The sequence below is a fragment of the Microbacterium sp. MYb54 genome (assembly GCF_002979515.1).
In the GTDB taxonomy this organism is placed as follows: Bacteria; Actinomycetota; Actinomycetes; order Actinomycetales; family Microbacteriaceae; genus Microbacterium.
Window position 1 is genome coordinate 57,672 of the sequence record NZ_PCPA01000012.1, and the last position, 57,671, is coordinate 115,342.

General features: G+C 68.2%; 49 protein-coding genes and 1 tRNA gene (2 of these 50 cut by a window edge). 21 read left to right on the plus strand and 29 right to left on the minus strand.

The genetic code is table 11. The annotated features are described in order from the left end of the window. On the minus strand, window positions 1–510 hold the start of the coding sequence (locus CQ040_RS13640) for a glycosyltransferase (protein ID WP_105526891.1). It extends 564 nt beyond the left edge of the window; only the first 510 of its 1,074 coding nucleotides appear in the window; the start codon lies at window positions 508–510; its stop codon lies off the left edge, out of view. 122 nt (window positions 511–632) lie between these two features. On the opposite strand from CQ040_RS13640, the gene CQ040_RS13645 reads away from it, so the two are divergent. Both CQ040_RS13645 and CQ040_RS13650 read left to right on the plus strand, forming a co-directional pair. Beyond that, window positions 633–2,396, plus strand: coding sequence for a DUF4012 domain-containing protein (locus CQ040_RS13645; protein WP_105526892.1), 1,764 nt, complete (start codon window positions 633–635; stop codon window positions 2,394–2,396). Window positions 2,397–2,539: 143 nt separating this feature from the next. Then, window positions 2,540–3,124, plus strand: coding sequence for a hypothetical protein (locus CQ040_RS13650; protein ID WP_105526893.1), 585 nt, complete (start codon window positions 2,540–2,542; stop codon window positions 3,122–3,124). Window positions 3,125–3,412: 288 nt separating this feature from the next. Here the strand turns inward: CQ040_RS13650 and CQ040_RS13655 are convergent, their stop codons facing one another. From CQ040_RS13655 to CQ040_RS13680, 6 genes are all read right to left on the minus strand, one after another. Next, on the minus strand, window positions 3,413–4,861 hold the full coding sequence (locus CQ040_RS13655) for an LCP family protein (RefSeq protein ID WP_105526894.1): 1,449 nt from the start codon (window positions 4,859–4,861) through the stop codon (window positions 3,413–3,415). Further along, a complete protein-coding gene (purE, locus tag CQ040_RS13660) occupies window positions 4,858–5,325 on the minus strand; it encodes a 5-(carboxyamino)imidazole ribonucleotide mutase (RefSeq protein ID WP_105526954.1) in 468 nt (155 codons plus the stop codon). Before purE ends, CQ040_RS13655 begins: the two co-directional genes overlap by 4 nt. Before the next feature lie 139 nt (window positions 5,326–5,464). After that, entirely contained in the window at window positions 5,465–6,589 is a 1,125-nt protein-coding gene (locus CQ040_RS13665; RefSeq protein WP_105526895.1) for a 5-(carboxyamino)imidazole ribonucleotide synthase, read from the minus strand. Window positions 6,590–6,707: 118 nt separating this feature from the next. After that, window positions 6,708–7,211, minus strand: coding sequence for a PH domain-containing protein (locus CQ040_RS13670; RefSeq protein ID WP_181156929.1), 504 nt, complete (start codon window positions 7,209–7,211; stop codon window positions 6,708–6,710). An 86-nt stretch (window positions 7,212–7,297) separates the two neighbouring features. Beyond that, entirely contained in the window at window positions 7,298–8,068 is a 771-nt protein-coding gene (locus CQ040_RS13675) for a biotin--[acetyl-CoA-carboxylase] ligase (protein WP_374954132.1), read from the minus strand. Between the two features lie 2 nt (window positions 8,069–8,070). Then, window positions 8,071–9,354 (minus strand): CDP-glycerol glycerophosphotransferase family protein, encoded by a 1,284-nt coding sequence (locus CQ040_RS13680; protein WP_105526898.1) that lies wholly within the window; start codon window positions 9,352–9,354, stop codon window positions 8,071–8,073. 171 nt (window positions 9,355–9,525) lie between these two features. Here CQ040_RS13680 and CQ040_RS13685 point away from each other — a divergent pair, with 171 nt between their 5' ends. Next, window positions 9,526–10,551, plus strand: a complete 1,026-nt coding sequence (locus CQ040_RS13685) for a glycosyltransferase family 2 protein (RefSeq protein ID WP_374954133.1) — start codon at window positions 9,526–9,528, stop codon at window positions 10,549–10,551. Between the two features lie 35 nt (window positions 10,552–10,586). Here CQ040_RS13685 and CQ040_RS13690 read toward each other — a convergent pair whose 3' ends face one another. Genes CQ040_RS13690 through CQ040_RS13700 form a run of 3 tightly spaced genes read right to left on the minus strand, consistent with a single transcriptional unit; the run spans window position 10,587 to window position 14,919 of the window. Beyond that, window positions 10,587–12,023, minus strand: coding sequence for a CDP-glycerol glycerophosphotransferase family protein (locus tag CQ040_RS13690; protein ID WP_105526899.1), 1,437 nt, complete (start codon window positions 12,021–12,023; stop codon window positions 10,587–10,589). After that, window positions 12,020–13,273 (minus strand): CDP-glycerol glycerophosphotransferase family protein, encoded by a 1,254-nt coding sequence (locus CQ040_RS13695; protein ID WP_105526900.1) that lies wholly within the window; start codon window positions 13,271–13,273, stop codon window positions 12,020–12,022. The genes CQ040_RS13690 and CQ040_RS13695 overlap by 4 nt, the downstream gene beginning before the upstream one ends. A gap of 47 nt (window positions 13,274–13,320) precedes the next feature. Further along, window positions 13,321–14,919, minus strand: coding sequence for a S1C family serine protease (locus tag CQ040_RS13700; RefSeq protein ID WP_258131367.1), 1,599 nt, complete (start codon window positions 14,917–14,919; stop codon window positions 13,321–13,323). A gap of 98 nt (window positions 14,920–15,017) precedes the next feature. Between CQ040_RS13700 and CQ040_RS13705 the strand changes: the two genes are divergently transcribed. After that, window positions 15,018–16,220: an aminotransferase class I/II-fold pyridoxal phosphate-dependent enzyme gene (locus tag CQ040_RS13705; protein WP_105526902.1), complete on the plus strand. Its 1,203-nt coding sequence runs from the start codon at window positions 15,018–15,020 to the stop codon at window positions 16,218–16,220. An 18-nt stretch (window positions 16,221–16,238) separates the two neighbouring features. Here CQ040_RS13705 and CQ040_RS13710 read toward each other — a convergent pair whose 3' ends face one another. Next, window positions 16,239–17,054, minus strand: coding sequence for a carbon-nitrogen hydrolase family protein (locus CQ040_RS13710; protein ID WP_105526903.1), 816 nt, complete (start codon window positions 17,052–17,054; stop codon window positions 16,239–16,241). 95 nt (window positions 17,055–17,149) lie between these two features. On the opposite strand from CQ040_RS13710, the gene CQ040_RS13715 reads away from it, so the two are divergent. Then, window positions 17,150–17,223, plus strand: a tRNA-Met gene (locus tag CQ040_RS13715). Between the two features lie 342 nt (window positions 17,224–17,565). On the opposite strand, the gene CQ040_RS13720 is transcribed toward CQ040_RS13715, so the two are convergent. Both CQ040_RS13720 and CQ040_RS13725 read right to left on the minus strand, forming a co-directional pair. Continuing rightward, entirely contained in the window at window positions 17,566–20,475 is a 2,910-nt protein-coding gene (locus CQ040_RS13720; protein ID WP_105526904.1) for a UPF0182 family protein, read from the minus strand. A 77-nt stretch (window positions 20,476–20,552) separates the two neighbouring features. Then, window positions 20,553–21,644 carry a PDZ domain-containing protein gene (locus CQ040_RS13725; RefSeq protein ID WP_105526905.1) on the minus strand — a complete coding sequence of 364 codons (1,092 nt, stop codon included), beginning with the start codon at window positions 21,642–21,644 and terminating at the stop codon, window positions 20,553–20,555. 118 nt (window positions 21,645–21,762) lie between these two features. Between CQ040_RS13725 and CQ040_RS13730 the strand changes: the two genes are divergently transcribed. Then, window positions 21,763–23,172, plus strand: a complete 1,410-nt coding sequence (locus CQ040_RS13730; RefSeq protein ID WP_105526906.1) for a zinc-dependent metalloprotease — start codon at window positions 21,763–21,765, stop codon at window positions 23,170–23,172. 835 nt (window positions 23,173–24,007) lie between these two features. Here CQ040_RS13730 and CQ040_RS13735 read toward each other — a convergent pair. Both CQ040_RS13735 and nudC read right to left on the minus strand, forming a co-directional pair. Then, window positions 24,008–25,729, minus strand: a complete 1,722-nt coding sequence (locus tag CQ040_RS13735) for an ATP-dependent helicase (RefSeq protein ID WP_105526907.1) — start codon at window positions 25,727–25,729, stop codon at window positions 24,008–24,010. Next, window positions 25,726–26,607, minus strand: coding sequence for an NAD(+) diphosphatase (gene nudC / locus CQ040_RS13740; protein WP_105526908.1), 882 nt, complete (start codon window positions 26,605–26,607; stop codon window positions 25,726–25,728). The genes CQ040_RS13735 and nudC overlap by 4 nt, the downstream gene beginning before the upstream one ends. A 64-nt stretch (window positions 26,608–26,671) precedes the next feature. Between nudC and CQ040_RS13745 the strand changes: the two genes are divergently transcribed. Next, on the plus strand, window positions 26,672–28,033 hold the full coding sequence (locus CQ040_RS13745) for a phosphotransferase (RefSeq protein ID WP_258131368.1): 1,362 nt from the start codon (window positions 26,672–26,674) through the stop codon (window positions 28,031–28,033). Here the strand turns inward: CQ040_RS13745 and CQ040_RS13750 are convergent. Further along, window positions 27,979–31,524: an ATP-dependent DNA helicase gene (locus CQ040_RS13750; RefSeq protein WP_258131369.1), complete on the minus strand. Its 3,546-nt coding sequence runs from the start codon at window positions 31,522–31,524 to the stop codon at window positions 27,979–27,981. The genes CQ040_RS13745 and CQ040_RS13750 overlap by 55 nt on opposite strands. Continuing rightward, window positions 31,488–34,709 carry an ATP-dependent DNA helicase gene (locus tag CQ040_RS13755; protein ID WP_105526910.1) on the minus strand — a complete coding sequence of 1,074 codons (3,222 nt, stop codon included), beginning with the start codon at window positions 34,707–34,709 and terminating at the stop codon, window positions 31,488–31,490. The genes CQ040_RS13750 and CQ040_RS13755 overlap by 37 nt, the downstream gene beginning before the upstream one ends. Before the next feature lie 161 nt (window positions 34,710–34,870). On the opposite strand from CQ040_RS13755, the gene CQ040_RS13760 reads away from it, so the two are divergent. Together CQ040_RS13760 and CQ040_RS13765 are read left to right on the plus strand one after the other, a co-directional pair. Continuing rightward, entirely contained in the window at window positions 34,871–35,095 is a 225-nt protein-coding gene (locus CQ040_RS13760; protein WP_105526911.1) for a DUF3107 domain-containing protein, read from the plus strand. Window positions 35,096–35,102: 7 nt separating this feature from the next. After that, complete coding sequence (locus tag CQ040_RS13765) at window positions 35,103–35,390, plus strand: hypothetical protein (protein WP_105526912.1); 288 nt, start codon at window positions 35,103–35,105, stop codon at window positions 35,388–35,390. A gap of 57 nt (window positions 35,391–35,447) precedes the next feature. Here the strand turns inward: CQ040_RS13765 and CQ040_RS13770 are convergent, their stop codons facing one another. After that, the gene (locus CQ040_RS13770) at window positions 35,448–36,161 is read right to left on the minus strand and encodes a ferritin-like fold-containing protein (protein WP_105526913.1); all 714 of its coding nucleotides are present in this window, start codon (window positions 36,159–36,161) and stop codon (window positions 35,448–35,450) included. A 196-nt stretch (window positions 36,162–36,357) separates the two neighbouring features. On the opposite strand from CQ040_RS13770, the gene CQ040_RS13775 reads away from it, so the two are divergent. Next, on the plus strand, window positions 36,358–37,878 hold the full coding sequence (locus CQ040_RS13775) for a DEAD/DEAH box helicase (protein ID WP_105526914.1): 1,521 nt from the start codon (window positions 36,358–36,360) through the stop codon (window positions 37,876–37,878). Window positions 37,879–37,968: 90 nt separating this feature from the next. Here CQ040_RS13775 and CQ040_RS13780 read toward each other — a convergent pair whose 3' ends face one another. Further along, the gene (locus CQ040_RS13780) at window positions 37,969–38,889 is read right to left on the minus strand and encodes a DUF817 domain-containing protein (protein WP_105526915.1); all 921 of its coding nucleotides are present in this window, start codon (window positions 38,887–38,889) and stop codon (window positions 37,969–37,971) included. A 63-nt stretch (window positions 38,890–38,952) separates the two neighbouring features. Continuing rightward, complete coding sequence (locus CQ040_RS13785) at window positions 38,953–39,825, minus strand: PHP domain-containing protein (RefSeq protein WP_105526916.1); 873 nt, start codon at window positions 39,823–39,825, stop codon at window positions 38,953–38,955. 100 nt (window positions 39,826–39,925) lie between these two features. Here CQ040_RS13785 and CQ040_RS13790 point away from each other — a divergent pair, with 100 nt between their 5' ends. From CQ040_RS13790 to CQ040_RS13800, 3 genes are read left to right on the plus strand one after another with little or no spacing between them, the layout of a single operon-like run. Further along, window positions 39,926–40,948, plus strand: coding sequence for an endonuclease/exonuclease/phosphatase family protein (locus CQ040_RS13790; RefSeq protein WP_105526917.1), 1,023 nt, complete (start codon window positions 39,926–39,928; stop codon window positions 40,946–40,948). A gap of 36 nt (window positions 40,949–40,984) precedes the next feature. Next, entirely contained in the window at window positions 40,985–42,406 is a 1,422-nt protein-coding gene (locus CQ040_RS13795) for an aminopeptidase P family protein (protein ID WP_105526918.1), read from the plus strand. A 9-nt stretch (window positions 42,407–42,415) separates the two neighbouring features. After that, entirely contained in the window at window positions 42,416–43,324 is a 909-nt protein-coding gene (locus CQ040_RS13800; protein ID WP_105526919.1) for a phosphotransferase, read from the plus strand. 6 nt (window positions 43,325–43,330) lie between these two features. Here CQ040_RS13800 and CQ040_RS13805 read toward each other — a convergent pair whose 3' ends face one another. Together CQ040_RS13805 and CQ040_RS13810 are read right to left on the minus strand one after the other, a co-directional pair. Continuing rightward, window positions 43,331–43,993, minus strand: coding sequence for an alpha/beta family hydrolase (locus tag CQ040_RS13805; RefSeq protein ID WP_146113887.1), 663 nt, complete (start codon window positions 43,991–43,993; stop codon window positions 43,331–43,333). 25 nt (window positions 43,994–44,018) lie between these two features. Further along, complete coding sequence (locus tag CQ040_RS13810; RefSeq protein ID WP_105526920.1) at window positions 44,019–44,753, minus strand: general stress protein; 735 nt, start codon at window positions 44,751–44,753, stop codon at window positions 44,019–44,021. Window positions 44,754–44,838: 85 nt separating this feature from the next. Between CQ040_RS13810 and CQ040_RS13815 the strand changes: the two genes are divergently transcribed. The 4 genes from CQ040_RS13815 to CQ040_RS13830 are packed head-to-tail and all read left to right on the plus strand — an operon-like array spanning window position 44,839 to window position 48,253. After that, entirely contained in the window at window positions 44,839–46,107 is a 1,269-nt protein-coding gene (locus CQ040_RS13815; protein ID WP_105526921.1) for a magnesium transporter MgtE N-terminal domain-containing protein, read from the plus strand. Then, window positions 46,107–46,619 (plus strand): DUF1003 domain-containing protein, encoded by a 513-nt coding sequence (locus CQ040_RS13820; RefSeq protein ID WP_105526922.1) that lies wholly within the window; start codon window positions 46,107–46,109, stop codon window positions 46,617–46,619. Before CQ040_RS13815 ends, CQ040_RS13820 begins: the two co-directional genes overlap by 1 nt. Then, window positions 46,616–47,737 (plus strand): Mrp/NBP35 family ATP-binding protein, encoded by a 1,122-nt coding sequence (locus tag CQ040_RS13825; RefSeq protein ID WP_105526923.1) that lies wholly within the window; start codon window positions 46,616–46,618, stop codon window positions 47,735–47,737. Before CQ040_RS13820 ends, CQ040_RS13825 begins: the two co-directional genes overlap by 4 nt. Window positions 47,738–47,758: 21 nt before the next feature. Continuing rightward, complete coding sequence (locus tag CQ040_RS13830) at window positions 47,759–48,253, plus strand: YcxB family protein (protein WP_105526924.1); 495 nt, start codon at window positions 47,759–47,761, stop codon at window positions 48,251–48,253. On the opposite strand, the gene CQ040_RS13835 is transcribed toward CQ040_RS13830, so the two are convergent. Continuing rightward, entirely contained in the window at window positions 48,250–48,891 is a 642-nt protein-coding gene (locus CQ040_RS13835) for a hypothetical protein (RefSeq protein ID WP_105526925.1), read from the minus strand. The two genes, CQ040_RS13830 and CQ040_RS13835, sit on opposite strands and share 4 nt — an antisense overlap. After that, a complete protein-coding gene (locus CQ040_RS13840; protein ID WP_105526926.1) occupies window positions 48,888–49,262 on the minus strand; it encodes a Sec-independent protein translocase TatB in 375 nt (124 codons plus the stop codon). Before CQ040_RS13840 ends, CQ040_RS13835 begins: the two co-directional genes overlap by 4 nt. Before the next feature lie 91 nt (window positions 49,263–49,353). On the opposite strand from CQ040_RS13840, the gene CQ040_RS13845 reads away from it, so the two are divergent. Then, window positions 49,354–49,992, plus strand: a complete 639-nt coding sequence (locus CQ040_RS13845; protein ID WP_028503632.1) for an O-methyltransferase — start codon at window positions 49,354–49,356, stop codon at window positions 49,990–49,992. Window positions 49,993–50,079: 87 nt separating this feature from the next. On the opposite strand, the gene CQ040_RS13850 is transcribed toward CQ040_RS13845, so the two are convergent. The 3 genes from CQ040_RS13850 to dapE form a co-directional block, all read right to left on the minus strand. Beyond that, window positions 50,080–50,253, minus strand: a complete 174-nt coding sequence (locus CQ040_RS13850) for a DUF3117 domain-containing protein (RefSeq protein ID WP_067122349.1) — start codon at window positions 50,251–50,253, stop codon at window positions 50,080–50,082. A gap of 94 nt (window positions 50,254–50,347) precedes the next feature. After that, complete coding sequence (locus CQ040_RS13855; protein WP_105526927.1) at window positions 50,348–51,565, minus strand: hypothetical protein; 1,218 nt, start codon at window positions 51,563–51,565, stop codon at window positions 50,348–50,350. Next, on the minus strand, window positions 51,547–52,620 hold the full coding sequence (gene dapE, locus CQ040_RS13860) for a succinyl-diaminopimelate desuccinylase (RefSeq protein ID WP_105526928.1): 1,074 nt from the start codon (window positions 52,618–52,620) through the stop codon (window positions 51,547–51,549). The genes CQ040_RS13855 and dapE overlap by 19 nt, the downstream gene beginning before the upstream one ends. A 65-nt stretch (window positions 52,621–52,685) precedes the next feature. Between dapE and dapD the strand changes: the two genes are divergently transcribed. Continuing rightward, the gene (gene dapD / locus CQ040_RS13865; RefSeq protein WP_105526929.1) at window positions 52,686–53,633 is read left to right on the plus strand and encodes a 2,3,4,5-tetrahydropyridine-2,6-dicarboxylate N-succinyltransferase; all 948 of its coding nucleotides are present in this window, start codon (window positions 52,686–52,688) and stop codon (window positions 53,631–53,633) included. Window positions 53,634–53,926: 293 nt separating this feature from the next. Then, the gene (locus tag CQ040_RS13870) at window positions 53,927–55,330 is read left to right on the plus strand and encodes a DEAD/DEAH box helicase (RefSeq protein ID WP_105526930.1); all 1,404 of its coding nucleotides are present in this window, start codon (window positions 53,927–53,929) and stop codon (window positions 55,328–55,330) included. A gap of 108 nt (window positions 55,331–55,438) precedes the next feature. Here the strand turns inward: CQ040_RS13870 and CQ040_RS13875 are convergent, their stop codons facing one another. Next, the gene (locus CQ040_RS13875) at window positions 55,439–56,890 is read right to left on the minus strand and encodes a DHA2 family efflux MFS transporter permease subunit (protein ID WP_105526931.1); all 1,452 of its coding nucleotides are present in this window, start codon (window positions 56,888–56,890) and stop codon (window positions 55,439–55,441) included. 71 nt (window positions 56,891–56,961) lie between these two features. On the opposite strand from CQ040_RS13875, the gene CQ040_RS13880 reads away from it, so the two are divergent. Continuing rightward, on the plus strand, window positions 56,962–57,594 hold the full coding sequence (locus CQ040_RS13880; protein ID WP_105526932.1) for a TetR/AcrR family transcriptional regulator: 633 nt from the start codon (window positions 56,962–56,964) through the stop codon (window positions 57,592–57,594). Window positions 57,595–57,616: 22 nt separating this feature from the next. Here the strand turns inward: CQ040_RS13880 and CQ040_RS13885 are convergent, their stop codons facing one another. Then, window positions 57,617–57,671, minus strand: partial view of a citrate synthase gene (locus tag CQ040_RS13885; RefSeq protein WP_051251273.1) — the 3' portion only. The gene runs 1,235 nt beyond the window's last position; the window shows 55 of its 1,290 coding nt (coding positions 1,236–1,290); its start codon lies beyond the right edge, outside the window; the stop codon is at window positions 57,617–57,619.

Sequence of the window (57,671 nt, forward strand, 5' to 3'; positions counted from 1 at the left end):
GGCGATGACACGGACCCTGTCTCCGAGCTTCGCAAGCTCCGACAGCCGCTCTGCGACAGCGTGCGAAGGCACCACCACCGCGTCGGCATGCCGCACCGCACGTCGAAGCATGCCGCGCTGCCACGCCACCACACCCTTCGGCAGCAGCTCCGGAGCATCCCAGGCCCGCAGATCCCACAACGTAACGGTGGTCTGATCGTTGTCGTGCACACGATCGTGGCGCACCAGAGGCGCCATCAACGTGGGCGAGTGGATGAGTCCACCGCCGACGCCAGGCGCGATACCGAGTTGCCAGGACGCGGCGAGTTCACGGCGTCCGAGACCGAGCCTGCGTACATCGCCGACGCCTGCCAACGGCACGGCGGCCCCCGCAGGGACTATGGCGTCCACCGAGCACCCTGACGGCGCCGTGGAGATCAGCCCGGCGGCGAGATCGATCGAGGCGTGCGCCTGATCCGCGTCGACGACATGCACGAGCTGATCCAGAACAACACGCAGCCGAGCACCCATGCCAACAGGCTATCCTCGCGGCACCACTCCTCAGCGGAGCGCACCGCCCGCGCCGCTCGAATGTCAGCGTTCGCACAGATTGCGCCCACCACCGCAACAGCGGTTCATGCTTGAATGCTCGAATGAGCGATGGTCGACTTCCCGTCCGGCGCCGATGGATCGGGTGGACCGTCGGCGTTCTGGTGTCCCTGCTGCTCATCGCGGTCGGATGGGTCACGATCCGGGGCATCGGCGCGGTGAACGACCTCCAGCAGGTCGCCAAGGGCGCCTCCCAGCTGAAGGGAGCGATCGCCGCCGGCGACCTCGACGGCGGGAAGCCCATCGCCAGGAGCATCGCGAACAACGCAGCCTCCGCTCACGACCTCACGTCCGACCCCGTGTGGCAGGCATTCGGCGCGCTACCGTGGATCGGACCGAACTTCCGTGCCGTGAGCGAGATAGCCGAGATCGCCGACGACGTGTCGTCCGATGCTCTCACTCCTCTCCTCGATGTGGCGGCGGACTTCGACCTCGCCAGCCTCGGATTCGCCGGCGGAACCATCGATCTCGCGCCGTTCGCAGAGATCGCCGAGCCGCTCGGCGCCGCCGACACCGCGCTCAGCGCCGCAGCGCTGCAGGCACGACGCATCGACGCAGGTGCCACGCTCCCGCCTCTCGCCGATGCCGTCAGCCAGCTTCGCTCATCGGTCACAGAAGCTGCGACCGTGGTCGGGTCCCTCCACGGCGCAGCCGTTCTGCTGCCGACGATGCTCGGCGGCGAGGGTCCGCGAAACTATGTGCTCGCGATGCAGAACAACGCGGAGCTGCGCTCGTCCGGCGGGATCATCGGCTCGATCGCGCTGCTGCACGCCGAGAACGGCAAGATCACTCTCCAGACCCAGGCGTCGACGCGGGACTTCCCGCCACTCGACGCTTCTCTTCCGCTCAGCGATTCCACGATTGCACTGTTCGAAGATCGCCCAGGACGGTATCTGCAGAACATCACGAGCATTCCGGATTTCGCAGAAGCGGGCCACACCATCGCCGCACGCTGGGAAGGTCGATTCGGCGGCACAGTCGACGGCGTCATCGCCGTGGACGCCGTCGTCGCGAAGCATCTGATGTCCGTCACCGGCGATCTCAACTTCGGCCCGTTCACCGCGACCTCCGACAACATCACCGACATCCTCCTCTCGGAGATCTACGCCGCCGTCCCAGACCCCGCAGTACAGGACCAGATCTTCGCGCAGGTCGCAAGCGCACTGTTCGGTGCAGCGCTTGCCGGCGGCGATCCCCAGGCGATGATCGGCGCGCTGGCGGATTCGGCCGCTGAGGGACGCATCCGGATCTGGAGCGCCCACGAGGACGAGGAGGCTGTGCTCGCCTCGTCGGCGCTGGGTGGCACGATCCCAGCCGACGACGCCGACGCCACCTATGTGGGTGTTCTGATGAACGACACCACCGGCGGCAAGATGGACTATTACACCCGCGCGTCCATCACCACGGCGGTCGGCACCTGTCAGGGAGATCAGACGACGCAGGTGCGAGTGACCTGGACCAACACGGCTCCGGCGGACGCCGCAACCTCTCTGCCGACGTACGTCACAGCCGACGGCTTCTACGGCGTACCTGCCGGCAGCGTGCGCACGCTGATCGCGATCTACGGGCCGGAAGGAGCGACTCCTTCCCACATCGATCGCGATGGGGCAGAGGACGGCGTGCAGACGGCGATGATCGGCGACCGGTCCGTGGTGCAACACGAAGTATCTCTTGCGCCGGGCGAATCGACGACGATCACCATCGAGTTCCAGGGGACGGGCTCAGGAGAACGTCTCACCGACGTGTTGCACACGCCGCTGATCAATGACCCGGACACGAAACGGGTGCCTCTCCAGTGCGCTTCGTGACTTTCCCAGGTCTTTAGGGTACTGTCGACTCACTGGGGAATATCTGGCGTCTGCCAACCTGCCGTGGGGGCAGGAAGACGCCACGCAGTCGGATGCAGGGGTGTGTCCGAAGGCGATTCCGCGTGAAATTCTGGGGAGAAATCATGCTGAAAAAACTGGCTGCCATCAGCCTTGCCGCTGGCGCACTCGTATTCGTGGCGCCCGCTGTCGCAAACGCCGCGCCGACTGTTCCGGCCGCGTCGTCCGATACGTATCCGACTCCTCCTGGAGCGAAGGTCGGTAACCCGATCATCGACATCTGCGAAGTCTCGACCATCGTGTTCGGTCCGGGCTACTTCGTTCCGTCCGAGAACGTGAACGTGTCCGTCTCCGGCTACAACGCCGGGAAGGCCGCTGTCTCGGGGAACACCGCCACTGCCGACGGCAGCCTGACGCTCACGTTCCGTCCGCCGTCCGATGGTGAGGGCTCCTATGCCGTCGCCTTCAACGGCTCGCGCTCATACACGGCGACCATCACGGTTTCGCACGGACATGACGCCGCTGCCAGCTGCGATCACGATCCTGGTGTCGCCGCTGCGGGTTCCGAGTTGCCGCTCACCGGCGGAGCCATCGAACTCGCGCTCACCGGTGGAAGCGTATCGCCGTGGGTCCTCGGTGGCGGAGCCGCGGCGCTGGTCGCCGGTGGCGCCCTCGTCGCAGTCGGAGTATCTCGCCGCAAGCGCGCCTAGATCCGGCTGCCGCCTCGTGCGGTGGTCGACTGGACGACGGTGATCCCTCCCCCTCCGATCACCGTCGTCTGGTGCATCCGGTGGACAACACCGGAAGCCCACGGCCGTCCCCTCCCTCGGGTGGGCGGCCGTGGGCTTTGTCGTACCCGCAGGGGAGCATGCACGCCCGGCACCTGCCCCTATGCTGCGAGCACGCGCCGGGCCCTAACCGAGAGTCCGTGCGGCGCCCGCAGCCGCCGCGCCGTGAGCTCGCTACGCGCACCGCCTCCATGCGGCGGCGCGCGGTGATCAGGGCGTGGGTGTCGGAGTCGGGGGATGCAGCGTCTGCTGCATCAGGTCACGGATGTACGCGTAGTCAGGCTGATGCTCGTCGACGCCGGCTTCGGGTGTGAGCTCGATCGTGGTGACCTGCTGCTCCTTCGCCTTGAGCATCAGGTCGAAGAACTCGGGAAGCTTGTCGGACGGCAGATCTGTGCTGATCAGCGCCGTCCCGGCCGCTGCCACCTCGTTGAATCGCGTGAGCACGGTCTGCGGCGTGAACTGGGCGAGGATAGCCGCCTGCAGCTCGCGCTGGCGCTTCATCCGATCCCAGTCACTGGTCGTGTAACGCGAGCGGGCATACCACTGAGCGGTATCGCCGTCCATGCGCTGCTTGCCCGGCTCGATCCAGCCGATGGCCCACTCGTTCACGTCGCTGCCGGTCCACCCCTCTGGCGGGCCGCCCTTGGGCAGCCGCTCTGTGACATCGATCTCGACGCCGCCCAGGGCATCGACGAGCTCGGCGAAACCATGCATGTCGACGAAGACGTAGTACGGGATCTCGATACCGAGAATTCCTTCTGCTGCGTCCTTCGTGGCCTCGATACCCGGTTCGGAGCCGTTCGCCACAGCATCGGGATACAGGCCCTCACCGCCGTCTTCCCGGCAGACCTCGGCGGCATTGCGCACGTGGTTCATCCAGGCGTTCCAACCGCAGGTGGAGGAGCCGTGGCCCTCGAATCCGTTGGGATACAGCTCCTGCATCGGGCTACCGTCGCTGAAGGGCACATTCGGAAGCTCACGCGGGATCCCGGTGATGGTCACGGCTCCGGTGTCGGCGTTGACCGACACGACGGAGATGCTGTCGAATCGCATCGAATCACGACCGTCGCCGCTGTCCGCACCGAGCAGGAGGATGTTGTAGTACCCGTCGCTGGGTGCCACGCTGGGGCCGCTCTGTCCGAAGATCGAGCCGATGGTGTTGCGTACCGATCCGACGGCGGTCGCGGCATAACCAGCACTACCTCCGACCAGTCCCAGCAGCACCAGCGCCACGACCGGGATGGCGAGTCGCGCGACGCCGGGCACCTTCACGAGCCGGACGATACGCAGCGTGTCGAACGTCAGCACGACCCAGAGCACGACGTACCCCACCAACAGCACCTGCACTATCGTCAAGACCGCGGCGGAGAAGAATCCGCCGCCGATCGTGAGCCACAGCAGGACGGGGCGAGCGAAGAGCGCGAGCCCCAACGCCACGATCGCCAGGAACCAGGAGAGCATCGTCGCGCCGATACCGAAGCGCCCGAGCCGACGATTGCCTGCGAGAACCTGTGCAGATCCGGGCACGAGAAGGTTCATCGCGACCAGCCACCAGCCGCGCTTGGCCATCATCCCCGAATCGGCGGAGTCGGGATGCCTCAGCGGCCGAGTCTCGATGAGCGGGCGCCGTGTTGCGCGCGGAGGCGCAAGGGTCACAGCGAACCCTTCAGCCGTTCGTTCTTCGTCTCGACCTGCGCCTCGAGGTCACGGGCGTACTCTTCGACACGGTCGGCGAGAGCGGTGTCCGAGGTTCCGAGAATCCTTGCGGCGAGGAGACCGGCGTTGCGGGCGCCCCCGATGGACACCGTCGCCACCGGGATTCCTGCAGGCATCTGCACGATCGAAAGAAGGGAATCCATACCGTCGAGGTACGCGAGCGGCACCGGAACTCCGACGACGGGGAGCGGCGTCATCGAGGCGAGCATTCCCGGAAGATGGGCTGCTCCCCCGGCTCCGGCGATGATGACGAGGATACCGCGCGACCGCGCCTCGCGCGCATACGACATGAGCTTGTCCGGAGTCCGATGCGCCGAGACGACCTCGACTTCGTGCGGGATGCCGAAGTCCGTGAGCGCTTGAGAGGCATCGCTCATCACGCGCCAGTCGGAGTCGGATCCCATCACGACGCCGACCAGAGGCGCGGCGGAAGAGTGCAGTGGCTCGGTCACCAGATCAGGGTACGGTCTGCCGCTGTGAGAATCCCCGAACGGCACACCCCTTGCACGCATGTGTCGGCGAAAAGCCGAAGGTGGCCGTGAGTCAGAGGAAGTGCGCGGCGACGGCTCGTGCGACGTACACCGCATCATCGAGATCGTCATCGGCGACATTCACGTGACCGACCTTGCGACCTGGCCTCGGAGCTTTCCCGTAGGTGTGGATCTTCGCCTGCGGATGCTCTGCCATGGCAGCACCGAAACGCTCGTCCAGCGTGCCTTCGACAGGTCCGCCGAGGATGTTCACCATCACCGACCACGTGGCGCGCGGTGCCGTGCTCCCGAGCGGAAGGTCGGCGACAGCGCGCAGGTGCTGTTCGAACTGGCCTGTGACCGCTCCGTCCTGGCTCCAATGCCCACTGTTGTGCGGTCGCATGGCGAGTTCGTTGACGAGGATTCGTTCGTCGTCGGTCTCGAACAGCTCGACGGCAAGCATTCCGGTCACACCGAGTCCCTCCGCGATGGTGCGTCCGATTGCCTCTGCCACCTCGGCCAGGCGCTCGGCGGCCGCGGGAGCCGGAGCGATGACCTCGGCGCACACACCGTCGCGCTGCACGGTCTCCACCACGGGGTACGCGACGATCTCGCCACCGGGGCGACGCGCCACCTGCTGGGCGAGCTCGCGCACGAACGGAACGAGCTCTTCGACGAGGAGCGCGTCACCTTGGGCGAGCGCATCCAGCCAATCCTGCGCCTCCCCTGCCGTTCGCACGACCCGCACTCCCTTGCCGTCGTATCCTCCGCGCGGGGTCTTCACGACGCCGGCGCCTGCGTGCTCGTCGAGGAATGCCTGCAGTTCAGCGACGGTGCGCACGGCCGCCCAATCCGGCTGGGGGATCCCGAGCTCGGCAAGGCGCGCACGCATGACGAGCTTGTCCTGCGCGTACTGGAGCGCGTCGGGCCCCGGGTGCACGACCACACCATCGGCGACGAGTTGCCGCAGCACGTCCTGCGGCACATGCTCGTGGTCGAAGGTGATCACGTCGACGTCTGCGGCGAAGGCACGCACCGCCTCGAGATCGCGATAGTCGCCGACCGCGGTGGCCGCGAGTCCGGCCGACATCCCTTCACCTTCGGCGAGCACTCGCAGCTCCAGTCCGAGTTCGACCGCCGGAGCGATCATCATCCGAGCCAGCTGTCCTCCGCCGATCACGCCAACACGCAGCGCCATGTGCCGCCTCCATTCGTCTGGACCCATTCTCCCGCACCCATCAGGGCGCGCACGACAGGTTGCGGATTCGACGGCGCAGCCGACGACCTGGACCTCAGCCGCCCTGCACCGGAGATGTTCAGTCGCCGGTGGCCTGCGCGTCACGATGAGCGAGGATCTGCCCGACCTCGATCTGATCGGCGAGAGTCTCATGCACGAGCGTCACGTTGGGGACGTTCGGCAGGCGGAGCGGAGCGTCGACCCCGTTCGAGAGCGTGATCGTTCCCGAACCCCACATCCGCTGAAGCGGACCACGACGAACTGCGATCGTGTATCCCCTCGCATGCGACATCTCGTGGCGACGACGAGCACCGATCCCCTGGCGTGCGATGACACGCCTGGTCGTCACAGTGGTGCTCCGGGAGTACCAGACGACGAACGGCAGCACCACGGCGAGCAACACCAGTGCGCCCGCGGCGGTCAGAAGCATCCAGTCTTCGAACCCCGCAGGCAGGTTGCCGAAGAAGTAGGCTGTGGCGCCGAAAGTCGCGATCAGCACGAGGGCCGACCAGAACAGGCGGCGTGCGTGGCTCCGAAAGCGCGCGATCAGCAGCTCCTCCGAAGGTGTACCGGGCGGTGGCATCAGGGGCCGGCCGCCGAGCGTCACAGGCTGGGTCACCCCACCATTGTGCCTGTGATCTGCGACAAAGCCGTCTGTGCGGCGGCGTGTCAGCTTCCGGTCGCGCGCACATGCACGACGTCGCCGGCGGAGATGGCGTGCTCCACCCCGTCGGATTCGACGAGAAGTCGGCCATTCGCGTCGATCGCCGTCGCCACTCCCTCGAGGATGCGGTCAGCGGGCATCGACACTCGAACAGGCTGCCCGAGCGTTGCGCACCGCGCGGACACCGCTGCATGCAGGCCGCTCGCGACAGCGTCCTCCGCGGCAGTCAGCGCCGACAGGTGACGACCGAGCCGCTCGAGGTACGCGGCCAGCAGCCGGTCTTCATCGACATCGACGTCGAGCGACGCGAACGAGGTCGCGGTCGGCACCGGAAGCTGCTCGATCGTCATCGCCGTGTTGACGCCAGCACCGACGATCACCGCGTCCGTCGTCGCCTCGGCGAGAATCCCGCAGATCTTGCGCCCATCGACGAGGACGTCATTCGGCCACTTCACGGCGACATCGTGCTGCGGGAGCTGGTCGGCTATCGCTTCGGACATCGCGAGTCCTGCAACGAGTGGAATCCAGCTCCGTGCGGCCGGGTGGTCAGGGATCGCCCGCAGCAGCACGGAGATGGCCAGCGCCGAACCGTCTGGCGCCACCCAGGTGCGATCGAGCCGGCCACGCCCCGCCGTCTGGTTGCGCGTCACAAGGGTCGAGAGATGCGGCCAGCCGACGGCATCGTCCGCCTTCGCACGCAGATCTGCGTTCGTGGAGCCGGTGTGCGTGACGAGTTCCAGGCGCGGTGCCGTGGCCGCAGCGAGTGGGAGATCCATACTCATACGTCCTCGTCGTCGACTTCTTCGTCGTCATCGTCCTCGTCTTCGCGGATGGTCCCCACCTCATGGGCCTGCCACCGCTCCCACTCCTTCATGAGGCCATCGATCGCGGCGTGGAACTTCGCGGTGGCGACCCCCTGGGTGGTGTCGCCGAAGTAGTGCTGCACCCACATCCGCAATCGTGCGGTCGCGGCCTCGTCGGCTCGTACCCGCTCGACTTCGGCGACGATGTCGGTGGCCGCCTCCGCGGTCAGCCACTCGCAGTCGGCGAGGTATCCCTGCGTGTCGATGGAGGCCTCGTCGTCCGCCGGGCGCGTGATCATCAGCGGCTTCCCCGCCGCGAGCCGGTCGTAGACCATCGCCGAGATGTCCACGACGGCGACGTCGGCCGCGGTGAGCTGCCAGCCGAGTTCCGGAGCGGCGTCATAGATGTGGTGAGCGGTCGCATCGGCCGCGTTCGCCGCGTTGATCGCCGCGACGATCCGTCGATGCGCGGCCCCGTAGGCCTCGTCGACCACCCCACTGCGGGGGTGCGGGCGATAGATCACGCGGTGTGCACCTGTTGCCAGCAGTCGGCTCACGAGCGCCTCGCCATGCGTCGCGATCGAGCCGTAGTGAGCGCTGGGACGGTCGCCCTCCCAGGTGGGCGCGTAGAGCACGACGGTTCGCTCGTCCGGCGTGTACGGCAGCGCCCCCGAGTAGTGGTCCGCCTGGGGGCGCCCGATCTCGATCGTGCGGTGATCCACGTCGTAGTCCCACAGGGTGCGCGACAGGCGGTCGCGCGCGGCCTGCCCGGCGACGAATGCGTAGTCGTAGGCCTTGTACTGATTGGTGGTCATGTACATCTTGTCGGACTCACCGTGGTTGATGAAGACGTGCCAGCGTCGCCCGTAGCGGAACATCTGGAAGTTCCGCGTGTTCTGATTCACGTACAGCACGACGCGGATGTCCTGCGTCGCGATGAACCGCTCCAGATCACGGATCTTCGGCACGAAGGCTACCGGCGGAGCATCCTCTTCGAGCAGCTTCTCGGTTCCGGTCGCCTGCCTGGAGAGCACGACGACGGGCCAGCGCTTCGAGAGCTCGGCGAGCGGGCGGTACCACTGGCGCATCTGGTACATGTTCACCGCACCATCGGCGAAGTACACCGCGACCTTGAAGTGACCGACCGGGTACGGCTCGCGTTCTGCGAGCCGCCGGCGCACGCGCTGCACGGCGGTGCGGGATGCGAGCGCCCGCTTCAGCAGACGGTACGCCTTCTTCGCGTCAGACAATGCACCCATCCCTCCAGAATAGTTCGTCCTCGGCGGATCCACCGGCCTGCAGCGGGATGGCACGGCCTGCGGTCGAGCGCCTCACCCATCCTCATCAGGGAACGCCCGAAGACACCATGCCATGATCATCATGTGTCCGCAGACGAATCAGCAGCTCCCCTGCCCGGGGTGTCCTTCGTGATGCCGGTGCTCAACGAGCGCGCCTACCTCGAGCACGCGATCGCGTCGGTGCTCGCCCAGGACGTCGATGTGCCGACGGAGCTCGTCCTCGCTCTCGGCCCGTCGAACGACGGCACCACGGAGCTTGCCCGCCGACTCGCCGCGACGGACGACCGCATCAGACTGGTCGACAATCCGGCGGCTCACATCCCCGTGGGCTTGAACGCCGCAATCCGCGCGAGTCGATACGCGACGATTCTGCGCGTCGACGCGCACTCCGAACTCTCCCCCGGCTACGCAGCCCGCGCGCTGCAGACCCTGGAGCGCACCGAATCGGCCAACGTCGGCGGCGTCATGCATGCCGAAGGACGCACGCCCTTCCAGAAAGCGGTCGCCCGTCTCTACAACTCCCCTGTCGGGCTCGGTGGAGGGGCGTATCACGGGAGCTCACAAGAGGGCGAGGCCGAATCCGCCTATCTCGGTGTGATGCGCCGCGACGTTCTCGACGAGATCGGCCTGTTCGATGAGTCGATCCGGCGTGGCGAGGACTGGGAGCTCAACCTCCGCATCCGCCAGGCCGGCCACCGGGTCTGGTTCGACCCTGAACTGTCTGTCACGTACTGGCCGCGGGAGAGCTGGCTGCGCCTGGCACGGCAGTTCCGCGCCACCGGTGCGTGGCGCGGCGAGCTGGTGCGCCGGTTCGGGCGCCGCAACGGCATCCGCTACTTCGCTCCACCCGCGCTCGTCGTCGTGGTGGCGCTCGCCCTCGTCGCCGGGGTCCTGCAGCTGACGGGTGTGCTCAGCGGCGTCTTCTCGCTGATCGTGTCGCTCCTCGTGTACGGGCCGCTCGCACTGTACCTGCTGCTCGTGCTGGGCGTAGCGCTCGCGCCCGGTGGAGGGGGTGTGCGCCAGCGCCTGTGGACCCTGCTCGTGCTCCCGACGATGCACATCTCGTGGGGGCTCGGCTTCCTCGGCGGCGTCCTCCGCGGCGCTCGGGACACCGTCGACGCATCACGTCTGGGCACACGCAACACCCCGCTCCCCTGAGCACCCCTCTGCCCTGAGGCCGACCTCCTCCGGACTCAGCGCGTGACGAAGCCCAGATCCAGGATGCGGTCGACCACACGCTCGGCGGCATGACCGTCATCGCGGGAGTTGAACTGCTTGCGCCACGCCGCATAGCGCTCCGCATAAGCCGCCACGTGACCCTGATCGTCCAGGGCGGCAGTGAGTTCCTCCTGCGTCCGCACTAGCGGTCCGGGGGCCCTCTCCGCGAGATCGAAGTAGAAGCCTCGCAGCTGGCCACGATAGTGGTCGATGTCGGGAACCAGGAAGTATATGGGTTTTCCCGTGACGCTGAAGTCGAACATCACCGAGGAGTAGTCGGTGATCAGTGCGTCTGCGACGAGGAGCAGTCGCGCGGTCTCCGGATAGCCGGTGACGTCGATGACTCTCGCACCGGCGCGGTCCCGCCCCTGTTCCAGCGTGCGGGAGTGGCCGCGCACCAACACGACGGCATTCGCCTGCTGGGCGAGCAGTTCGGCATCGATGAAGTCGACCATCTCCGCTCTGTCATCACGCCAGGTCGGTGCGTAGAGGAGCACCCGCTCCTCGGCACCGATACCCAGCGCGCTGCGGACAGCGGCGGGATCGCCGGTGGTCAGCGCGTCGTTGCGTGGGTATCCCTCCACCCAGATCGGACGGCCGAAGAATGCATATGCCTTGCGGAGAATGCGCTCGGAGTAGGTGTTCTGAGCGAGAAGCACGTCCCACCGACGCGATTCCTTGACGACGGCAGCCATCCGCCGCGGATCGAAGCCGGGACGATGCAGCGCGAGCCGCTTCAACGGCGTGCCGTGCCAGGTCTGCAAGACCTTCTGTCCTGTCTTGCGGGCGAACCGACGGCGCAGCCAGTCATTGACCACCAGCAGGCGGGCGGCACCGCGCGCGTGCCACCATTGAGGGCTGCCTTCCACGACGGCGACGGCACCCTCTGGAACCTCGACAGAGAGATCGGCGACGCTCCAGTACCGACGTACCTCGGGGGCCCGTGCCGCGAGCTCACGGTCGATGGCCCGAGGATTGCAGCCGACGCTTCGTCCGTAGAAGCTCTCGAAGAACACGGCGTTCTCGGTCCCGCCCGCCTGCGCCACGTAGCGTTCTTCCAACGTCGAGCGCCCTTCTGCGGTCTCGTACACCGGGTCGATCGGCGCGGCGATGCGGACGACGCCGCCGTCCACAGCGACGCGCACGCCCTTGAGTACCACCGAGGCCAGTCGCACTTCATCGAGATCGACACCCGCGATCCGCAGCTCGTACCGCCCGGTCGGCAGCGGAAGCGATGGGCCGCCCCAGCGCGACGCCTGCAACGGGAACGTGGCCTTCCAGGTCTTGCCGCCGCCGCTGATGCGAGCATCGACGCGCGCTCGCGGTCCGACCAGTGCAGCCGCCGCCGGTCGCTGACCGGTCCCTGCGATGATCAGGGACTCCGCCTCGTCATCGATGCGGGCCGTTGTCATGCTGCTCCCTTCGGCGCGGGAATCCCCCGCGCACGGATGACCTGGTAGACGCGTTCGGTGTTGCGTCCGTCGCGATACGCGTGCATCTCCGCGCTGAGCGTAGCGGAACGGGACGACGCCGCGTCGTACGCACCATCGTCCGTGAACAGGGCTTCGAGTTGCGCGAGCACCTGCGACCAGTCACCGGCCGCGTCGGGGCCTGCGACATCGTCGAAGCGGCCGTAGAAACCACGTGTGCGGGCGTACTCCTCGGAGTCCGGCGCCAAGAAGAGCACCGGCATCCGCAGCAGACCGACGTCGTAGGCCAGTGAGGAGTAGTCGGTGACGAGCACGTCGACCGCTGCGAGCGCGGGAGTCACATCCGCGAGGAGTGCAGCGCTCAGTGCGCGCACTCGTCTACTCGGAAGCGGCGGCGCGTATGCCCCCTCCCCCAGCGGGTGCGAGCGCACCAGCAGGATCGCGTCGTTCTCCTCCAGCACACGAAGGATACGGATCCACTCTCCCGCGGTCGGGACCGCAGGGTCGGCGGCACCGTCTCGCCAGGTCGGCGCGTACAGGATCGTGCGCGTCGCCTCGGGGATCTCCCCCACGACACTTCGGAGCACGGTGGATGCTGCGTTCCGAGCCTCGGCGGCGGAACCGCGGGAGAGCACATCGACTCGAGGTTCGCCGGTCACGACCACACGATCGTCGCCGAGTCCGAACGCGGACTCCAGGCGGCCCCTCGCCCGGTGGGATGCCGCAGGAAGCACCCGGATCCGCTGGGCGGCCGCGCGATAGAGGACTCCGACCGCGCGGCGTAGCACCGTGGCGCCGGGAACATTCGGCACCTGGGTCGTCGCGGGCGAGTCCAAGCCGATCCGCTTCAACGGGATCCCATGCCAGAGCTGGACGACGAACCCGCCTCCGTTCGCGTAGCGGTTCACGTCACCGAGCCCATGGGTCACGACGAGCACGCCGGCCCGCGCGGTCGCCCACCACCCCCGCAGACCGCTCTTTCGGACGAAGCGGATGCCGAGGGCTGCAGCCTCGCGATCCTCGCGGTCGGAAGCCGTGAGCCAGAGGGTGTCATGCCCGGCCGATGACGCGTATCGCTGGAGAGCGAGGGCTCCATCACCGATTCCGGCACCGCAGCCGAACACCCAGCGCCGGCCACGCGGAAGGAGGAAGGTACCGATGCGCCCGACGGCATACAACGGGATCAGGAGCAGCTTGGCCGCATTGCCGGTGCCGAAAGAGAAGGACGCCACCCCGCGAGCCTATCGCGGGGTGGCGTCCTTCTCTGTGAGCGCGAAGGTCAGCCGGCGAGTTCGCCGAGCGTCACCTCGATGTCGTAGGACTTGCCGTCCCGGACGTAGGTGACCTTGGCGGTGCTGCCGGCTGCCGCCGCACGCACCTGGGCCGTGAGGTCGCTGGCACTGGTGATCGGAACCCCGTTGAATTCGGTGACGATGTCACCCTCCTTCAGGCCTCCTGCTGCCGCGGCGCCGCCATCCGTCGCCTTGGCGATGTACGCCCCGGAGACGGTCGCTCCCTGGACGCTCGATGCGTCCTGGACGGATGCGCCGAGCAGACCGTGTGTCGCGGCCCCGTCGGCGATGATCTCGTCGGAGACCCGCTTGGCGATGTTCGACGGAATGGCGAACCCGATACCGATCGAGCCCGATTCCTCGGAGCTGCCCGAACTCGCGATCGCCACGTTGATGCCGATCAGCTCACCCTTGCTGTTCACGAGGGCCCCACCCGAGTTGCCATGGTTGATCGCCGCATCCGTCTGGATGACTGCGATCGAGATGGAATCGGACGTCTGCTGGTTGCTGTTGCCCGGGATGTCGAACTGGAACGGCCCCTGGCCCTGGCCCTGGTCCGGCGCCTGCTGCTGGTCGGGGGCGTCCTCGGAGGACGAATCCGGCAGCGCGGAGGACGCGATCTGGATGCTCCGGTTCAGTGCGCTCACGATTCCGGTCGTCACCGAGTTCGCGAGTCCCAGCGGGGCACCGAGCGCGACCGCCGTGTCACCGACGTTGAGCTTCGACGAATCGGCGAACTCCATGGGCGTGAGGCCCTTGGCGTCCTTCAGCTTGATCACGGCGAGGTCGTAGATCGGGTCTGTGCCGACGACGGTCGCCTCGTAGATGCGCCCGTCCGAGGTGGTCACTCGGATGGTCGGGTCAGCGACCGCACCGCCGAGCGTGACGACGTGCGTGTTGGTGAGCACGTAGCCGTCATCGCTGATGATCACGCCGGATCCGCTGCCACCCTGGTCGGCGCCTGCCACCTCGATCGTGACGACCGACGGCAGTGCTGCGGTCGCGACAGCGGTGGTCTCATTGACCGAACCGGGGTTGTTCACCGTGACCGTCTGCGGGCCTTCGGCTGTGCCGGAGGAAGGACGATCCTGGAGTCCGCTGAGCAGCGCACCGCCGCCGAAGCCGGCGACACCGCCGACGAGGGCTGCCGCGACGATGAACGCGGCGAACTTCGCGCCCCCACGAGACTTCTGCTCTTTGGTCTTAGTACCGTCTGCCGATGCACCCATAGGTGCTCCGCCATCGAGTGGCTGGGTGGGCTGGGTGTAGGACGCCGCCGTGGGGATGCCGAAAGCAGCTCCCGGTGCGGTGGCCTGCGCGGGAGTGGTCGGTGCCGCGTAGCCGTTCGGTACGGGCGCGATCATGGGTGCGGCCGGTGCCTGCGACGTGAAGGTCGATGGCACCTCGTGTCCCTGCGCGGGCGCGGCGACGGCCGGCGCGGCGGGAGCCGGAGCGGTGGTGGCCGGTCCGGTGATGTCAGCGGCGTCAGGCGTAGCCGACTGAGCGGCGACCTCTGCAGCCTCGGTGGACGGCACGGCGTCGTTCGACGCGGATGCCGACTGGTCCTGAGTGTTGTCTTCGTTCATGGTGTGTGCTCCTTCAACGACCATTTCAGAATGACGCCTGTATCTGTGCGTTCTCTATGTCGAAGATGAGTTTCAGCTATGGCCTTAGCCTGTTCTTCATGAGTGTCATCCCCGGCGCCTGGCGGCGCACGGCAGCAGGTGCAGGCCTGCTCGCCTCAGACGGAACCGTCGCGCCCACCATCTTCGCAGAGATGTCGGCCGCAGCGGCCCGTACAGGTGCGATAAATCTCGGCCAGGGCTTCCCCGATGAGGATGGGCCGGCCGAGGTGTTGGAGGCAGCGCGCAGCGCGATCGCCAACGGCGCCAACCAGTACCCGCCAGGACGCGGCATCCCCGACCTGCTCGAGGCCATCAGCGCCCATCAGCATCGGTTCTACGGGCTCGACGTGGACCCGGCCAGCGAAGTGATCGTGACGGCAGGAGCTACCGAAGCGCTGACGGCGACCCTGCTCGCTCTCATCGATGGGCCGGAAGACGAGGTGGTCGTCTTCGAGCCGTACTACGACTCGTATGCCGCCGCCGTCGCATTGGCGGGTGCCCGTCTTCGCACCGTTCCCCTGCGCGCACCGGACTTCCAGCCTGATCTCGAACAGCTCGCTGCGAGCGTGACCGATCGCACGCGGATCATCCTGATCAACGATCCGCACAATCCCACGGGCGCGGTGTTCGGTCGTGGAGTGCTCGAAGAGGTCGTCCGACTGGCCGAGAAGCACGACGCGATCATCGTCACCGACGAGGTGTACGAGCACCTGGCCTTCGACTCGCCGCATACGCCGATCGCCACGCTGCCCGGAGCCGCCGAGCGCACGCTGACCATCTCCTCTGCCGGCAAGACCTTCTCCACGACCGGCTGGAAGATCGGCTGGGTCCATGGGCCTGCCGCGCTCATCACGGCCGTGCTCACGGTAAAGCAGTACCTCACGTACGTGAACGGATCCGCGTTCCAGCCCGCCATCGCCGTCGGACTGCGGATGGATGACTCCTACTTCACCGGCGCTGCGGCTGTGCTCGCCCGCAAGCACGAGATCCTCGGTGACGGGCTGCGTGCGGCCGGCTTCACCGTGCACGCCCCGCAGGGCGGCTACTTCACGGTCGCGGACGCGACCGCCCTCGGCGGAGCGGATGCTGCAGCCTTCTGCCGAGCCTTGCCGGAACGCGCAGGAGTGGTGGCGATCCCGCTGACCGCGTTCGTGTCAGAGTCGAACAGGCACGAATACTCGGGACTGGTGCGTTTCGCCGCCTGCAAGCGCGTCGACGTGCTCGAGGAAGCCGCCGTGCGCCTCGCACGGTTCTCCGTCTGAACTCGCGGCGATCGCGGCCTAGAGCTCGCGGGCGACGACGGCATATCGTCGCACACGCAGCGACGGGTTCGTCTCCCGCACCCGCTCGATGACCGATCTCTCGACGACCGCGACCGCGATCCCCGAGGCCGTCCCCACGCCCGCGAGCACGACGCCCTGAGGGTCGACGATCTGCGAATGCCCCACGCCGATCGGTGTCGGGTGGTCTGCGGCGACCACGTACACGGTGTTCTCGATCGCGCGCGCGGCGAGCAGCGTCGTCCAGTGGTGCTCCTTGAGAGGCCCCCTGACCCACTCGGCCGGCACGACCAGGACGTCGGCAGCAGCATCCACCAGTGAACGTCCGACCTCGGGGAAGCGCAGGTCGTAACAGGTCATGAGCCCGAAACGCAGACCGCCCAGCTCGAACGTCGCTGCCTCCCCCAACGCCCCGGCTTCCACCCAATCGGACTCGGTCTGCCCGAACGCGTCGTAGAGGTGCTGTTTGCGGTAGACCGCGAGGATTCCGTCGCCCCGCACCGCCACGACTGTGTTCCGCACCCGATGGCCCTCTGTTGCCCGTTCAGCGAGTCCCGCGACGATGACGACCGCGTAGTCGGCGGCCAGCGCGGTGAGGGTCGTGACGAACTCCCCGTCGAGGTCTTCGGCGTTCGCGGCCAGAGTGTCATCCATCGGGTCGACGAAGTAGCTCGAGTACTCCGGGAAGACGATCAGCTTCGCACCGCGCGCCACGGCATCCGCCGTGAGCTCCGCGATCCGCTCGCGGTTGTCGGCGCGGGAGGCCGTGGGCGCGAACTGGCATACGGCGACAGGAACGGCTGCAGTCTCGGACATACCCTCATCCTCTCGCATCGACACGCCCGGGACGTCACGCGGAGGCCCCCTCGATTCGCCCGACCTCGGAATCCGTGATAAGTTTCTTCTTGTGCCGCGGGGTGGAGCAGTTCGGTAGCTCGCCGGGCTCATAACCCGGAGGTCGCAGGTTCAAATCCTGTCCCCGCAACAAATGAAAGGCCCTCTGACTCGGAGAAATCCAGGTCAGGGGGCCTTTCGCTTTGAGCATCCGGCTACGACGGGCACGCATCGCACAATCGTGATCACGTCGTCGGAAGCCTGTAGCACCTCGGTCGTGGGCACCTGAGGCGCTTCTGCCGTGATGTCGATGGCCGACCTCGGCCATGGCCTCCTCCACCACGATCGGGGTGATCTGATCGGCGGGTGGGGACCCCGCGGACGGGACCTCGATGCGGTCGCCGGCGATGTAGCGGAGGAAGCCCGCAGCCATAGCCCACAGACGCGAACGGGCGCCCCCGGAGGGGCGCCCGTTCGGCTTTCTAGAGGAGGGTCACTTGCCCTCTGCGGCGTCCAATTCGAGCAGCTTCTGCACGGCTGCGGTCAGACGCTCATCGGCCTCGGCGAACTTGGCGAGGTCACCCGACTTCAGTGCCGTCTCGCGGTCGATCAGAGCAGCCTGCGCTGCGGACAGTGCGTCTGCCTGAGCATCCGTCGTCGGCGGCGTCGGCTCGGCCGGCACCTCACCGGTGTCGGGAACGACCGCATCCGGATCGGGTTCGACGCTGTCGTCACCACCGGTCGCACCGGAATCACCGCCGAAGAGCGTGTCGAGCGCCTCGGTGAGGGTGTTCTCGAAGGCGACACGATCACCGAAGGCGACGAGCACCTTCTGCAGTCGCGGCAGCTGCGTTCCTTCAGAGGACTGCACATACACGGGCTGCACATAGAGCAGACCGCCACCGACGGGCAGCGTCAGCAGATTGCCGTAGATCACCTCGGACTCACCCTGCTGGAGCAGGTTGAGCTGCGGGACGACCGAGGTATCGGAGTTGTAGGTGTTCTGCACCTGACCGGGACCTGGAACCGTGGTGTCGGTGTCGATCTCGAGCATGCGCAACTGGCCGTAGCCGTCTGCCTTCTTGCCCTTCTCCGAGCCCGCATCCGAATCGACCGCGAGATAGCCCATCAGCACGTCGCGGCTCCCACCCGCTCCCTGCGAGTTGGGGATGAAGGTCGAGAACATCGAGAACCGCGGAGTGTCCTGCCCCGGCATCTGCATGGTCAGGTAGTACGGCGGCTGCAGCATCGACTCGCTGCGCGGGTCGTTCGGCGTCTGCCAGCGGTTGTCCTGCTGGGCGAACGAGCCGGCCTTGTCGACGTGGTAGACGCCGAGGATGTCGCGCTGCACCTTGAACAGGTCGGTCGGGTAGCGCACGTGGCTCATGAGCTCGCCGGACATCTCGCTGATCGGCTCCACCGTCGACGGGTAGACCTTCTGCCAGGTCTTGAGCACCGGGTCCTCGGCATCCCAGGCATACAGCTTCACGGAACCGTCGTAGGCATCGACCGTCGCCTTGACCGAGTTGCGGATGTAGTTGATGTCGTCGATGGCGAGCGTCGGCGACGGGATGTTGGAGTCGGCGATCGCGTCAGACAGGCTCACGCTCGTCGAGTACGGGTACGTCTGGCTGGTCGTGTAGCCATCGATGATCCACACGATGCGGCCGTCCACCACGCTCGGGTACGGGTCGCTGTCGAGCTCGAGGTACGGTGCGACCTTCTGCACCCGAGTCTTCGGATCGCGGTCGTACAGGATCTGCGAGTCCTCGTTCACGAGGTTCGAGAACAGGATCTGCTCCGACTGGAACTTCAGCGCGTAGAGGAGCTTCGTGAAGGTGTCGCCGATCTTCGGACCGCCGTCTCCTTCGAACGTCGTCTTCGTCTCGCTCGAGCCGTCCTTGCCGCGCGGGTAGTCGATCTCCGCGGGCTCAGAGTCCTTGGGAGCGCCGACGATCGAGTACTCGGGCGAGTTCTCGCCGAAGTAGACGCGCGGCTCGAAGTTCTCACGATTGGAAAGGAACCCGGATGTGGGGATGCCGCGCTCGAGGAACACCGGCTCGCCGTCTGTGGTGCGCTGGTTGCCCGCTGCTGCCACGAGGCCGTAGCCGTGCGTGTAGACCGCGACGCGGTTGTTCCAGTTGTCGCCGTCACCGAGACCCGACATGTCGAGGTCGCGCACGGACACCACGGTGTCCTGCATCTTCCCGTCGATCTCGTAGCGGTCGACGTCCATCGTCGTCTGGAACTGGTAGTACCCGCGGTACTGCTCGAGCTGGCGGACCGTCGGCGGGATGACCTTCGGGTCCATGATGCGTGTGGACGCGGTGGTCTCGGCGTCGGCGCGCAGCTGACCGGCCTCGGCGTCCGTCTTTGCAGCGAACGGCGTGGTCTCGAGGTCTGCGACCCCGTACGCCTCTTTCGTGCCGTCGATGTTCCGCTGGTAGTACTCGGCCTGATAGGCGTTCTGGTTCGGCTTCACCTGGAAGGTGGTGACCACCCACGGGTATCCGACACCGACGACGAGCGAGGCGACGATCAGCAGCGCGGTCGCGGCCAGCGGGAAGCGCCAGCGGCCGATGACGGCCGTGACGAAGAAGAGGATCGCCACGACAGCGGCGATGATCGCGAGGATCGCGAGGCCGGGGATCGTCGCGTTGACACCCGTGTACGCCGCACCGGTGATGCGGTCGTCGGGCTCGACGAGGGTCTTGTACTGGTCGAGCCACAGGCTCGCCGCCTGCACGAGCAGGTAGAGACCTGCGATGACCGCGAGCTGGATGCGCGCAGGCTTGGAGATGCGCAGTTCACCCTGCCCGATACGCACGGAGCCGTAGAGGTACGACACGAGAGCGGTGACCAGGAGCGAGAGCAGGAGCACCGCCGAGACGAACGCGAGCAGGATCGTGTAGAACGGCATCGCGAACATGTAGAAGCCGGTGTCGATGCCGAACTGCGGGTCGACCGAGGAGGTCGCCACGCCGTTGGCCCAGAGCCAGACCGTCTTCCACTGCCCTGCGGCCGCGAAGCCGGCGAACAGTCCGAAGAAGATCGGCATGCCCCACATCGCCAGGCGACGCAGCGGTTCGATGACCTCCTGGTACCGGTCCAGCTGCGAGCTGAGCCGCACGTACACGGGACGGAGCCGGTACGCGAGCTGGATGACGACGAACAGCGGGACGGCCATACCGAGGAAGCCCACCACGAACATCACCGCCGTGGCGATCCACTGCGTCGTGAGGACACCGGTGAAGCCCACCTGGTCGAACCAGAGGAATTCTGTGTACAGGGAGGCGAACACGAAGAACACCGCGATCAATGCGGCGATGATCACCAGAGAAATACCGAGAATACGTCGGGACGTTCGAGGCGTGGCCGGATTCGGGGCTGAGGGAGAGGTCACCCGTCCATCCTAGGCAACGCTCACTGTGCACGGGCTGTCATCCCGGTCACGGCGCGGTCACGGTGGCGCTCGGAGAATCAGCTCCCGGTGCTCTCGCAACTCGGCAGCGTGGCGACGTCGCCGCCGTCGGCGATGACCTCGAGCGCAGCCAGCGACTCGTCGAGCGTCGCGGTGCGGATCACCTGGAGACCGTCGGGCACATGCCCGACGACCTCATCGCAGTTGGCCGCAGGGGCGAGGAAGTACTCGGCCCCGGCATCTCGCGCTCCGTACAGCTTCTGCCGGATGCCGCCGATGGGACCGACAGTGCCGGCCGCATCGATCGTCCCGGTGCCCGCGATGTCCTTCCCGCCGTTGAGCTCGCCTTCGGTCAGGGTGTCGATGATTCCGAGCGCGAACATCATCCCGGCGCTGGGGCCGCCGACGTTGTCGAGCTGGATCGTCACATCGATCTCGAAGTCGTAGTCGGTGCGGAGCGTGATGCCGATGAGCCAGGCGGTGGCGTCGCCCTCGGTGCGCTTCTCCGGCGTGATCTCGACGGTCTGCTCCGCACCATCGCGCTGCACGGTGAGCACCACGGGGTCTCCCCCGGAATCCTGGATGGCCTGGCGCAGCTGCGTGGCGGAAGTCACCGACGTGCCGTCGATCGCGGTGATCACGTCGTCGGCTTCAAGGATGCCGGAGGCCGGTGAGTCGGCGAGCGCTTCGACGACGACGACCTGGGCGCCGGTGTCGTACCCGAGCTCGTTCAACGCGGCCGCGGTTGCCTCGTGCTGCGAATCGACCATCAGCGTGGCATTGCGCTCGTCACGCTGCTCGCTGGTCACCCCCGCCGGGAACACCGAGTCGAGCGGGACGACCGCCTTGGACGAATCCGTCCACGCCAGCGCGAGCTCGAACCAGCTGGGGGTGCGCTCACGATTGCCGACGACCTGGACAGTGGTGAGGTCGAGCGTACCGGCGGTCTCGAACGTCTCGGTGCCTTCCACGCTGATGAGCGGGACCTGCTCGCCGTCTGCGCCTTCCGCGGTGCCGAGGGTGTCGTACACCGGCCCCGGGCGCTGGATCACGTAGGGCGACGGCAGGAACGTCAGCACGACCAGGGCGATGAGCGCGACGACCAGCGCCCAGACTCCGAGTCCGAGCTTCCCAGACCGCGTTCGATCCACAGCATTCCTCCGTCGTTCGCGAGCGGCGTACACCGATCTGCCCGCATCGGGTTCGCGCGCAGAAACCTGTGACTAGCGTAGAGGCCACGGCAACAGATGTGCTGAGAGGGCGAGCGACATGGCAGACAACGACCCGACACCCGAGGACTTCCAGGAGTTCCTGCGGAAGATGCTCGCGAACCAGAGCGGCGGGGACATCGATCCCGAGGCGCTCCGGGGCGCGTTCGAAGGAATGGACGGCTTCACACTCGACCCGGCGATGATGCAGACGATCATGTCGCAGCTCCAGGGCGCCTTTGGAGGCGACCCCTGGGACAACGCGCTGCGCCAGGCTCTGTTCATCGCCAACCGCGACGGACAGGGCGTGACCGACGGGTCGCGCACATCACTCGCCGACTCCTTCGCCCTCGCGAACCTGTGGCTGGGCGAGGCGACGACCATCTCCGAGCTCTCCGAGGCCCCGACCGCGATGACCCGAGGCGAGTGGGTAGAGAAGACCCTGCCGGTGTGGAAGGAGATCGCCGACCCCGTGTCGACGAGCATCGCCGACGCCCTGACCTCGGCGCTGGACACCCAGGTGCCCGAAGAGATGCGCAGCGTCGTCCAGGGCGCGGGCAAGCTGATGCGGGGCCTGGGCGGCTCCGTGTTCGCCGCGCAGTTCGGACAGGTGCTCGGCAACCTCTCACTCGAGGTGGTGTCCGGCGGCGACGTCGGCATTCCCGTGCTCCCGGCGGGGACCGCGGCGATCATCCCCCAGAACCTGACGGCATTCGGCGAGGGTCTCGAGATCCCCGAAGACCAGATCGCGCTCTACCTCGCCACCCGCGAGCTCGCCTATGCGCGTCTCTACCGCCATGCGAAGTGGCTGCACCTGCACGTGATGGCGCAGATCACCGACTTCGCACGCGGAGTGACCGTCGACGTGGACGCCCTCGAAGACGTGGCAAGTCGCCTCGACCCCTCGGACCCCGAGGAACTGCGTGCGGCCATCGAGGGCGGGGCACTGCTCCCCGTGCAGAGCGAGGCACAGCGTGAGGCGCTCACCCGGCTCGAGAACCTCATCGCGACGATCGACGGCTGGGTGGACGTGGTCACCGCCCAGGCGACCTCACGCCTCCCCGACGGCGCCCGCATCGCAGAGGCAGCCCGACGTCGACGTGCCGTTGGCGGACCTGCCGAGGACGCGCTCGGCGCGCTGGTGGGCCTAAAGCTCCGACCGCGGCGTATGCGCGAGGCCTCGGCCATGTGGCAGGCCGTGACGGATGCCGTCGGCATCAGCGGACGCGATTCACTCTGGGACTACCCCGACCTCATGCCGACCGCCGAAGACATCGACGATCCGAGCTCACTGGTGGCGCGCCTGCAAGCCGCAGAACGCGGCGAACAGCCTGTTGCCGACGAATTCGATGAGGCGCTCGCCCGCCTGCTCGACGGCGATGACTTCGCGCAGGACAAGCCGGCAGACGGCACGACCGACGAGAACGAGGATGGTGGCGACGCCGCACCCGAGGGAGACCGACCGGTCTGAACCGGGCGGCCGACCGCGCCTGATCCGTGGACATCCGCACCTCTCCTCCCCCGTTGCGGGGACGGGGTCGAGTTGTCCACGGATGCCTCCTTCCGGCCCCGTACACCCGACATCCCCTCCAGAATCGGTGGGATGCCGCTGACTCCGTCGATCCTCACGCGCTTGAACCCGAGCGCACCGCTGCTGTGGCGGGATGAGCACACACTTCAGCTCGGCGACGACGGCGATCTGCGTGTCGACACCGAGGCGGTCTGGGTGGAACCACTGCTCAGCAGGTTGCGCTCGGGATTCCGACGTGGTTCCTTCGACGTGATCGCCCATGCGGCGGGTGCACCACGCGACGCCGCACGGGCGCTACTCGCCCGTCTCGATCCGGTGCTGCTCGACGACGTGGCACAGGCTCGTCCGGCATGGGTGGAGAGCATCGGCATCACCGATGGACGCAGCGAGTACCGGATGCGCGACGCGCTCACGGATGAAGGCATCACCCTCGTCGACCATGGCGACCGCCCGGGCGTCGGTGTCGTGCTCGTGCAGGGAGCCGCTGCCGCCCTGCAGTTCGCCCGCTATCTGCGCGAGGACATCGTCCACCTCCCGGTGTCGTTCGAGCCGGGCCGTGTGACCGTCGGACCGCTCGTCGACCCCGGCGCTTCGGCGTGTCTCACCTGTCGTGATGCCCACGCCAGAGACCTCGACCCGGCATGGCCGCTGCTGCACACGCAGATGATCGGCCGCGACCCCGGCCCGATCCGCGCTGCGCAGGTCGCTGAGGCCGCGCGGCTCACGGCCCTGCTCCTCACCGCGAACACGAGTTCGGATGGGCGTCTGGTGCGCGTCAGCGAGGACGGTTCGCGCGAGTGGCGTTCGGTGTCGTTTCACGAAGAATGCCGGTGCCGCGGGTCGTGGTGCCCATCTCAGCGAGGAACCGCGACGGGGACCGCTCCCCCCGCCCCGCAGATCTCGACCACGACAGCGCCAACGTTCGCGCGGCGCGCGTGACACCTACATAGGCCAGACGCCGTTCCTCGTCGATCGACTCGAAGGTCGTCGCGTACGAGATGGGCAATGAGCCCTCGGCCCAGCCCGCCAGGTGCACGTGGGCCCATTCGAGGCCCTTCGCCGCATGCAGGGTCGACAGGGTCACCGTGCGCATCGTCGGCTCGTGCTGGTCCTTCGCCCGCGCCATCAGGGCGTCGCTGAAGCTGCGCAGGTTCGCGTCGGGTCCGGCCTCTTCCGCGAGCCTCAGGATGGCGCGTCGCGCCTCCCAGCCGCCGCGTTGAGCGCCACCGGCCGCCGGCGGCTCCTCGGTGAGACCGAGCTCGCGCAGCACTCGCTGCACCCCCGGCAGGAACCCCTGTTCGCTCGGAGCGACGGCGGCAGCGCGCAGCGCGAGGATCGCCTGGCGCACCTCCGGCATCGAGAAGAAGCGGGTCCCTCCCAGAACCGACGTCGCGATGCCCTCGGCGCCGAGGGCCTGCTGCAGCACGGCGGACTGGGCGTGGGCGCGGTAGAGCACCGCGATCTCCGAAGGGGAGGCACCAGCCTCGATACGCGCGGAGATCGCTGCGGCGATACCCGCCGCTTCCTCACCCTCCGTGTCGTATGCGGTGACCGTCGGAGCATCCGCGGTGAACTGCTCCCGCGCGGGCACGAGCTCAAGAGCACCTGCGCGACCGTGCATCAGAGCGTTCGCCACCGTGAGGATCGGGGGCTGGGACCGGTAGTTCGTCTCCAGCCGCACCACGGTGGCGTCAGGGTGACGACGCTCGAACTCGAGCAGGAATCGCTGTTCGGCGCCGGCGAACGAGTAGATGGTCTGGCTGGCGTCGCCGACCACGCAGATGTCGTGCCGGTCACCGAGCCAGAGTTCGAGCAGGCGGTTCTGCAGCGGAGAGACGTCCTGGAACTCGTCGACGGTGAAGTGACGGTACTGCTCGTGGACGGAGGCGGCGACCCGCGGCTCGGCCTCCAGCATGCCGGCGCACGCGAGGAGCACGTCTTCGAAGTCGAGCTGGCGACGGTCGTCCTTCAGCGCCTCGTACCCGCGCATCAGCTCGACGAGCTGGCCGGCGTCGACCCCGCTGATGGGGCGTCCGAGCGCGGCGTACTGGTCGATGGAGAGCATCGAGACCTTGCGCCACTCGATCTCGGAGGCGATGTCACGGAGGGTCGCGGTGGTGGGCCGGAGGCGGATCGCATCGGCTGCCTGCCCCAGCATCCGCACCTTGTTGTCGATGATCGACGGGGCCGGCGAGCCGGCGAGCGTGGGCCAGAAGAAGTTCAACTGCGCGAGCGCGGTCGCGTGGAAGGTGCGGGCGGCGACCCCCTCCACACCGAGCGCGCGTAGACGGCCCCGGAGCTCGCCCGCGGCTTTGGCGGTGAAGGTGACCGCCATCACACGCGACGGCGAATACGCACCGGTATCGACACCGTGCGCGATGCGGTGCGTGATGACGCGCGTCTTTCCGGTCCCTGCTCCGGCGAGCACGGCGACGGGTCCTCGCAACACGGATGCTGCCGCCCGCTGCCGCTCGTCGAGGGCATCGAGTGCGCTCACGCGCGATCCTCGTACCAGTCGATGATCAGCGCCCGTGCGATCGATGCGGGACCTGGGAGTCCGACCGGTCCGTCTCCGGCGAGCGCGGATCCGATCTCGGCGCGCGTGAACCAGCGCACCTCGATGATCTCCTCACCGTCGGGGCGCGCCGCTGACTCGTCATCGACGATGGCACGGAACCCGACCATGAGCGATCGCGGGAACGGCCAGGCCTGAGAGGAGATGTATCGCAGGGCGGACAGACGCACCCCTGACTCCTCCTCGATCTCGCGGTACGCGGTCGATTCGAGCGACTCCCCTGCTTCGGTGAAGCCCGCGAAGCAGGAGAACATCCGTCCGCCCCAGTTCGCGTTGGCGCCGAGCAGAAGACGTTCGCCGTCTCGGCTCTCGACGGCGACGATCACGGCCGGATCCGTGCGAGGGAAGTGCTGGCGGCCGCATACGAGACAGCGCCGCGACCACCCGGCCTGTTGAAGTTCTGTCCCCCCACCGCACGTCGGGCAGAACGGTGCATCGCGAAGCCAGCCGGCGAGGGCGATGGCGCCGATGAGCAGCTCGGACTCCTGCCCGTCGATGCGGCCGCCGAGGTCGCGCAGCCCGAGCCAGATCTCGTCGGGTGCGGCGTCGAGCGCTTCGGTCTCCGGCGGGGCAGCCGCCAACAGCAGCACCGAGCCGTCGGCATCGCGTCCCAGAAGAGCCCACGTCGCTTCCACGACCGCTGCGGGCGGAACCCGCAGCAATGCGGAATCGACGACTCGGACCCGGCCTTCGCGCACCACGATCACGCGGGTCATCGGGTCGTCGCGCAGGCGATCGAGCACGTCCGGCTCCTCGCGGAGTTCGGCTGCACGGTCGAGGGACGGGCGCTGAATGGTCATCGACTCCCTCTTTCACGGGCGTGGCGGAGGCGGGACCGCCCCTGAGCCCACCTACCCTGGGGGCATGGGACGCTCTCCATTCACTCTAGCCGCGGCAGTGACCGCCGCACTGCCCGGGGCGGAGGTCACCGGCGCCCGTGGTCTGAGTGCAGACGGCGACGGACGCTTCGACTCGGCCATCGCCTCGCTGGCAGACGGCCGTGAGCTCGCGATCCGGGTCGCCGACGACGACGAGACGGCGCGTGAACTCGCTGCCGAGGCGATCGCGCTGCGTGCGCTGACCGACGGCGCGCGCGCCATGCTCCCGTTCCGCGCCCCCGCCTACATCGGGGAGACGCGCATCGGCGACGGACGCGCGCTCGTCACCGAACTCCTCCCCGGCTTCCAGATCGAGGCCGCGATGGTACCGGCCGGGCGCGGCGCAGCCGAGTCGATGGGTACGTCGATCGCCGCAGTGCACGGGCTGCCCACCTCGGTCGTCCGCGGTGCAGGACTCACCACTCGCAGCGCCGAGGAGAGTCGCGCAGAACTCGAGCGGCTGATCGACACCGCGGCGGCCACCGGCCGGGTTCCCGCCCGTCTGACCGTCCGCTGGCGCGATGCCGTCGCTGACGACGACCTGTGGCGGTTCGAGTCGACCGTGGTGCTCGGCGGCGTCCAGGCGACCTCGTTCCTGTTCCAGGATGACCCCGAACGCGGGCCGGAGGTCGTCGGCCTCCTCGGCTGGCACGGGCTCTCCGTCGGGGACCCCGCCGTCGATCTCTCCTGGCTTTCTGCCGCGGCCGAAGCCTCCGACGACGTGCACGCCGCCTACGCGCGCTCCATCGACCGGGCGCCGGACGGTGGCCTCGAGGTGCGCGCTCGCCTGCTCGCCGAACTGGAGTTCGCGCGGTGGCTCGTGCACGGCGACTCGATGCACCGGCCCGACATCGTCGACGATGCGGCAACCCTGCTCGTCGCCCTCGCCGAGGGTCTGCACTCCGAAGACCTCAGCATCATCGAAGAGCGCAGCGCCGGCGTCGACTCCGCCCTGGATGCGCTCGACCGCGTGCCCAAGGACGCCGTCGTCGAGGTCGACACCTCGATGCACACCGATGCCTACAACCCCGAAGAGCTGTGGATCGAGATGCCGGAGGAGTCCGACTCGCCCCAGACCGACACGGCATCCGCTGAGCCCTTGCCCGGTGCCGCAGCCGATCGGGATCAGGATGACAGCGGCCACCGCGCCGAGATGCTGAACGTCGAGACCGAGGACCTGTCGGCCGCGAGGAGCATCTTCGCAGGAACCCATGCTGCCGACGACCGCGATGGATCGCGTCCTAGGGCGTCGGACACCGGCGCCGAGTACGACGACGCTGACTCGGACGAGGCTCAGCGCGCGGCGCGAGCAGCACTCCAACGGTGGAAGAGCTCCTCCTCCGAGTAGACGCGATCGCCGCGGATGATCAGGTCGTCCGCCACGTAGTACAGCGCCACGTCGATGTCGTCCAGCGGCACGTCGAAACGACGGTGGTACGCGAGTCGATAGAGCGCGAGCTGCAGCATCCGCTCGTCGCGTTCCTTCGCCGTGCGCGGAGCCTTACCCGTCTTCCAGTCGACGATCTCGATGCGTCCGCCGCGATCAGCCCGTCGGTACACGGCGTCGAGCTTGCAGATGACGATGTGGGATCGTGGTTCGCCGTCGTTCTCGGGCAGACCGGCACCGAGTGCGAAGTCGATCTCGATCTCCACGGCGATCGGTTTCAGCCCGCCCCATTCGCTGCGCTCGAAGATCTCCTGCAGAACCGAGAGGTCGGCAGCGTCGGCCGCGGCACCCGGTCCGTCGGGTGCCTGCGTCGTGGCATGCGCGGAATCGGACGGCACCTCGTCGGCATCGATCTCCCAGAGCGCCTCGTCGACACGGCTGCCGACGCCGACGAGCTCGGAGCGCTGCTCGACCCAGGCGTGGAAGAGGGTGCCGAGGCGTGTCTGCCGGTACGGTCGCTCGGGCATCGGCCTGACGATCGACGACAGCGTGCCGGAGAAGTCGGTGACGTAGTCCTTGAATCGCGATGCCGGCACGCGGGTCGGGGCCTCAGCGTCGGTACCGCGCTGGCGGGCCGCACGCTCCGCGAGCAGACGCGTGAGTTCGATCGACGGCTCGGCCGTACCGGAACGGATCGCCTCGCCCACGACGGCAACGGCGTCGGCGACGACTTCTCGCCGCGCACCCAGCGGGTCGAGCGGCCAACGAAGGGTTGCTCCGGGGCCGTCATAGGGGTTCTCATCCGGGTCCACCGTCTCGATGGGATCGAGCCCTCGCACCTCGATAGCCTCGGCTAGATAGGGACTCGGCGTGCGCGGCGCCTTCTGCCCTGCCCAGTGCGCACCGCTGAGCATCAGATCGGTCCGCGCACGGGTGACCGCGACATACGCGAGACGCCGCTCCTCCTGCTGCTGGTAGGTGCGGTAGGCGTCTTTGAAGCGCTTGAGTGCGCCGCCCTGCGGATTCGCCTTCGTCGCCCCTCCCGACAACGAAGCCTGAGCGAGCTTCTGACGTTTTCCTGGATCGGCCTCGTCGCCCATCGCCTCCACCGGATCCCACTCGAAGCGGGGCAGCGCATCGCGATCACCTCGCAGAGCGAACGGCACGACGCCGAACCCGAACCAGCCGGAGGTGTCGGACACGCGGCTGGGAAGTTCGTCGACCACCAGGCGGACCACCGCGACGGCGTCCCACTCCAGCCCCTTCGACCCGTGGATCGTGAGCAGCTGCACGACCCCGGCCTCCGGAGGCTCAGGACGAGGCATCAGCTCATCCGTGCTCTCGGCCTTGTCGAGCCAGGCGAGCAGGCTGCCGATGCTCCCCCGCTCGTCTGCGGCGAGGAACGCCCGCACCTCATCGGCGAAGGCTCTCAGCTGCGTCGCCGCGATGCGTGCCGGCCCTCTGGTCTCATTCGCCGCCAGCTCGATGTCCAGCCGCAGCTCGAGCTCGATGAGACGGATCAGCTCCGGGATCGGCTGCGAAGACGCACGGCGAAGCCGTTCCAGCATCTCGCCTGCCGCACGCACCCGTGCGCGACCGTCGGGGGTGATCGTCTCGAGCAGCCGATAGTCGTCACGCACCGCCCGCACCACGTCGACCGCATCGATGATGGAGACTGCTTCGTCGGCGCCGCGCGAGGAGCGCAACCGTGCCCGTACCTCTTCGGGCAACGGCGCCATCGCGGTGTCGCGCTCCGAGAGCGTGCGACCGAGATCGTAGAGAGCAGCCATGTCGGCCACGCCGACTCCGAAGCGTGGACCCGTGAGCAGACGGATCAGCGCCGAGCCCGCGGTCGGGTCGTGCACGACCCGCAGAGTCGAGACGACGTCGACCACCTCCGGCGTCGCGAGCAATCCGCCCAACCCCAGGATGCGGTGCGGGATGCGGCGAGCGGCGAGCGCGGCCGCGAAGGTCTGCATGTGCCGCTTCGACCGGAAGAGGATCGCCCCGGTGTGCGGTCTCGCCCCTTGCGTCTCGCCGGAACCGCGGGCCTCGTGTGCAGCCCGACGCTGGGCGAACCACTCCGCCACCGCGGATGCCTCCTCATCGACCGTGAACGGATACTCCACGGTCACGGTGCCATCACCCGCTCCCGGGCGGGGCTCGAGAGGCGGTACATCGAGTCCTGGCCGCTGCAGCGGGCTCAGCACGCTGTTCGCGATGTCGAGGATGCCGCGGTCGTTCCGCCAGCTCGTCATGAGGCTGTAGGTCTCTGCCGTCGCGGTGCTCGAGAAGGTCCGGGAGAAGGCGTAGAGGTTGTCGGCGCTCGCACCCCGCCAGCCGTAGATCGACTGATGGGGATCTCCGACCGCCATCACCGCGGAGTCCCGGAAGAGTTCCGCGAGGAAACGCGTCTGGATGACGGACGTGTCCTGATACTCGTCCAGCAGCACGACGCGGTGCTGCTCACGGAGCTCGGCGCGCACATCCGGTGCAGACTCGACGATGTCGTAGGCGCCGCTCACCTGGTCCGCGAAGTCCAGCACTCCACGCCGTTCCTTCTCCGCGATGTAGTCGCGTACCAGGCGTGACAGCGTCGGCAGGCTGAGAAGGTTCATCGCCGCCTTCTCGACATCGCCGTTGCCGCGGTACGGCTCGAACGCGACGGCCTGCTCGTGCGCGATGCGTTGAGCCAGATCGAGGTCCACCCGATGATCGAGGGCGTCTCCCGCGAGTCGTTGCACAGCATCGATGACAGTGCCGAGCGCGAACTCGATGCTCTCCAGTTCCGGGATGTCACTGCGGAGCACGACCTCGCGCGCCAGCATCCAGGAGGCGGCCTGAGAGAGCATCACCACGTCGGGATCCCGACCGATGCGCGCCGCGTGCTCGCGGACGATGCCGTCGGCGAAGGCGTTGTAGGTCGAGACCCGAGGGCGGATCATCAGATCTTCCGCCGACCGAGGCGTCACAGGGTCCCACCCCGTGACGCGATGCGCGGCGAGCTCATCGAGCACATGCGCGCGCACCAGTTCACGTTGCCGACCCTGCGCGGCCTCGTCGACTCGGCGGAGCGAGCCCTCTGCCACGATCTCGGCAAGGTGGGGCAGCAGACCCCGGCGTCCGTACTCATCGATGACCGCGAGGCGATGACTGATCCGCTCCGCGAGCTCCCCCGCAGCCTTTCGAGTGAAGGTGAGGCCGAGGATCTCGTCCCGCCGCACATGCCCGTTGGCGACGAGCCAGACCACGCGCCCTGACATCGTCTCGGTCTTGCCGCTGCCCGCGCCGGCCACGACGAGAGCAGGCTCCGGCGGCGCCTCTATCACCCGCTGCTGAGCGGGCGTGGGCGAAGGCAGGCCGAGCGCCGCGGCGATGTCGGTCGCAGAGATGCCCTCGCCGCCGCTCCAGCCCGTCACGAGCTCACCGCCGGCACCGTGTGGATACGACATGGATGCACGCGACGCTGAGTGTCGGCGCAGTGCGACTCGACCTGCGCGGTGAAGCTCGATGCCGTCATCCCGTGGGCGGCATCCGACACCCGCCTCAGGAACGCCGAGCGCGACTCGTCGTCGAGTGTGTGCTGATGCGCGATGCGGTAGTCGCTCTTCGCAAGGGTCTTCGAGACGATGACGAGGCGCGCCCCTGCCAACGACTCCGGCGGAGCCCCCTCGACCAATCCCTGCTGGACAGCCACCTGATAGGCGGCCAGCTGCGCATGTTCGAGCACCCCGGAGTCTGACTCCGGGTCGTTCTTCCCGGTCTTCAGGTCGACGACCACCGTCGGACCGTCCTGACCACCGGACATCCGCTCCCATCCGCGACCTCGGGCCTGAGCGTGCTCGCCGGCGCCAGACGGGTATGCCTCGACGCGGTCGATGTACCCGTGGATGATCGCCTGATTCGCGCTGTCGTCTCCCACCGGGTGCACGGCGGGAACGGCTTCGGTGTCGGCCGTGGCTGCGACGTCGACGGCGAAGCGGAACTCCATCTCGCTGCCGATCACACGTCCGCCCTCCCGGCGCACATCGCCCAGATACGTGTGCAGTCGACCGACGAGCAGGTCGGCACGACGTCGCTCCTTGCGTCCGATCCACTCGGTCTCGAAGTCGAGCTCCGGCCAATGCTCAGCGACGATCGCCCGCATCTGCTCGAGGTCGCCGTCTGGAACCCGCTCCATCGCCTCATGGACGATCGTGCCGATGCCGGCGGTCGGGGGCATCACCGTGTCGCCACCGAGAGCCGAGACGACCCAGTTCAGGCCGCACTCCTCATACGACTCCATCTTCGACGGCGACACCCGCGCGCCGGCGACCGTCAGATCGCGCAACGGCGCATCGGTGGAAGCAGGTGTCACTCCGTACCACTCGCCGGGATCAGCGCCGGGGACGCCCTCCCGTGCGAGCACGGCGAGCTGTCCGGCGGCGTCTCGTCGAGTCGATTCCGCGCGGGCTGTGGTGAGGGTGCGTCGATGCCGTGCGACCAGACCCCGCAGCGTGAGCGGATGCTCGGCCGAGGCGTGTCGCTCCGGTGGCTCAGGGGCAGGCAGAAAGCCGAAGAACGCGCTGGGCGTCAGATCGTCATCGTCCACTGCCGTGATCAGGAGTCGGTCGCGCGCCCTCGACACGGCGCGGACGAACAGCCGGAGCTCGTCGTGCAAGGCTGCACGCCGCCGATCCAGAGCTCCGGGCGGCTCGATGAACTCCCCCGTGCGTGCGGCCTGGAGCGCGTCGGCCAGACGCCACGTCTGAAGCAGACCGCCGCGCAGCCGCACGTTCGGCCAGATGCCGTCCTGCACCCCGGCGACGACGACCGCGTCGAATTCCGTCCCCAGCGCCGTCGCCGGAGTCAGCAGTGTGACCTTTCCCGGCCGATCAGGAGTGGACAGGGAGTCTTCGGGAACCTCGCTGTCGAGGATGTCCCGCACGAAGGTCTCGGGCTTCTCGTTGGGCGTTCGCTCGACGAAGCGCTTCGCGGCATCGAACAGCGACACCAGCGCATCGAGCGAGCGCGCGGTCTCCGCACCGGTCGGCAGCAATGAGATCTCGCGCCAGGCGACCTGCAGCCGCCGGCCGTCGACGGCTCGCGCCTGATCCCACACCCGCCACAGCAGGTCGTGGATCGTCTCGCCGGAGGCCGCACCGCGCGCGACGGCCTCGATCGTCTCGGCGAAGCGCTCGGCCGTACGCGACTCCGGCGCATCGATCAGCGTGAGGTGTGACGGATTCGCCATCGCCTGACGCAGCAGTTCGCGGGCCGGCGTCGAGCCTCCCTGCTCGAGCTCGATGTGCCGGAGTCGAGCACGCAGTCTCCGCAGTCCGATCGCATCCGTCCCACCGAACGGGGTGCGCATCGCCTCTTCGAGTGCCTGTGATGTGCGCTCATCGACCGGAGTCAGGGCCAGCCGCACGATGCCGACGATGTCGCGCACGATCCCTTCGCTGCCGAGCGGGCGCTGCACCCCGGCGGCGCGTGTCGGTATCTCTCGTGCCGCCAGCTCGGTCTCGAGTGTGGTCACCTGACGGGTGTCGTGCGCGATGACCGCCATCCGATCCCAGCGGATCCCGTCGGAGAGATGCCAGCTTCGCATCACTCCAGCGATGCGATCGAGCTCTTCGTAGGGCGAAGGCGCCAGGAAGGTCGAGACTCCGGCATCGGCCTCGTCGGCGGTCACCGGCACAGGCGCCCGGCGGTGCTCGACGCGGCCGGACACACCGATCGCCTGCGTCACCGTGCGTGTGAGAGCCGTGAGTGCCGGTCGCTGGCGGTGCGTGCCGTCGAGCACGTGCACCTCGCCCAGCACGCCGGCGAGCTGGGCGAAGAGCTCGGGGCTGGCGCCGCGGAACGATCCGGAAGAGATGTCAGGGTCGCCGAATGCGAGCACGGCGATCCCGCGGCTGCGCAGAGCCCGCACGATGCCGACCCCTCCTCGGGTGAGCTCCTGGGCATCGTCGATGAGCACGACCCGCAGAGGTGCGAGGGCGCCGAGGGTCGTCACGTCCGCCGTCTGCAGGATCATGCTCGCCTCGCTCAGCAGGTCGGCGGCGTCACGGTGGGCGGCCCGGAGCGCATCGAGCACAGCGCGGTACTCCACGAGGAAATCCGCTGTCGCGGCCCAGACCTCGTTGCCGGATGCCCGGAGCTCATCCGCAGTCGCCCCGATCTCGGTGCACTCGGCGAGGAACGCCCGCAGCTCCGACCTGAAGCCCTTCGAAGCGCGCACGGAGGCGCTCAGCGCATCGGGCCAGCGGATCCGCTCGTCCTCCGCATCCCCTGCCAGCAGCTCTGCGATGATCCGGTCCTGATCGGCACCGGTGAGCAGCGCGGGCGGCTCTGCTCCCTCTCGCACCATCGCCCCGCGAACCAGCTGGAACGCGAAAGAGCCCAGCGATCGTGCCAGCGGCCCAGGGGTCGCCTGACCGATCCGCACCCCGATCCGGTCTCGCAGCGCCGTCGCCGCCTGACGGTTCGGGGTGAGGGCGAGCACCTGCTCCGGGCGCATCGACTCGGCATCGAGTAGGTGCACCACCCGGTCGATGAGGGTGCGTGTCTTCCCGGTTCCCGGTGCCCCGATGATGACCCCGGACGCGGTCGGCTCGGCGGCGATCACAGCTCGCTGAGCGGCATCCGGTGTCATGTCCTCCACGCTATCCGGACGCGCGGACATCGTCGTCCGCCCGCGCCCGACACATCCTCGTCCCCACCTGTGCGCTCACGGCGAAACCGGCCGTAAGCGCCGATCCGGCCCGGTGCGCGCGGGGTAGAGTTGGCGCAGTCCCCGAACTTCAAGGAGCACGCGTGGAAATCCGCATCGGCATCATCAACACCGGCCGTGAACTGAGCTTCGACACCGGCGCGAGCGCCGACGAGGTCCGCACCCAGGTCACCGCAGCGCTGGAGCAGAGCGCGACTCACGTGAGCTTCGCCGACGTGAAGGGCAACTCCTACATCGTCCCCACCGCGAACCTCGCCTACATCGAGCTGGGCACCGAGGAATCGCGCCGCGTGGGCTTCGTCGCCTGAACCGTCGATGTACATCCTCCTCGCACTCATCGGCGCGTGCGCTCTGGGTATCGCCGCGCACTTCCTGATCCCCGACCGGCAGCTGCGCGGCGTGGCACTCGCTCCGGCGATCGCGACCGCCGTGTCGGCGATCACGTACACCGGCTTGCAGTGGGCCGGCGTCGGCGAGGACAGCATCTGGCTGTGGCTTGCGAGCGTGCTCGGCGCTGCCGTCATCGCGGGGCTCGCGACGCTGGCCCTCACCGTGCTCCGCAAGCGTTCGGACGCTGAGGCCAGGGTCGCGCTCGGCATCTGACCGACGCGAGCCGACAAGGCTTCGCCCCTGACCGATGCTGAGCCGACGAGGCTTCGCCTAGGAGGCGAGGCCCATCGCGTCCATCCGTCGCGCGTGTGCGCCCATCAGCTCGGTGTACACCGGCTCGATGCGCTCTTCGTCGACGTCGAGACGCTCCGGCCGAAGGGCCGAACGGCAGACGAGGATCGTGTCGCCGACCAGGCGACGCGCCCACATCGACAGCAGTGAGCGCCACTCCTCGTCGCTCTCGATCGTCTCCTGCATGATCGCGACGATCTCGTGGCGAGCGTCATCCTCGCGGAGGATCTCAGCCACGCGACGCCCTGTATCGCCGTAGCTGGATGCCAGCGCGAGATAGAAGTCGTCGAGCATCCCGGCCGTCGTGTACACCGCGAGCAGCGTCTCCCGAGGACGCGCGCCGATCGTCTTGCGGCGGAACGCGTCGAGGTTCTCCCGGAACGGGAGCATCAGCTGGGTCGGGTCGTCGCCATGCTCGGCGATGAGATCGACGATCCCGCGGTGCTTTGTCAGGGCTGCGCCGGCCGCGCGCGACAGCGATTCCTTCTCCGACAGCTCAGGGGTGGCGCGGATGAGGCGCGTGAGCGTCTCGAAGTAACCCAGCTGCAGGTATGCGGCCTGGCCGAGGAAACGGTTGAGCTCGGGGGCGAGTTCGGCGAAGTCGATGCGCGTCGTGTCACCCTGTTCACCCCTGCCGCGCAGGGCGAGGGTGCGCCTCGGCGCGTCTTCGCGCTGCCAGAACCACTTAACCACGAGGTCGTCCTCCCGAGTCCACCACGTCGTTCACAATACTCGTGCGCGGGCGTCCTTCCTGGTCGGCGGCACCCCTCGGGTAGGCTGGGCGTGTCCCCGCCGTCGGAGCGGGGCCCCGCGCCTGTGGCACAAGAGACGGCGTGGATCCGTTAACGTGGCGATCCCGCAGGGTCGCCGGACAGGCAATCTGAATATAGTGACAACTTTCGCTGATCTCGGCGTCGATCAGGACATCGTCGACGCACTCGCCGCCAAGGGCATCATCGATGCGTTCCCCATCCAGGAGCAGACCATCCCCCTCGGCCTTCCCGGCCAGGACATCATCGGTCAGGCGAAGACCGGAACCGGTAAGACCTTCGGCTTCGGCATCCCCGTCGTCCAGCGCCTCGGAAAAGACCCGGAGCACGGCGTCAAGGCACTCATCGTGGTGCCGACGCGTGAGCTCGCGGTGCAGGTGTACGAAGACATCGACCTGCTCACCAGCAATCGCTCCACCAGCGTCGTCGCCATCTACGGCGGCAAGGCATACGAAGGCCAGATCGACCAGCTCAAGGCCGGCGCGCAGATCGTCGTCGGCACGCCCGGTCGTCTGATCGACCTCGCGGGCCAGCGACTGCTCGATCTGTCGAACGCGACAGAGGTCGTACTCGACGAGGCGGACAAGATGCTCGACCTCGGCTTCCTCGCCGACATCGAGAAGATCTTCCAGAAGGTCCCGGCGGTCCGGCACACGCAGCTGTTCTCCGCGACCATGCCAGGACCGATCGTCGCTCTGGCACGTCGCTTCATGACCAACCCGATCCACATCCGCGCGAACGACCCCGACGAGGGTCTCACGCAGGCGAACATCAAGCACCTCGTCTACCGCGCGCACTCGATGGACAAGGACGAGGTCATCGCCCGCATCCTGCAGGCAGAGGGTCGCGGCAAGACCGTGATCTTCACGCGCACCAAGCGTGCGGCGCAGCGCCTCGTCGACGAGCTCGGCGACCGCGGCTTCAACGTCGGCGGTGTGCACGGCGACATGGGCCAGGACCAGCGCGAGCGTTCGATGGCCGCGTTCAAGGCGGGCAAGCGTGACGTGCTCGTCGCGACCGACGTGGCCGCCCGAGGCATCGACGTCGACGACGTGACGCACGTCATCAACCACACCATCCCCGACGAGGACAAGACGTATCTGCACCGCGCAGGTCGTACGGGCCGCGCCGGCAAGACCGGCATCGCGGTGACTTTCGTCGACTGGGAAGACCTGCACAAGTGGGCCCTGATCAACCGTGCCCTGGAATTCGGCCAGCCCGAGCCGATCGAGACGTACTCGTCGAGCCCGCACCTGTACGAAGATCTCAACATCCCGCAGGGCACGAAGGGCCGCCTGAGGTCGGCCCCGAAGACCGAGTCCGTGAAGACCGAGCGCACGCGTCGCCCCGAGCGCGCGGCAGATGTCGCGGCCGAGGGCACCGATGAGACCGGCACTCGTCGCCGCCGTCGCCGTCGCAACAGCACCACCCCGGTCGGCTCGACGTTCGCAGAGGGCACCACCGAGGCCGTGTCCGACGAGGGACAGTCCGCTCCGTCGGCAGACCGCAGCGCCGAGGGCGCCGGTACGCATGACGGTGCCGGCAAGGAGCACCACGACGGAAAGCCGGCTCCGGCTCGTCGTCGTCGTCGCCGCCGTGGCGGCTCTGGCGCGGGCGCCGCTCCCGTCACCGGAGCCTGAACCCCGCACTGACCTCAAGGGCGCTTACGGCCGGGAGTCCTTCCCGGCCGTAAGCGCCCTTCGTGTGTGCGGAACGCGATGCCGACTGGGTCACTCGATGCCGGCCCGGTGTCCCCTGACCTCATCGACGCCGAGAGCGCCGTCCCCGGAGTCGCGCAGCAACCGGGCGGGGACCTGTGGCGGATACACCCAGGCGACGAGAACGACCGAGATGATCATCAACAGGAACCACGAACTCAGCTTGCTCAGTGACACCGGCTTCCATCCCTCCGCCTGATCGGGGTATGCCCACGCTCCCGCCCAGGTGCCGATGTTCTCCGCGAGATAGATGAACACGGCGACTCCCCCGAACACCGCGAGCAGTGGCAGCCTGATCGTCCGGCGCCAGATTCGCGCATGCATCACCGTCGGCAGCCAGAGCAGCACGACGCCGGCGAGCAGCACCCAGCGGGCATCCCACCACCAGTGGTGCGCGAAGAAGTTGAGGTAGATCGCGACCGCGAGGATCGCCGTCATCCAGCGTCGCGGGTACCGCGTGAAACTCAGGTCGAACAACCGGTACACACGGACCATGTACGAGCCGATGGCCGCATACATGAATCCGCTGTACAGCGGGACTCCGCCGATCCGTAGGAATCCGTCCGCAGCGTATGCCCACGAGCCCACGTCGGTCTTGAAGAGCTCCATGGCCGTGCCTGTGATGTGAAAGAGCACGATCACCCACAGTTCGCGACCGCTCTCCAGTCGGAAAACCAGCATCGCGACCTGGATGAGCACCGCGGCGATCGTGAGAGCGTCATTGCGGGCGAGCGCTGCATCGTCGGGATACCAGAGACGTGCCGCGACGATCACGACCAGCAGCGCCGCACCGAAGATGCACGCCCACGCCTGCTTGACCACGAACACCGTGAACTCGACCAGGCCCGCGCGGATTCCGCTGGACGGAGCGCCGAGGAGGAGGCGATGAGCCCACGCGTCGACGCGTCGCTCGAGGGAAGTCGCTCGCTGCATGCCTCGGACGGTATCGGTCCCGCTCGACAGGCCGCCGGGAGGTGACCGACAGAATGCCGAGGATCAGGGAAAACGCGGGGCGGTGCCGGTGCCGCGTGCTATGAGTCTGGCCACCATCTCCTCGGAGGTGGTGTTCTCTCCTGGACGGTTCGGCTTGCCGGTGCCGTGATAATCGCTCGAGCCGGTGACGATGAGGTCGTGCTTCGCGGCGATCTCGCGCAGCATCCTCTTGCCCGCCTCCGTGTTCTCGCGGTGCTCGATCTCGAACCCGCCCAGGCCCGCCGCGATGAGTCGCTCGATGAACGGCACGGGCATCATGCGGTCTCGCCCCGCCGTCACGGGATGCGCGATGATCGCCACTCCCCCCGCTTCGGTGATCAGACGCACCGCGGTCAGCGGATCGGGGGCATAGTGCGGCTCGTAATATCCCTCTCGCGGATGCAGGATGCCGTCGAAGGCCTCAGTCCGGTCGCGCACGATGCCACGGGCGACGAGGGCGTCCGCGATATGCGGGCGTCCGACGGTGGCATCGAGCGTGGTCTGGGCGACAACGTCGTCCCACTGCAGGTCGTAGTCGCGACCGATGTTGCGGACGATGCGCTCCGCGCGACCGATCCGATCGCCGCGGATGCGTTCGGTCTCGGCGCGCAACGCATCGTTCTCCGGGTCGAAGAGGTAGCCGAGCACATGGACACTGCGCCACTCGTGCTTCGCCGAGAGTTCCATCCCCGGGATGAACGTCATCCCGAGCGAGACGGCAGCGTCTCCGGCCTCAGTCCACCCGGTGGAGCGGTCATGATCGGTGAGGGCGAGCGTGCGCACCCCGTGCGCGTGAGCCTGGGCGACCACCTCTGCCGGAGACTCCGTGCCATCGGAATGGTTGGAGTGCAGGTGCAGGTCGGCAGGACCTGTGAACCCCTGGGACGAAGTGGCCATCCTCTGAGCGTACCCAGCACCACCCGGACCGGACGCACGGACGCACGGAAGCGGATGTCGGGGCAGGGACTTCACAGGCGGCGCTTCTAGGCTGGAGGGGATGTTTCGACTACTGGGGATCCTCTTCACCGTGCTGTTCGCGATCGCGACGGCGGTCGTGGTCTGGCCGCAGTTCTTCCGCCTCGAGCAGACGTATCCGTTCGCACAGCTCGTGTCGGTGCGCGGTCTCGTGCTCGGTGGATTCCTCATCGTCGCGGTGCTCGCGCTCCTGCTGCTGTTCGCTCGCCCGCTGCGGGGCTTCGCCGCCTCCGTGCTGATCGTGGCGCTGCTCGGAGCCGGCGCGACCGCGGCGATCGGCGCCACTCGCGGCTTCGGCGCCTCCGCCCTTCCGGACAAGACCGATGGCAGCGTCCGAGTGCTCACCTGGAACACCGCGGGCGAAGCCGTAGCTGCCGAGGTGATCGCCCAGCAGATCCTCGATCAGGGCGCCGACATCGTGGCGCTCCCCGAGACGACCGAGGCCGTCGGTGAGCGCATCGCCATCATGCTGCGAGAACAGGGACACCCGATGTGGGTGCATCACGTGCAGTTCCGCCCCGACGTGCAAGACGGCCCGCAGTCGTGGCAGACCACGGTGCTGGTGGCCCCCGACCTCGGCGAGTACTCGGTGATCGAGTCGTCGAAGGACGGCACGAGCAACACCGGCTCGGTGCCCAGCGTCGTGCTGATGCCGATCGACGGATCCGGCCCCACGATCGTCGCCGTGCACGCGGTCGCTCCCCGCATGGAGGAGATGCAGCAGTGGCGCAGCGACCTGCAGTGGATCGCCGATCAGTGCCCCCAGGGCGATTTCCTCCTCGCCGGTGACTTCAACGCGACGATCGACCATATGGCCCCGCTCGGAGTGGAAGGCGGTGACATCGGCTACTGCCGCGATGTCGCCGCCCGCACCGGCAACGGCCTCACCGGCACCTGGCCGAGCTCGCTGCCTGCCCTGGCCGGTGCCCCGATCGACCACGTGATGGCGTCGCAGAACTGGAAGCCGACGGGCTCGGTCGTACTCGACGATGCCGGGGGAAGCGACCACCGCGCCCTGGTCGTGCAGCTCGAGCCCGCCGGCTGACTCCCGCACCAGCCCGCCAGGTGACAGACTGGAGGGATGAGCACAGGAGAGCGCGACACGATCGCTGAACCCACCGTCGAAGCGTCTGTCGAGAACGGCACCACGAACCGCAAGCAGCCCTTCCCCCAGGGCTTCCTCGACACCATCTCCACCGGCTGGGCCGAGCGTCCCGAGACGCTGCCGGCTCCGCGGGCGCAGGCCTCGTACGCCGCCGTCCGCCGGGCAGCGGTGTCCGCCGCCTTCCCCGGCAAGCGACTCGTGATCCCGGCCGGATCCCTCAAGCAGCGCAGCAACGACACCGACTACGTCTTCCGCGCGCACTCCGCGTTCGCACACCTCACCGGATGGGCATCGGATGCCGAGCCCGATTCGGTCCTCGTCTTCGCACCGACCGACGCCGGCCACGACATCACGCTCTTCTTCCGCGAGCGTGCGGACCGCACGACGACGGAGTTCTACGCCGATGCCACGGTCGGCGAGTTCTGGATCGGACCGCGTCCGTCCCTCGCCGGCGTCGCAGCCGACCTCGACATCGCGACCGCGCACCTGGACGAGCTCGAGGCCGTCCAGAGCGAGCTGGTGCTCGACGACGATGAGGCTCTCACCCGTTTCGTCTCCGAGCTGCGCCTGATCAAGGATGAGTTTGAGATCGCCGAGATGCGCCATGCCGTCGAGATCACGGCGAACGGCTTCGACGACATCATCCGCGAGCTTCCCGCCGCGACGGCTCACGCACGCGGTGAGCGCGTCGTCGAGGGTGTCTTCCACCGCCGCGCGCGCGAAGACGGCAACGGTGAAGGCTATGACACGATCGCGGCCTCTGGCCCGCACGCCTGCTACCTCCACTGGACGCGCAACGACGGCACGCTCGTCCCTGGCGACCTGATCCTGGTGGATGCGGGTGTCGAGGCCGACAGCCTGTACACCGCCGACATCACCCGCACCCTCCCCGTCTCCGGCACTTTCACCGAGGTGCAGCGTCGGGTCTACGAGACGGTGCGCGAGGCCGCTGACGCCGCGTTCGCCGCCGCCCGGATCGGAGTGCGCTTCCGCGACGTGCACGGCGCCGCCATGAAGGTCATCGCCGAGCGCACGGCCGAGTGGGGGCTGCTGCCCGTCAGCGCCGAAGAGGCTCTGGACGCCGACAAGGGCGGCCAGCACCGTCGGTACATGGTTCACGGCACCTCGCACCACCTCGGCATCGACGTGCACGACTGCGCCCAGGCCCGCCGTGAGATGTACTACGACGGCATCCTCGCACCGGGAATGGTGTTCACGATCGAGCCGGGACTGTACTTCCAGATCGACGACCTCACGGTGCCGGCCGAGCTTCGCGGCATCGGCGTGCGCATCGAAGACGACATCGTGATGACCGAGGACGGCCCCGTGAACCTCTCGGCCGGCATCCCCCGCACGGCCGACGAGGTCGAGGCGTGGATCGCCCGGTTGCAGGGCTGACGTCGTCGAATGCATGAGGGCGAGCTCGCGCTCGATACCGGGGTCGCGGCGCGCCTGATCGCCCGCCGCTTCCCCGAACTGCGCGGAGAGACGCTGCGACCGGTCCCCCTCACGGGGACCGTGAACAGGATCATCCGGGTGGGCGATGGACTCGTCGCCCGCTTCCCGCTGCTCGGGGCATCAGAGGTCGAACTCGAGAACGAGGTCGCCGCGCTCGATGAGTTCCGCTCGGCGAGCCCGTTTCCCGCACCGCGACCGTACGGCACCGCCGCACCTTCGGCAGAGTTCGCCGCAGCCTGGGCGGTCCAGACGTGGGTCGATGGCGAACCGGCCGACCCCGTGCGTTCGGCCGCGTCCGAGTCACTCGCCCGTGACCTGGCAGCCCTGATCCGTGCCCTGCGTGCCACCGACGTGCGCGGCCGCATGTTCGACGGGCACGGCAGGGGCGGGCACCTCGGCGACCACGACGAATGGGTCGCGGAGTGCCTGGCCAGGAGCGGACACCTTTTCGATGTGCCACATGCCGAAAGGCTCTGGGCGGCGCTGCGCGAAGTCGCTCCCGCCGACACCGCGGTGATGAGCCACCGTGACCTCACGCCGTTCAACCTCCTGGTCGCCGAGCACGAGGGCGACACCCGTCTGGCCGGGGTGCTCGACGGCGGGGGCTTCGGTCCTGCAGACCCCGCACTCGACCTCGTCGCCGCCTGGCACCTCTTCGACGCCCCGGCACGGAGCCTCATGCGTGATGGCCTGGCTGCCGGCGACGCCGAGTGGCAGCGCGGCGCCGCCTGGGCGCTCCAGCAGGCACTCGGACTGGGTTGGTACTACGAGGAGTCGAACCCGGCGATGAGCGCTCTGGGACTCTCCACCGTGCGGCGCCTGCTGGACGACGCCGACCTGTCGAACCTCGTCGACTGACCGCCCTCAGCCGGACGCGCCACCGAGGACGAACTCCGCCACGATCGGGGCGAGCGAGGCTCCGATCTGCTCGGCGGGAAGTTTACGTCCCTTCACCTCGAAGGTGTGTCCGCCGCCCTCGACCCAGACCACGCGCGCATCCTCACAGGTCGCGACCGCCTCTTCGAACTGCGAGATCGGCTGGATGAAGGGATCGTTCGTCCCCTCCACGAAGAGCTGCGGCACTGTGATGCCCGGCAGATGTTCGACGCGCGGCTTCTCAGGGCGTCCTGGCGGATGCAGCGGGTAGCCGAGGTAGACGAGCCCGTCGACACGCATGCCCTCGGCGACCGCCATCGACGCCATGCGTCCGCCGTACGACTTCCCGGTCGCCCACAGGGTCGCTGAGGGGGCGGACTCTCGTGCGAAGGCTGCGACGGCGTTCCAGGTCGCGATCGCGTGCGCAGCAGGTCCCGGCATCCGTCGCCCCTGCTCCACGTACGGAAAGTTGAAGCGCAGGGTCGAGAAGCCGCGGTCGGTCAGGGCATCGACGTAGCCCATGAGGAATGGGTGATCCTTCCCGGTGCCTGCACCATGAGCGACGATCACCGTCGCCCCGTTGTCACCGAGCCTCCAGTCGGCGGACACCGCGGTGGGCCCGTTCGGCAGCGCGACCTGGATCTCGACCATCAGGCGGAGGGAGCGGAGGTCCCCGTCATGCCCGTTCACCCTGGATGCCGTCGGCACCGGGGGCGGCATCCGGATCGACCGGTGTCACCGTCGACGGAACGGCGGTCCCCTCTGCGGCCGGACCCGGCTCGGGCGTCGCACCGGATTCCGGCTCAGCGACCGGGTCGGCCGGTCGCGGCGGGATCACGGGCTCTTCAGGAGCCGGAGCGGGCTCCGGAGCCGTAGCGCCTGGCGTGATCCGCTCGCCGTATCGCGGCGGCTCATCGAGGTTGACCGGCGGTCGCACCGGTGCGACCTTGTTCGCTCCGAGAACCTGACGCGCCTTGCCCAGCGATGTGGACAGGACCGTGACTTCGTAGTGGTCGGCGGCGAACTGCGTCACGCTGGCGAAGTCGCGGCGGCGGCGGACGATCGCGTAGGTGACGAGGCTCAAGAGCATCCCGACCGCGACGCCGATGAGGACGAAGCCGAGGAAGAGCTGGATCGGCACCTCGGGGTTGCCAAGCACGAGGATCGCGGCGAGGAACAGGCCGATAAGCACGCCGTTGATGGCCCCGGAGCGCGCGGCTGCCGCGTACCCCAACTTGCCGGTCACGCGTTCGACCGTGCGCACGCTCTGGCCGACGATGGCGATGTCGCGCGCCGGCACCTCCCCGGCGATCAGCTTCGAGACCGTCTTCTGCGCGCTCTCGTAGTCGCGCATCGACGCGACGATCTCGCCGGTGTCTGTGCCACTCGCGGGCCGGTTCAGCATGCTCATCCGGCTATTCTTCCACGCGCACCGTCGGACGGCCCGAGGCGCGACCATCCCGCCGGAGACCTGAGCCGCCGACTACTCTGGAGAAGTGAGCACACAACGGGTTTTCGCCGCGCGCCTGGCCGGGTGCGCCGTCTTCGATCCCGTCGGCGACCGGCTCGGTAAAGTCCGGGATGTCGTCGTCGTGTACCGAAGTACCGCGGCACCGCGTGTGATCGGCCTCGTCGTCGAGATTCCGGGACGACGACATGTGTTCCTCTCGATCGGTCGGGTCACCTCGATCCGCTCGGGCCAGGTCATCACCACCGGACTCATCAACGTGCGGCGCTTCTCGCCCCGGGCGGGTGAGGTACGAGTGCTGGCCGAGATGCTCGGCCGGCGCGTGAGCTTCGTCGACGACAGCGGCACCGCCGTGATCGAAGACGTCGCGATCGAGCCGAACCGCCTCGGCGAATGGGCCATCAGCCAGCTTTTCCTCCGCCGCCCGAAGACCAGCGCCTCCCCCTTCGCGAAGGGTCCGACGACGTTCGCCGCCTGGAGCGAGGTCACCGAGCAACGTGCACCCGGTGAATCGCAGTCGGCTGAGCAGCTCGTCGCCTCGTACTCCGAGCTGCACGCCGCCGACCTCGCCAACACGCTCCTCGACCTTCCGCAGCAGCGCATGATCGAGGTTGCCGAAGAACTGTCGGACGACCGCCTCGCCGACGCCCTCGAGGAGATGCCCGAAGACGAGCAGGTGCACATCCTCGACCGTCTCGGTGACGAGCGCGCGGCCGACATCCTCGACCAGATGGAACCGGACGATGCGGCCGACCTCCTCGCCCAGCTCGCCCCCGACCGCCTGGAGCAGCTCCTCGAGCTGATGGAACCGGAGGAGGCCGAAGACGTCAGGATGCTGCTGCGCTACGGCCCGGACACCGCCGGCGGTCTGATGACACCGGAGCCGATCATCCTGTCTGCCGACGCCACCGTGGCCGAGGCTCTGGCACTGATCCGCCGTCACGAGCTGCACCCGGCGCTGGCCGCCGCGGTGTTCGTCACGCTGCCGCCGTTCGAGACGCCGACCGGGCGCCTGCTCGGCCTCGTGCACTTCCAGCGCATGCTGCGCTACCCGCCGCACGAGCGCCTCGGAGCGATCCTCGACGACAGCCTCGAGCCGGTCCCCGTCACCGCGTCCGCGGCCGAGGTGGCACGACTCCTGGCGAGCTACGACCTCGTCTCGCTCCCGGTGATCGACGCGGCGCACCGGCTCGTCGGCGCGATCAGCATCGACGACGTGCTCGACTACCTCCTCCCCGACGACTGGCGTTCGCACGACAGTGACGACACCGCGCCCGCGGCGAAGGAGACGCGCTGATGCCCCGCTCTCCCCGCCTCGACGCACCAGGCCGCACCACGACAAGGCCAAGGGCGTCTTCCCGCGACCGCTTCGGGCGCTTCACGGAGTGGGTGGCCCGCGCGATGGGCACACCGACCTTCCTGCTCATGCTCAGTCTGTTCTGCGTGGCCTGGATCGTCTGGAACACCCTGGGCCCCGACGAGCTGCGCTTCGACGACGCCGCCCTCGGATTCACCGCCCTGACCCTCATGCTCTCCCTGCAGGCCTCTTATGCCGCGCCGCTGATCCTGCTCGCCCAGAACCGACAGGACGACCGCGACCGCGTGCAGATCGAGCAGGATCGCCAGCGCGCGGAACGCAACCTTGCTGACACCGAGTACCTCGCCCGGGAGATCGTGGCGCTGCGGATGGCGCTCGAGGAGCGCAATTCGCAGGCCGTCACGCGAGACGTTCTCCGACAGGAACTCAAGTCCCTTCTCGCCGAGCTCGAAGACGCGCCGGAGAAGCCTCGACCCGGCTCCGCCTCGTGACCGACGCGGAGCGCGTCCGTTCGGCCGTCGCCGCGGTGACGGATCCGGAACTGCGCCGCCCCATCGGCGACCTCGACATGGTCCGCGAGATCTCCGTCGAGGGCGAGCGCGCCCACGTCGGTATCGTCCTGACGATCGTCGGCTGCCCCGCGGCGGCGAAGATCGAGTCAGACGTGCGCAACGCCGCGGCCTCTGTTTCCGGCATCACGGAGGTCGTAGTCGAGGTCGGCGTGATGACGCCGACCGAGCGCAAGGCCCTCACCGAGAAGCTCCGCGAGGGCAGACCGGCACGGCACATGCCGTTCGGCCCTGATTCCCTCACCAGAGTGATCCTCGTCTCCAGCGGCAAGGGAGGCGTCGGCAAGTCGACGGTGACGGCCAACCTCGCCGTCGCCCTCGCCGACCGGGGGCTATCGGTCGGTCTCGTCGACGCAGACGTGCACGGATTCTCCATCCCCGGTCTCCTCGGCATCCCCGCCGGCACCCAGCCCACCCGTATCGACGATCTGATGCTGCCGCCGGTGGCGCACGGCGTGAAGACGATCTCGATCGGCATGTTCCTTCGCGACGGCGAGTCTGTGGTGGCGTGGCGCGGACCGATGCTGCACCGCACGGTCTCGCAGTTCCTCACCGACGTCTTCTTCGGAGACCTCGATGTGCTCCTGATCGACATGCCCCCGGGAACAGGCGACATCGCGATCTCGATCGGCCAGCTCCTCCCCCACGCGGAGGTGCTCGTCGTCACCACGCCGCAGACGGCCGCAGCTGAGGTCGCGATCCGAAGCGGCCTGGTCGCACGGCAGACGGGGCAGCGCGTGATCGGTGTCATCGAGAACATGGCGGCCTACACACTCCCCGACGGCACCGTCATCGACCTGTTCGGTTCCGGCGGCGGCGCTGCCGTCGCCGAGGCACTGTCCGAATCGGGGACCGCCGTGCCGCTGCTCGCCTCGATCCCGCTGAGCCCGGCGCTCCGCGAGGGCGGCGATGCCGGCATCCCGATCGTCTCCGGCGAGACGACGGATCTCGCCGCTGCGACGATCCGCGACATCGCCCGCACCCTCGCGCAGCAGGGCCGCGGCCTGTCCGGTCGTTCGCTGCCGATGTCGATCGGCTGAGCGCGCATGGGAGAATGAACCGTGCCGCCACGCTCCCTGACCGTCGATGAGAGTCTGCTGCGACGGATGGCGCGAGATGCCGCGATCTACTCGCTGACCCGCCCTGTCGCCCTCCTCATGTGGGTGGCCCTCGCCGCAGCTCTCGTGCTGAGCATCCTGAACCTCAGCGCACCCGTCGCGCCAGGGGAAGAGGGCCCGTTCGGTGCGGGTTGGATGCCGGTGCTCATCCTCGCGCTCGCGGCCTTCGCCATCGTGATGTCGGTGTCGGGCGCGCGAACGGCCGTCCGAATCGCGATGCCCGTCGAGACCGTGGTGTGGGTGTCGCTCGAAGATGACCGTCTGCAGATGGGGAGCGGCCGCCGGCGGTCGGAGATCCCGTACCGCACCTTCCAGAATCTGCGCGTGGGCAAGGATGCCGTGCTGCTGAAGCTGCGCGGCGCATCGGTCGCGACCGCGATCCCGCGCGCGCTGCTCACCGACGAGGACATCGCAGTGCTTCGATCGCGGATCATCTAAGCCTCGATGGATGTGGTCCAGGCCGCGTCCGCATCGCCGGCGCCGCGCGCTCGTCTCCGACGCGCAGCCAGCCTGCGGATCATGATCACCACGGGCAGCAGCACCGCCATCGGCGGGCAGAACACCGCGCCGAGTGCCAGCAGCGTACCCACGGCGTAGTCGCTGCCCCCGTTCCGGCCGAGACCGACGGAGCCGTTCCCGAACGCATCGCCCGCGAGCAGGAACTCACCCTCATACCTGTCGAGCGAGTCGACGCAGGTCACGGCGTGAAGACCCGCATCGATCGCGGCAAACTGCGAGCGCTGCTCGAACCCGCGCTTCGGAGTCATCCACCACAGCGTGTCGTCCCAGGAGAGGGAGGGGCCGGCTCGCTGTGGCAGCTCGCTGCCGTCCGGCGCCGTCACCGTGCACTCCATCGTCCCGAACGCTGCGGAGATCCCGCTCCCCCAGACACCGACCCGCTCGCCCGCGGAGAGTTCGAGCCTCACCGAGCGTCCGATCGGCATCGCGTCGGCATCGCCGACTGACGAAGCGATCGGGGTGACCCACAGAGTCCAGATCAGCACCCCCGCCAACGCGCACAGCGCGGAGAAGCCGAACGCCACGGCATCGCGATCGGCGAGCCGCCCTCGGCTCACGTGGCTTCGGGATCGAACGGCGGCCGGTTGGTGGCGCTGAACTCCTGCGGAACGGTACGGGGAGCGATCGGCTCGGCGATCGTCTCGCGTGCCTGCACCGGGGTGGCCGGCTGCGGCTCCTCCATCAGCGCATCACGGATGATCCGGCGCGGGTCATACTGACGCGGGTCGAGCTTGCGCCAGTCGACGTCGTCGATCTCCGGCCCCATCTCGTCGCGCACCCTCGACTTGGTGGCGCGGAGGTACTCGCCGGCCTTGCGAACCATGCGGGAGAAGCCCTCTGCTGCCCGCGGAAGACGCTCCGGACCGATGATCATGACCGCGATGAGGCCGATCAGCAGCATCTTCTCGAAGGTGAGCCCGAACGTCATCTGTACAGGCTACCGCCGCGCCTGCGGTCCCCGCACTCACGGAGCGAATACTCTGGAGAGGATCACAGGGGCAGGCAGGGAGAAACAGGCCATGAGCGAGCATGACGCGAACGCGCGTTTCCTGCGCGAGTCCATCGTGGAACCGGACGCCATCACCCGAGCCCGTGCGCATGCCGTCGAGCTGGGCGCGATGCCGATCAGCGCCGTCGTCGGCTCTCAGATCGCAGTGCTCGCCGCCGCGACCGGTGCCCGCTCCATCGTCGAGATCGGGACAGGCGCCGGAGTCTCCGGCCTCTGGTTGCTGCGTGGCGCGCCTCAGGCCGTGCTCACCTCGATCGACAACGAGCCTGAGCATCTCGCCGCCGCGCGGCAGGCCTTCTCCGACGCGAAGGTGCCGTCGACCAAGGCCCGATTCATCACGGGACGCGCCATCGACGTGCTTCCACGCATGAACGAGGCCTCTTACGACATCGTGCTGGTCGACGCCGACCCCGAGCACGTCATCGAGTATGTCGAGCACGGGCTGCGTCTGGCTCGCACCGGCGGACTGGTGCTGGTGCCTCGCGTCCTCGCCGGCGGCCGCGTCGCCGATCCCGTGCAGCGCGACGAGGTCACCTCCGCCTACCGCTCTCTCGTGCAGGAGACCCAGGAGTCCTCGGCCGTGCTGGCCACTCTCTCCCCCGCCGGTGAAGGCCTGCTGCAGCTGATCAGCCTCGCCGAGCGCGACTGACCGCAGAGGTACCGAACGCACAGAAAAAGGCGGTGGATCCGGGGATCCACCGCCTTTTCGGATCCGCAGATGCGGATCCCAGGTCGATCAGGCCGGCGTCACGACGGCGGCAAGCACGTCGTGAAGCTCCTTGGCCTCGGCGTCGTTCACGGAGACGACCAGGCGGCCGCCGCCTTCGAGTGGAACGCGCACGATGATGAGTCGTCCTTCTTTCACGGCTTCCATAGGTCCGTCTCCGGTCCTCGGCTTCATCGCTGCCATCGTGGCTCCCTTTCCTCCGGTGGTATGGGATGAGTTTATCGGGTGTCACCGGGACCTGGAGGTCACAGAGCAACAATTGGGTCGAGCTTCGCGTTCAGGGCACCTGCCAGAACGTGCTTCCGAGCGCATACACGTGGTAGATCCAGAGCCACTGCCCCACGAGACACGAGGCCAGGATCCCGACCCGCCAGAGGCGGGATCGGGGAACCGCGACCGCACCCCACAACGGGCTGAGCGGCAGGAGCAGGCGGAAGGTGCTCGACTGCGGGAAGAAGACGGCGAGCAGATACAGCAGGTAGCTCGCGCTCCACAGGCGGAGATCCGAGCCGAGCGCCCGCACCTGTGGGGCGTACAGCAGAGCCGCCGCAGCTCCGATGACCAGGAGCACCAGCGCGATGGGCCCCCACCATTGCGGCATTCCCCAGAGCGTGAACCAGAACTGCGAGGCCTGGATCCAGCCCTCGAACGGCAGGAATCCGCCGACACCACCCGTGATCCAGTGCTGACGCCAGGCGAGTTCGGTCGCGAGATAGGCCCCGGGGTCGCCCGTCACGATCCCGGCGATCACCTGCCACGCGAATCCTGCTGCGCTCGCCAGCGCCCCGAGTGCGAGGATGTGCGCGATCTCACGCCCGGTGAGCGGGTCTTCCTTGCGGTGCAGCCAGCGCAGCACGCCGTGCAGGCCGAGATACAGGGCGAACGCGAGGACACCAGGACGCGTGAACGCCATCACCGGGATGAGGACGTAGAGCCACGCGTAGTTCCGCCTCGTCGTCGCATCGAGGGCGAGGAACAGCAGCAACAGGAACAGGGTCTCCGCGTAGCCCACCTGGAACATCGCCGCGATCGGCCCCGCCGCGAAGAACACCACCGCCCACATCGCCGCGGAGCTCCCGATGCGATCACGAAGCAGCCGGTGAAGCGCGAGGCAGGCCAGGTACCCTGCCACCAGCGACAGCAGGAACGCGCCGGCGCCCCATGACCCCAGCAGGAACCCGAGCACCTTCGCCGCATATGCGAACACCGGCATGAACGCCCAGGCGTTCTCGGCCACATCGCCGGAGTCCGTCAGCGGAAGCTCGGTCGGGTATCCGTTCTCGGCGACCAGCCAGTACCACTGCGCGTCCCAGCCGAGAACGAAGTCGGCGAGCCCCGCACCTGCCCCGAAGCGAGAGGCGGCGGTCGACAGCGATGCCGCCACGAGCAGGAACACGGTGGTGATCAGTCGAGCGACGAGGTAGATGACTCCGATGCGGACGGCGACCGGCATCCGCGCCCAGCGACGGGCTGTGCTCAGAGCGAAGTGAGCCATGCGCGCAGGCCCCGCTCGACGGCGTCGATCTGCGCGAGCGGCACGCGCTCCTCGTCGTGATGAGCGAGATGCGGGTCGCCAGGACCGTAGTTCACAGCCGGGATGCCGAGGGCCGAGAAGCGGGCGACATCGGTCCAGCCGTACTTCGGCCGCGGCTCTGCGCCCACCGCCGCCACGAACTGCTTCGCGATCTCGGCATCGAGCCCTGGGCGTGCCCCCTCGGCCGCATCCGTGATCTCGATGTCGAAGCCGGCCAGGACACCGCGAAGGTGGGCCTCGGCGTCGGCGGCCGACTTGTTGGGGGCGAACCGGTAGTTGACCTCGACCTCGCAGGCGTCCGGGATGACGTTCCCCGCGACTCCCCCGGTGATGCGCACGGCGCTCAGGCTCTCGCGGTACAACAGCCCTTCGACCAGCACCTCCTTGGCGCGGTACTCGGCCAGCCGGGTGAGGATCGGCGCCGCACGGTGGATCGCGTTCTCGCCGATCCAGGCGCGCGCGCTGTGCGCGCGCACGCCGGTCGTGCGCACGATCGCCCGAAGCGTGCCGTTGCATCCCCCCTCGACCTCGCCGTTCGAGGGCTCGCCGAGGATCGCGAAGTCGGCCTGGAACAGGTCGGGACGCACGGCCGCGAGCAGACCGAGGCCGTTCTTCGACGCCTCGATCTCCTCGTTGTCGTACCACATCCAGGTGATGTCGATCGCGGGGTCGGTGAGCTCTGCTGCGAGCTTCAGCTGCACCGCGGTGCCTGCTTTCATGTCGACCGTTCCGCGCCCCCAGAGGCAGGGGACGCCGTCGATCTCGATGTCGCGGGTGGGTAGATTCGCGTTGATCGGCACGGTGTCGATGTGCCCGGCGATCGCGACCCGCTGCGTGCGACCCAGATCGGTGCGGGCGACGATGGTATTCCCGTGCCGGAAGACCTCGAGGTGGGTCAGCGGGGATATCGCCGCCTCGATCGCATCGGCCAGCGTCTTCTCGTCGCCGGAGACGCTCGGGATGTCGCAGATCGCACGGGTGAGGTCGACGGAGGACGCGGTCAGATCGAGCACCATGGGTCAAGCCTACTTACCCCGTCATGCGTGAGGTGGCCGCGCCCCGGGAGCGCTAGCGTGGAGGGATGAGCGACGCACGCACGGTATGGGCCATCGGACTGACCACGATCGCCGGAGACGGCACGGTTCTCGATGCGTGGTACCCCGAGGTCCGCACCGGCGAGCTGGCCACGGACGAGGCGGCGCTGGCCGAGCTCGCACCCCTCGCCGGTCGTGACGAACAGCGCAACGTCAGCATCGAGGTTGTCCAGCTGCAGATCGACCTCGACGCGGCCCCCACCTCGACCGCGGACGCCTACCTTCGCCTGCACGCACTCTCCCACCTCGTGGTGCGCCCCAACGAGCTGAACCTCGACGGCATCTTCGGGCACCTGCCGAACGTCGCCTGGACCAACGCCGGTCCTGTGCTGCCCGCCGACGCAGCCCGTCTGCGGCCGCTCCTGCAGCGCGCCGGCATCCAGGTGCAGGGGCTCGACAAGTTCCCCCGTCTGACCGACTACGTGCAGCCGTCCGGCGTGCGGATCGCAGACGCCTCCCGCGTCAGACTGGGCGCCTACCTCTCCCCCGGAACGACGGTCATGCACGAGGGGTTCGTGAACTTCAACGCCGGAACGCTGGGTGCGTCGATGGTCGAGGGCCGCATCTCGCAGGGTGTCGTCGTCGGCGACGGCAGCGACATCGGCGGCGGATCCTCGATCATGGGCACGCTCTCGGGTGGCGGCACGCATCGAGTGTCGATCGGCGCGCGCACCCTGCTCGGGGCGAACGCCGGAATCGGCATCTCGCTCGGCGACGACTGTGTCGTCGAAGCGGGCCTCTACGTGACCGCCGGCACCAAGATCGTCCTGATCGACGGCCCTGTGACCGCTGACGGCGGGCGCAAGACCGTGAAGGGTGCAGAACTCTCCGGCCAAGATGGACTGCTCTTCCGCCGCAACTCCCTCAGCGGTGCCGTCGAGGCCGTTCGCCGCGCCGGTGTGGGCGTGACCTTGAATGAGGCCCTGCACGCCTGAGGGCGAGGCCTGAACGACATCTGAGCACCTGCGCCGGAAGCCGACGACCCGCGCAGGAGGCGGCATGCAGCCGACGGCATGCGTGCCCTGGTAGACTGACCCTGTTGCCTGGACCGCCGGTCCGACAACATCGTCGTCGTCACGGGGTCTCCGAGGACCGAAGCGAGCGGAACTGCTCCCACCACCAGCTATAGCTGGCCTTTCGAACGGCGAACCGATGCGCAATTCCTGCGCCGTCGCCCACCTCACCCCTTATCTTGCGCCGTTCACTCGTGCGCTGACGGAGTTTCTGCATGTCTACTTTCCTTGAACTCGGCGTTCCCGCCGAGCTCGCCGCTGTTCTCGCCGATTCCGGCAAGACCGAGGCGTTCGCCATCCAGCGCGACACTCTTCCCGACTCCCTCGCGGGTCGCGACCTCCTGGGCCGCGGACGCACGGGCAGCGGCAAGACCATCGCCTTCGCCCTGCCGCTCGTCGCGCGTCTCGCCGCTTCCGGCGGCCAGCGCCGCGCCGGCCTCCCGCGCGGACTCGTCCTCGCCCCCACCCGTGAACTCGCGACGCAGATCGCCGCGACCATCGCGCCTCTCGCCGAGGCCGCGGGCCTGCGGGTCACGACCGTCTTCGGCGGCGTCAGCCAGCGCCCGCAGGAGCAGGCGCTGCGCGGCGGCGTCGACATCGTCGTCGCCTGCCCCGGCCGGCTCGAAGACCTCATGAAGCAGCAGGTCGTGCGCCTCAGCGCGATCGAGGTCACCGTGCTCGACGAGGCCGACCACATGGCCGACCTCGGCTTCCTGCCCGGCGTCACCCGCATCCTCACGGCGACTCCCGCCGGCGGCCAGCGCCTGCTGTTCAGCGCGACCCTCGACCGCGGCATCGACACCCTCGCCCGCCGCTTCCTCTCGAACGCCGTCAGCCACGAGGTCGACGAAGAGAGCGTGCCGGTCGGCGAGATGACGCACCGCGTGCTGGTCGTGGACTCCCCCGACAACAAGACCGCCCTCGTGCGCGAGCTCGCGTCGGGCACCGGACGTCGAATCCTCTTCACCCGCACCAAGCACCAGGCGAAGAAGCTTGCGAAGCAGCTCACAGCCGCCGGCATCCCTGCCGTCGACCTGCACGGCAACCTCTCGCAGAACGCCCGTGAGCGCAACCTCGGCGCCTTCTCCGCCGCCCCCGAAGACGGCGGAGTGCGCGTTCTCGTGGCGACGGATGTCGCGGCCCGCGGAGTGCACGTCGACAACGTCGACCTCGTCGTCCACGTCGACCCGCCCGTCGAGCACAAGGCATACCTGCACCGTTCAGGCCGTACGGCTCGCGCCGGCGCTGCCGGCACCGTCGTGACGGTCGTGCTCCCCGAGCAGCGCCGTGACGTCAAGGACCTTCTGCGCAAGGCCGCGATCAGTGCTCCCCTGGAAGACGTGACGACCGCTGCTATCACCGCTCTGGTTCCCGAGCGCGCACCGCACGTGCGCCCGGCCCCGGTGCAGGCACAGCAGCAGCAGCGCCCTTCCTCGAAGCAGCGTCCTTCCGGCGGCGAGAAGAGCGGTGCGGCCAACCCGCCCTCGCGTCGCAGCCGTCGCCCCCGCTCCGGCGGTGCAGGCAGCGGAGCGGGCGGGAGCTACTCCACCCAGAGCGGTGGCCAGTCCCGCCAGGGCGGCCAGTCCCGTCAGGGCGGCCGCAGCTCGCAGGGCCGCTGAATCCATCTGAGCCCGATGCCTGTCTGAACTCAGAAGATATCGACGCAGCGCCCCCGCCATGCATCTCGCATGACGGGGGCGCTGTGCGTTCCGGCAGTTGGTGAGGGTCTAGGCGGGCACCCCGGCCACGGACCGCTCCGGCTCACCCTCAGCGCTCGCTGCTTCTCCCGCCGTGGGACGCAGCCGGCGGATTCCCGAGGGAAGCGCGATGGAGATCACGGCCGCCAGCGCGAGCACTCCTGCACCTACCCAGATCGCGGGGATCGCTGCGTCCACGTAACCGGTCGGGGTGAGCGTGCCGCCCGCGCCGACGAACACCGCTGTCAGCACCGCGACGCCGAGAGCGACGCCGATCTCGCGCAGCGTGGAGTTGGTGCCGGAGGCCTTGGCCTGATCGTCCGGCTGCATGTTGACCAGCACCGCCGTCGAGCTCGGCGCGAAGACGAGCCCCATGCCGATCCCCGCCAGCAGGAAGGGCGGCCACATCGCGGCATACTCGAGGGTGGCGGAGAGCGTGAGCGCGATCCAGCTGAGCGCGACGGCGAGCATGGTCAGGCCGAGGAGGATCGGGAGACGCGTTCCGGTACGCGGCGACAGCATCCCGGTGAGCGGCGCCACGATCATGGGCGCCAGCGTCCACGGCATCGTCATGATGCCCGCCTCGAGCGGCGTGTGCCCCTGAACCACCTGAAGGAACTGGATCAGGATGAACACCGCGCCGAAGATCCCGAAGCTGAAGGTCACACCCACGAGGTTCGCCACCGTGAAGCTGCGGTCGCGGAACAGCCGCAGCGGCAGCAGCGGGTGAGCGGTGCGCCCCTCCCAGACGACGAATGCCACGAGCAGCAGCGCACCGGCGACCAAGGAGCCGACCACCTCGAGGCTGTCCCAGCCCGCGTCGTTGCCGCGCACGATTCCGTACACGACACCCAGCACACCGGGGCCGGCCAGCAGCAGGCCCACCAGGTCGGCTCGCACTCGAGCGCCGAAGCTGTTGGGGAGAGCGACCAGGATGAGCGGCACGGCGAGGATGCCGACCGGGACGTTGAGCCAGAAGATCGTCTGCCAGTTCCATCCCTCGATCACCGCTCCTCCGATGAGCGGTCCGGTGGCGACCCCGAGCCCTGCGACACCTCCCCAGATGCCGATCGCGGCAGGGCGCAGGCGCTCGGAGACACTGCCGACGAGCAGGGTGAGCGAGAGGGGCATGAGGGCCGCCGCACCGACACCCTGGATCGCGCGCGCGAGGATCAGGATCGACGGTTCGGTCGCGAGCGCCGCGCCGGCGGAGGCGAGCGTGAACACGGCGATGCCCGCCAGGAACACCGTACGGCGACCGAAACGGTCCCCGAGGCCCACGGCGAGCAGCATGAAGGTGGCGAAGCTCAGCGTGTAGGCGTTGATGACCCACTGCAGCTCTTCGATGGATGCGCCGAGCTCGCGTGAGATGACAGGGAGCGCGCCGGTGACGACGAGATTGTCGAGCGTCGCCATGAACATCGGCAGCGAGGCTGCGACGATCGTCAACCAGACGGGCAGACGTCGGGCGGATGAGGTCATGAGAATCCCTTGTTGTTATTGAATGATTACTTACCTCCGAAGAGTAGTAATCAACTGATAACCTGTCAAGCGTGTACGAGAAGCAGAGCGAACGCATCCCCGCCGCCGAGCGTCGCGAGCAGATCCTCGCCGCGGCGAGCCTGGTGTTCGGCGAACGCGGCTACTTCGGCGCCACCACCGACCAGATCGCCAAAGCGGCGGGCATCAGTCAGCCCTATGTCGTCCGGATGTTCGGCACGAAGGAGACACTGTTCGTCGAGGTTCTGGCGCGGGCGAGCGGAAAGCTTCTCGACACCTTCGCCGCCGTGATCGCAGAGTGGAAGAGCGTCTCGGGGTCCCCCGACCGGGAGCTGGGTCGTCGACTCGGCTCCGCCTACGTGAACCTCGTCGAGGACCGAGGCATCCTGCTCTCACTCATGCAGGCGTTCAGCATGGGCCACGATGCCGTCATCGGCGAACGCGCCCGCACGGACTTCCTCAAGATCTATCGGATGCTGCGCGATGACGCCGGCTTCACTCCGGAGGAGGTGCGCACGTTCCTCGCCGAGGGGATGCTGCTCAACACCCTGCTCGGCCTACGCCTCCCGGAGCAGTACGGCACGGATGAAGCGACGACAGAACTGCTGGAGTGCACGTTCCAGACCAAGCTGCAGCTCGTGCTCGACGTGGTCGGCGAAGACGCCAAAGAGCCGGCGACGGCGTGAGGAACGCGTCGACGCCCCTCCCCTAGCGGGTCGGGAAAGACCGCTCCGGCGATCCCGTGTACAGCTGCTGCGGGCGG

What these genes read in the sequence shown, in the direction of transcription:
- CQ040_RS13700 (WP_258131367.1), bottom strand. Translation starts at nt 14,919, where the DNA reads ATGAACGAAGACAACACTCAGGACCAGTCGGCATCCGCGTCGAACGAC.
- CQ040_RS13875 (WP_105526931.1), bottom strand. Translation starts at nt 56,890, where the DNA reads ATGACCTCATCCGCCCGACGTCTGCCCGTCTGGTTGACGATCGTCGCA.
- CQ040_RS13670 (WP_181156929.1), bottom strand. Translation starts at nt 7,211, where the DNA reads ATGCCACCGCCCGGTACACCTTCGGAGGAGCTGCTGATCGCGCGCTTT.
- CQ040_RS13870 (WP_105526930.1), top strand. Translation starts at nt 53,927, where the DNA reads ATGTCTACTTTCCTTGAACTCGGCGTTCCCGCCGAGCTCGCCGCTGTT.
- CQ040_RS13705 (WP_105526902.1), top strand. Translation starts at nt 15,018, where the DNA reads ATGAGTGTCATCCCCGGCGCCTGGCGGCGCACGGCAGCAGGTGCAGGC.
- CQ040_RS13685 (WP_374954133.1), top strand. Translation starts at nt 9,526, where the DNA reads ATGCCGGTGCTCAACGAGCGCGCCTACCTCGAGCACGCGATCGCGTCG.
- CQ040_RS13680 (WP_105526898.1), bottom strand. Translation starts at nt 9,354, where the DNA reads ATGGGTGCATTGTCTGACGCGAAGAAGGCGTACCGTCTGCTGAAGCGG.
- CQ040_RS13790 (WP_105526917.1), top strand. Translation starts at nt 39,926, where the DNA reads ATGTTTCGACTACTGGGGATCCTCTTCACCGTGCTGTTCGCGATCGCG.
- CQ040_RS13750 (WP_258131369.1), bottom strand. Translation starts at nt 31,524, where the DNA reads ATGTCGTATCCACACGGTGCCGGCGGTGAGCTCGTGACGGGCTGGAGC.
- CQ040_RS13805 (WP_146113887.1), bottom strand. Translation starts at nt 43,993, where the DNA reads ATGGTCGAGATCCAGGTCGCGCTGCCGAACGGGCCCACCGCGGTGTCC.
- CQ040_RS13795 (WP_105526918.1), top strand. Translation starts at nt 40,985, where the DNA reads ATGAGCACAGGAGAGCGCGACACGATCGCTGAACCCACCGTCGAAGCG.
- CQ040_RS13785 (WP_105526916.1), bottom strand. Translation starts at nt 39,825, where the DNA reads ATGGCCACTTCGTCCCAGGGGTTCACAGGTCCTGCCGACCTGCACCTG.
- dapE (WP_105526928.1), bottom strand. Translation starts at nt 52,620, where the DNA reads ATGGTGCTCGATCTGACCGCGTCCTCCGTCGACCTCACCCGTGCGATC.
- CQ040_RS13800 (WP_105526919.1), top strand. Translation starts at nt 42,416, where the DNA reads ATGCATGAGGGCGAGCTCGCGCTCGATACCGGGGTCGCGGCGCGCCTG.
- CQ040_RS13645 (WP_105526892.1), top strand. Translation starts at nt 633, where the DNA reads ATGAGCGATGGTCGACTTCCCGTCCGGCGCCGATGGATCGGGTGGACC.
- CQ040_RS13850 (WP_067122349.1), bottom strand. Translation starts at nt 50,253, where the DNA reads ATGGCAGCGATGAAGCCGAGGACCGGAGACGGACCTATGGAAGCCGTG.
- CQ040_RS13845 (WP_028503632.1), top strand. Translation starts at nt 49,354, where the DNA reads ATGAGCGAGCATGACGCGAACGCGCGTTTCCTGCGCGAGTCCATCGTG.
- CQ040_RS13650 (WP_105526893.1), top strand. Translation starts at nt 2,540, where the DNA reads ATGCTGAAAAAACTGGCTGCCATCAGCCTTGCCGCTGGCGCACTCGTA.
- CQ040_RS13745 (WP_258131368.1), top strand. Translation starts at nt 26,672, where the DNA reads ATGGGACGCTCTCCATTCACTCTAGCCGCGGCAGTGACCGCCGCACTG.
- CQ040_RS13730 (WP_105526906.1), top strand. Translation starts at nt 21,763, where the DNA reads ATGGCAGACAACGACCCGACACCCGAGGACTTCCAGGAGTTCCTGCGG.
- CQ040_RS13755 (WP_105526910.1), bottom strand. Translation starts at nt 34,709, where the DNA reads ATGACACCGGATGCCGCTCAGCGAGCTGTGATCGCCGCCGAGCCGACC.
- CQ040_RS13665 (WP_105526895.1), bottom strand. Translation starts at nt 6,589, where the DNA reads ATGGCGCTGCGTGTTGGCGTGATCGGCGGAGGACAGCTGGCTCGGATG.
- CQ040_RS13690 (WP_105526899.1), bottom strand. Translation starts at nt 12,023, where the DNA reads ATGACAACGGCCCGCATCGATGACGAGGCGGAGTCCCTGATCATCGCA.
- purE (WP_105526954.1), bottom strand. Translation starts at nt 5,325, where the DNA reads ATGGGATCCGACTCCGACTGGCGCGTGATGAGCGATGCCTCTCAAGCG.
- CQ040_RS13855 (WP_105526927.1), bottom strand. Translation starts at nt 51,565, where the DNA reads ATGGCTCACTTCGCTCTGAGCACAGCCCGTCGCTGGGCGCGGATGCCG.
- CQ040_RS13765 (WP_105526912.1), top strand. Translation starts at nt 35,103, where the DNA reads ATGTACATCCTCCTCGCACTCATCGGCGCGTGCGCTCTGGGTATCGCC.
- dapD (WP_105526929.1), top strand. Translation starts at nt 52,686, where the DNA reads ATGAGCGACGCACGCACGGTATGGGCCATCGGACTGACCACGATCGCC.
- CQ040_RS13780 (WP_105526915.1), bottom strand. Translation starts at nt 38,889, where the DNA reads ATGCAGCGAGCGACTTCCCTCGAGCGACGCGTCGACGCGTGGGCTCAT.
- CQ040_RS13820 (WP_105526922.1), top strand. Translation starts at nt 46,107, where the DNA reads ATGCCCCGCTCTCCCCGCCTCGACGCACCAGGCCGCACCACGACAAGG.
- CQ040_RS13840 (WP_105526926.1), bottom strand. Translation starts at nt 49,262, where the DNA reads ATGACGTTCGGGCTCACCTTCGAGAAGATGCTGCTGATCGGCCTCATC.
- CQ040_RS13810 (WP_105526920.1), bottom strand. Translation starts at nt 44,753, where the DNA reads ATGAGCATGCTGAACCGGCCCGCGAGTGGCACAGACACCGGCGAGATC.
- CQ040_RS13675 (WP_374954132.1), bottom strand. Translation starts at nt 8,068, where the DNA reads ATGGATCTCCCACTCGCTGCGGCCACGGCACCGCGCCTGGAACTCGTC.
- nudC (WP_105526908.1), bottom strand. Translation starts at nt 26,607, where the DNA reads ATGACCATTCAGCGCCCGTCCCTCGACCGTGCAGCCGAACTCCGCGAG.
- CQ040_RS13710 (WP_105526903.1), bottom strand. Translation starts at nt 17,054, where the DNA reads ATGTCCGAGACTGCAGCCGTTCCTGTCGCCGTATGCCAGTTCGCGCCC.